At 41.9% G+C, this 57,671-nt stretch carries 50 protein-coding genes and 1 riboswitch (1 of these 51 running past the window's edge); of the genes, 1 reads left to right on the top strand and 49 read right to left on the bottom strand.

Features of this window, described 5'->3' with window-relative positions:
* From JOC78_RS15035 to JOC78_RS14975, 13 genes are all read right to left on the bottom strand, one after another.
* Positions 1–97, bottom strand: partial view of a hydroxymethylglutaryl-CoA lyase gene (locus tag JOC78_RS15035; protein WP_204557358.1) — the beginning only. The gene continues 803 nt to the left of window position 1, outside the view; 97 of the gene's 900 nt are visible here — the first part of the coding sequence; the start codon lies at positions 95–97; the stop codon falls past the left edge of the window.
* Positions 98–110: 13 nt separating this feature from the next.
* Positions 111–323, bottom strand: a complete 213-nt coding sequence (locus tag JOC78_RS15030) for an acetyl-CoA carboxylase biotin carboxyl carrier protein subunit (protein ID WP_204557357.1) — start codon at positions 321–323, stop codon at positions 111–113.
* 12 nt (positions 324–335) lie between these two features.
* On the bottom strand, positions 336–1,694 hold the full coding sequence (locus tag JOC78_RS15025) for an acetyl-CoA carboxylase biotin carboxylase subunit (protein WP_204557380.1): 1,359 nt from the start codon (positions 1,692–1,694) through the stop codon (positions 336–338).
* A 102-nt stretch (positions 1,695–1,796) separates the two neighbouring features.
* Positions 1,797–3,434: an AMP-binding protein gene (locus tag JOC78_RS15020; RefSeq protein WP_338023218.1), complete on the bottom strand. Its 1,638-nt coding sequence runs from the start codon at positions 3,432–3,434 to the stop codon at positions 1,797–1,799.
* A 19-nt stretch (positions 3,435–3,453) separates the two neighbouring features.
* Positions 3,454–4,596, bottom strand: a complete 1,143-nt coding sequence (locus JOC78_RS15015) for an acyl-CoA dehydrogenase (protein ID WP_204557355.1) — start codon at positions 4,594–4,596, stop codon at positions 3,454–3,456.
* An 88-nt stretch (positions 4,597–4,684) separates the two neighbouring features.
* Positions 4,685–5,320 carry a TetR/AcrR family transcriptional regulator gene (locus JOC78_RS15010; protein WP_204557352.1) on the bottom strand — a complete coding sequence of 212 codons (636 nt, stop codon included), beginning with the start codon at positions 5,318–5,320 and terminating at the stop codon, positions 4,685–4,687.
* A 146-nt stretch (positions 5,321–5,466) separates the two neighbouring features.
* Complete coding sequence (spoVK, locus tag JOC78_RS15005; protein WP_204557350.1) at positions 5,467–6,402, bottom strand: stage V sporulation protein K; 936 nt, start codon at positions 6,400–6,402, stop codon at positions 5,467–5,469.
* A 140-nt stretch (positions 6,403–6,542) separates the two neighbouring features.
* Positions 6,543–7,877: an alanine/glycine:cation symporter family protein gene (locus tag JOC78_RS15000; RefSeq protein WP_239587201.1), complete on the bottom strand. Its 1,335-nt coding sequence runs from the start codon at positions 7,875–7,877 to the stop codon at positions 6,543–6,545.
* 138 nt (positions 7,878–8,015) lie between these two features.
* On the bottom strand, positions 8,016–8,249 hold the full coding sequence (gene hfq / locus JOC78_RS14995; protein WP_204557341.1) for an RNA chaperone Hfq: 234 nt from the start codon (positions 8,247–8,249) through the stop codon (positions 8,016–8,018).
* 39 nt (positions 8,250–8,288) lie between these two features.
* A complete protein-coding gene (miaA, locus tag JOC78_RS14990) occupies positions 8,289–9,233 on the bottom strand; it encodes a tRNA (adenosine(37)-N6)-dimethylallyltransferase MiaA (RefSeq protein ID WP_204557378.1) in 945 nt (314 codons plus the stop codon).
* A gap of 212 nt (positions 9,234–9,445) precedes the next feature.
* Complete coding sequence (locus tag JOC78_RS14985) at positions 9,446–11,098, bottom strand: glycerol-3-phosphate dehydrogenase/oxidase (protein WP_204557333.1); 1,653 nt, start codon at positions 11,096–11,098, stop codon at positions 9,446–9,448.
* Positions 11,099–11,252: 154 nt separating this feature from the next.
* The gene (gene glpK, locus JOC78_RS14980; RefSeq protein WP_204557331.1) at positions 11,253–12,746 is read right to left on the bottom strand and encodes a glycerol kinase GlpK; all 1,494 of its coding nucleotides are present in this window, start codon (positions 12,744–12,746) and stop codon (positions 11,253–11,255) included.
* Between the two features lie 13 nt (positions 12,747–12,759).
* Positions 12,760–13,596, bottom strand: coding sequence for an MIP/aquaporin family protein (locus tag JOC78_RS14975; RefSeq protein ID WP_204557330.1), 837 nt, complete (start codon positions 13,594–13,596; stop codon positions 12,760–12,762).
* 357 nt (positions 13,597–13,953) lie between these two features.
* On the opposite strand from JOC78_RS14975, the gene JOC78_RS14970 reads away from it, so the two are divergent.
* Positions 13,954–14,715 carry a polyphosphate kinase 2 family protein gene (locus JOC78_RS14970; RefSeq protein ID WP_204557329.1) on the top strand — a complete coding sequence of 254 codons (762 nt, stop codon included), beginning with the start codon at positions 13,954–13,956 and terminating at the stop codon, positions 14,713–14,715.
* Positions 14,716–14,740: 25 nt separating this feature from the next.
* Here JOC78_RS14970 and JOC78_RS14965 read toward each other — a convergent pair whose 3' ends face one another.
* The 36 genes from JOC78_RS14965 to dpaA all read right to left on the bottom strand — a co-directional run bounded on the left by JOC78_RS14965 (position 14,741) and on the right by dpaA (position 57,423).
* Complete coding sequence (locus JOC78_RS14965) at positions 14,741–15,295, bottom strand: glycerol-3-phosphate responsive antiterminator (RefSeq protein ID WP_204557328.1); 555 nt, start codon at positions 15,293–15,295, stop codon at positions 14,741–14,743.
* A gap of 121 nt (positions 15,296–15,416) precedes the next feature.
* The gene (mutL, locus tag JOC78_RS14960) at positions 15,417–17,309 is read right to left on the bottom strand and encodes a DNA mismatch repair endonuclease MutL (protein WP_204557327.1); all 1,893 of its coding nucleotides are present in this window, start codon (positions 17,307–17,309) and stop codon (positions 15,417–15,419) included.
* Between the two features lie 27 nt (positions 17,310–17,336).
* Positions 17,337–19,964, bottom strand: a complete 2,628-nt coding sequence (gene mutS, locus JOC78_RS14955) for a DNA mismatch repair protein MutS (RefSeq protein WP_204557326.1) — start codon at positions 19,962–19,964, stop codon at positions 17,337–17,339.
* 144 nt (positions 19,965–20,108) lie between these two features.
* The gene (gene cotE, locus JOC78_RS14950; protein ID WP_204557324.1) at positions 20,109–20,645 is read right to left on the bottom strand and encodes an outer spore coat protein CotE; all 537 of its coding nucleotides are present in this window, start codon (positions 20,643–20,645) and stop codon (positions 20,109–20,111) included.
* A gap of 318 nt (positions 20,646–20,963) precedes the next feature.
* Positions 20,964–21,395, bottom strand: coding sequence for a YlbF/YmcA family competence regulator (locus tag JOC78_RS14945; protein WP_204557322.1), 432 nt, complete (start codon positions 21,393–21,395; stop codon positions 20,964–20,966).
* 1 nt (position 21,396) lies between these two features.
* A complete protein-coding gene (miaB, locus tag JOC78_RS14940; RefSeq protein WP_204557319.1) occupies positions 21,397–22,944 on the bottom strand; it encodes a tRNA (N6-isopentenyl adenosine(37)-C2)-methylthiotransferase MiaB in 1,548 nt (515 codons plus the stop codon).
* A 239-nt stretch (positions 22,945–23,183) separates the two neighbouring features.
* Positions 23,184–24,071, bottom strand: coding sequence for a 2-oxoacid:ferredoxin oxidoreductase subunit beta (locus JOC78_RS14935; protein ID WP_204557316.1), 888 nt, complete (start codon positions 24,069–24,071; stop codon positions 23,184–23,186).
* A complete protein-coding gene (locus JOC78_RS14930; protein ID WP_204557313.1) occupies positions 24,037–25,809 on the bottom strand; it encodes a 2-oxoacid:acceptor oxidoreductase subunit alpha in 1,773 nt (590 codons plus the stop codon). Before JOC78_RS14930 ends, JOC78_RS14935 begins: the two co-directional genes overlap by 35 nt.
* Before the next feature lie 96 nt (positions 25,810–25,905).
* Entirely contained in the window at positions 25,906–26,826 is a 921-nt protein-coding gene (locus JOC78_RS14925; RefSeq protein ID WP_204557311.1) for a dipeptidase, read from the bottom strand.
* 157 nt (positions 26,827–26,983) lie between these two features.
* Positions 26,984–27,244 (bottom strand): stage V sporulation protein SpoVS, encoded by a 261-nt coding sequence (gene spoVS, locus JOC78_RS14920; protein WP_026566505.1) that lies wholly within the window; start codon positions 27,242–27,244, stop codon positions 26,984–26,986.
* A 140-nt stretch (positions 27,245–27,384) separates the two neighbouring features.
* Positions 27,385–28,185, bottom strand: coding sequence for a TIGR00282 family metallophosphoesterase (locus tag JOC78_RS14915; protein WP_204557308.1), 801 nt, complete (start codon positions 28,183–28,185; stop codon positions 27,385–27,387).
* 69 nt (positions 28,186–28,254) lie between these two features.
* On the bottom strand, positions 28,255–29,814 hold the full coding sequence (gene rny / locus JOC78_RS14910) for a ribonuclease Y (RefSeq protein ID WP_204557306.1): 1,560 nt from the start codon (positions 29,812–29,814) through the stop codon (positions 28,255–28,257).
* A 243-nt stretch (positions 29,815–30,057) separates the two neighbouring features.
* A complete protein-coding gene (gene recA / locus JOC78_RS14905) occupies positions 30,058–31,104 on the bottom strand; it encodes a recombinase RecA (protein WP_204557303.1) in 1,047 nt (348 codons plus the stop codon).
* 380 nt (positions 31,105–31,484) lie between these two features.
* Positions 31,485–32,783 carry an O-acetylhomoserine aminocarboxypropyltransferase/cysteine synthase family protein gene (locus JOC78_RS14900; RefSeq protein ID WP_204557302.1) on the bottom strand — a complete coding sequence of 433 codons (1,299 nt, stop codon included), beginning with the start codon at positions 32,781–32,783 and terminating at the stop codon, positions 31,485–31,487.
* 80 nt (positions 32,784–32,863) lie between these two features.
* Positions 32,864–32,975, bottom strand: a riboswitch (SAM riboswitch).
* A 75-nt stretch (positions 32,976–33,050) separates the two neighbouring features.
* On the bottom strand, positions 33,051–34,307 hold the full coding sequence (locus JOC78_RS14895; RefSeq protein WP_204557301.1) for a competence/damage-inducible protein A: 1,257 nt from the start codon (positions 34,305–34,307) through the stop codon (positions 33,051–33,053).
* A gap of 66 nt (positions 34,308–34,373) precedes the next feature.
* Complete coding sequence (pgsA, locus tag JOC78_RS14890; RefSeq protein ID WP_204557300.1) at positions 34,374–34,952, bottom strand: CDP-diacylglycerol--glycerol-3-phosphate 3-phosphatidyltransferase; 579 nt, start codon at positions 34,950–34,952, stop codon at positions 34,374–34,376.
* A gap of 132 nt (positions 34,953–35,084) precedes the next feature.
* Complete coding sequence (locus tag JOC78_RS17760) at positions 35,085–35,951, bottom strand: RodZ domain-containing protein (RefSeq protein WP_204557299.1); 867 nt, start codon at positions 35,949–35,951, stop codon at positions 35,085–35,087.
* 17 nt (positions 35,952–35,968) lie between these two features.
* On the bottom strand, positions 35,969–36,760 hold the full coding sequence (locus tag JOC78_RS14880) for a DUF3388 domain-containing protein (protein WP_204557298.1): 792 nt from the start codon (positions 36,758–36,760) through the stop codon (positions 35,969–35,971).
* Between the two features lie 118 nt (positions 36,761–36,878).
* Complete coding sequence (locus JOC78_RS14875) at positions 36,879–37,136, bottom strand: DUF3243 domain-containing protein (protein WP_204557297.1); 258 nt, start codon at positions 37,134–37,136, stop codon at positions 36,879–36,881.
* Positions 37,137–37,202: 66 nt separating this feature from the next.
* Positions 37,203–37,925 carry an elongation factor P 5-aminopentanone reductase gene (ymfI, locus tag JOC78_RS14870; RefSeq protein ID WP_204557294.1) on the bottom strand — a complete coding sequence of 241 codons (723 nt, stop codon included), beginning with the start codon at positions 37,923–37,925 and terminating at the stop codon, positions 37,203–37,205.
* 98 nt (positions 37,926–38,023) lie between these two features.
* On the bottom strand, positions 38,024–39,313 hold the full coding sequence (gene yfmH / locus JOC78_RS14865) for an EF-P 5-aminopentanol modification-associated protein YfmH (protein WP_204557291.1): 1,290 nt from the start codon (positions 39,311–39,313) through the stop codon (positions 38,024–38,026).
* Positions 39,313–40,590: an EF-P 5-aminopentanol modification-associated protein YfmF gene (gene yfmF / locus JOC78_RS14860; RefSeq protein WP_204557288.1), complete on the bottom strand. Its 1,278-nt coding sequence runs from the start codon at positions 40,588–40,590 to the stop codon at positions 39,313–39,315. The genes yfmH and yfmF overlap by 1 nt, the downstream gene beginning before the upstream one ends.
* A gap of 185 nt (positions 40,591–40,775) precedes the next feature.
* Complete coding sequence (locus JOC78_RS14855; RefSeq protein ID WP_204557286.1) at positions 40,776–41,735, bottom strand: ABC transporter permease subunit; 960 nt, start codon at positions 41,733–41,735, stop codon at positions 40,776–40,778.
* Positions 41,736–42,779 (bottom strand): ABC transporter permease, encoded by a 1,044-nt coding sequence (locus JOC78_RS14850; protein WP_204557283.1) that lies wholly within the window; start codon positions 42,777–42,779, stop codon positions 41,736–41,738.
* Positions 42,772–44,301 (bottom strand): ATP-binding cassette domain-containing protein, encoded by a 1,530-nt coding sequence (locus JOC78_RS14845; RefSeq protein WP_204557280.1) that lies wholly within the window; start codon positions 44,299–44,301, stop codon positions 42,772–42,774. The genes JOC78_RS14850 and JOC78_RS14845 overlap by 8 nt, the downstream gene beginning before the upstream one ends.
* A 257-nt stretch (positions 44,302–44,558) precedes the next feature.
* Positions 44,559–45,647 carry a BMP family lipoprotein gene (locus JOC78_RS14840; RefSeq protein WP_204557277.1) on the bottom strand — a complete coding sequence of 363 codons (1,089 nt, stop codon included), beginning with the start codon at positions 45,645–45,647 and terminating at the stop codon, positions 44,559–44,561.
* A 53-nt stretch (positions 45,648–45,700) separates the two neighbouring features.
* On the bottom strand, positions 45,701–46,426 hold the full coding sequence (locus tag JOC78_RS14835) for a GntR family transcriptional regulator (protein ID WP_204557275.1): 726 nt from the start codon (positions 46,424–46,426) through the stop codon (positions 45,701–45,703).
* Between the two features lie 282 nt (positions 46,427–46,708).
* Positions 46,709–49,069 carry a DNA translocase FtsK gene (locus JOC78_RS14830; protein WP_204557273.1) on the bottom strand — a complete coding sequence of 787 codons (2,361 nt, stop codon included), beginning with the start codon at positions 49,067–49,069 and terminating at the stop codon, positions 46,709–46,711.
* A 94-nt stretch (positions 49,070–49,163) separates the two neighbouring features.
* Positions 49,164–49,355, bottom strand: coding sequence for a YlzJ-like family protein (locus JOC78_RS17915; RefSeq protein ID WP_420829951.1), 192 nt, complete (start codon positions 49,353–49,355; stop codon positions 49,164–49,166).
* A gap of 14 nt (positions 49,356–49,369) precedes the next feature.
* Entirely contained in the window at positions 49,370–50,104 is a 735-nt protein-coding gene (locus tag JOC78_RS14820; protein ID WP_204557269.1) for a ClpP family protease, read from the bottom strand.
* 125 nt (positions 50,105–50,229) lie between these two features.
* Positions 50,230–51,897, bottom strand: coding sequence for a ribonuclease J (locus tag JOC78_RS14815; protein ID WP_204557267.1), 1,668 nt, complete (start codon positions 51,895–51,897; stop codon positions 50,230–50,232).
* Positions 51,898–52,502: 605 nt separating this feature from the next.
* Positions 52,503–53,366, bottom strand: coding sequence for a 4-hydroxy-tetrahydrodipicolinate synthase (dapA, locus tag JOC78_RS14810; protein WP_204557264.1), 864 nt, complete (start codon positions 53,364–53,366; stop codon positions 52,503–52,505).
* Positions 53,367–53,396: 30 nt separating this feature from the next.
* Positions 53,397–54,638, bottom strand: a complete 1,242-nt coding sequence (dapG, locus tag JOC78_RS14805; protein ID WP_204557261.1) for an aspartate kinase — start codon at positions 54,636–54,638, stop codon at positions 53,397–53,399.
* A 44-nt stretch (positions 54,639–54,682) separates the two neighbouring features.
* Entirely contained in the window at positions 54,683–55,735 is a 1,053-nt protein-coding gene (gene asd / locus JOC78_RS14800) for an aspartate-semialdehyde dehydrogenase (protein ID WP_204557259.1), read from the bottom strand.
* Positions 55,736–55,921: 186 nt separating this feature from the next.
* A complete protein-coding gene (locus JOC78_RS14795) occupies positions 55,922–56,521 on the bottom strand; it encodes a dipicolinate synthase subunit B (RefSeq protein ID WP_204557376.1) in 600 nt (199 codons plus the stop codon).
* 23 nt (positions 56,522–56,544) lie between these two features.
* On the bottom strand, positions 56,545–57,423 hold the full coding sequence (gene dpaA / locus JOC78_RS14790) for a dipicolinic acid synthetase subunit A (protein WP_204557258.1): 879 nt from the start codon (positions 57,421–57,423) through the stop codon (positions 56,545–56,547).
* Between the last annotated feature and the right edge of the window lie 248 nt (positions 57,424–57,671).

Below are 57,671 nucleotides of genomic sequence, written 5' to 3'. Positions count from 1 at the left end.
AGGCTGTCTTATTTTCCGTACTTATTTGCTGATTCTCATTTTGAAGGCCGTCCCGTGGGCCAACCTCTTTGATTTTCACCGTCTTTGGAAGTTTCAAAAGAATCCGCCTCCTATTCTACTTCTACTAATGCATCGGCTTCGTTAACGAAATCTCCTTCTTGGATATATACTTTTTTCACTGTGCCGCTTTCTTCTGCAGCAATCGGAATTTCCATTTTCATAGACTCCAGAATGACTACATCTTGCCCTGCTGACACCTCTTCCCCTTCAGAAACTAATACTTTCCACACGTTACCTGCCATGCTCGCTTCAATCTTTGCCATTTTACATTCCTCCTATTTAGTCGCTGTCATTTGAGGTAAATAATATTCCTCAACAAACTTCGTCGTTGTATAACCTTTTAAAAACTGCTCATGTCCCACTGTTTGGATAAGCATTGGGATATTGGTTTTAATACCTGTAATCTTGTAATCTTCCAATGCTGATTTTATCCGCGCGCACGCTTCTTCTCTCGTTTGACCCCAAGCAATTAACTTCCCAATCATTGGATCATAGAACGGAGTAACTTGAGATCCCGCTTCGATTGAACATTCATTGCGAATGCCTTCCCCTTCTGGCAATTTGAATTCTGTGATCTTGCCTGGCGACGGGAAGAATGTTTTCGGGTCTTCTGCATAAATCCGAACTTCTATCGCATGTCCGTTACGCTTCACGTCTTCACGCGTAATAGAAAGCTTCTCGCCATAGGCCACCTTTAATTGTTCCTCAACGAGATCCAATCCAGTAATTTCTTCTGTTACGGGATGCTCTACTTGCAGTCTTGTATTCATTTCCAAGAAATAAAAGTTCTGCTCGCGATCCACTAGGAATTCAATCGTGCCTGCATTGCTGTATCCTATGTGCTTCGCTGCTTTGACAGCTGCATCTAGCATTTTCTGTCTTGTTTCTTCACTAATAAATGGAGACGGGGCTTCTTCGACAACTTTTTGATTACGGCGCTGAATCGAACACTCCCTCTCCCATAAAGGAATGACATTTCCATGTGTATCTGCTAGAATTTGCACTTCAATGTGATGCGGTTCTTGAATAAATTTCTCTAAGAACATCGCTCCATCGCCAAAGAATGATTCTGCTCTCTTTTTATTGCCGGCAAACGCTTTTTCCAATTCTTCTTCAGAATGGATCAGCTGCATGCCAATTCCCCCGCCGCCAGCAGAAGCTTTAAGCATTAACGGATAGCCTATCGTCTTTGCCGCTTCTTTTGCTTCATTTTCATCCGCAAGAGGTGTATCTACGCCTTCAACAATAGGAACACCCGCTTCTTTCATTGTTTTTCTCGCTTCAATCTTGCTTCCCATAGAAGCAATGATGTCAGGGGATGGACCGATAAATACAAGACCTTCTTCTATGCACTTTCTCGCAAAGCCGGCGTTTTCAGATAACAATCCATATCCAGGGTGAACCGCTTCTGCCCCGCTCTCCTTAGCTACACGAATAATTTCATCTGCATTCAAATAACTTTGGTTAACTGGCGGCTTGCCGATACAGTAAGATTCATCCGCTTGCCGGACAAAGAGAGATCCTTCGTCGGCTTCTGAATATACTGCTACTGACTTAATCCCAAGCTTTTGACAAGTTCTTATCACGCGAAGAGCAATCTCTCCCCGGTTAGCAATAATAATTTTTGAAAACAACATGATCGCCTCTTTTCATATAGTCTGGGAATTGCTGCAATTAGGTTATTAGGTTTTAGGTGTGTGAAATGAAAATCTCACACACCTGAGCCTGCAATCAGTCTATTGACTGAGTAAATTCATTGACTGTTCACGCAGTTTGAATTTTTGGATTTTTCCAGATGCAGTCATTGGATATTCCTTTGTAAAAATGATGTGTCTCGGAATTTTATGACGGGAAATTTTCCCTTTGAAAAATTCTTTGATTTCATCCACTTCTGCTGTTTCACCCTCTTTTAAAATAACCCAGGCCATTAATTCTTCCCCATATTTTTCATCTGGGACACCTATTACTTGAGCATCTAAGATTTTCGGGTGAGTATATAGAAATTCTTCAATTTCGCGTGGATACACATTTTCTCCGCCGCGGATAATCATATCTTTTAAACGGCCAGTTATACGCACATATCCGTTTTCATCCATCACAGCCAAATCTCCTGTATGAAGCCAGCCTTCTGCATCAATTGCTTCATTCGTCGCTTCGGGGTTATTATAATACCCTTTCATGACATGGTAGCCGCGAGTGCATAGCTCTCCTTGCTCATTCGGCGGAAGCGGCTCAGTTGAACCTGGTTCAACAATCTTCACTTCAACATTCGGAAGCGCCCGTCCGACCGTTTCCACACGAAGTTCGATCGGATCATTCGTGCGGGACTGCGTAATTACCGGAGAAGATTCTGTTTGGCCATAACAAATCGTAATTTCTTTCATATACATTTTATCCATTACAGATTTCATGACCTCAACCGGACAGTTCGCTCCAGCCATAACACCCGTCCGAAGAGTCGATGTATCGTATTTCTCAAAGTTCGGATGATTTAACTCTGCTATGAACATAGTCGGAACACCATGAAGCGCTGTACACTTCTCTTTTTCTACCGTTTTTAACACCTCTTCAGGGTCAAACTCTTGTACAGGCACCATCGTAGCTCCAACAGATACACATGCCAATGTGCCAATGACGCATCCAAAACAGTGGAAGAATGGAACAGGTATGCATAATCGATCTTCTTTAGTCAGTTCCATGCAATACGCGATATTGTAGGCGTTGTTCACTAAGTTGCTGTGAGTAAGCATGACCCCTTTAGGAAAGCCTGTCGTTCCAGAAGTATATTGCATATTTATCACATCTTCTGGCTCTAGAGAATTCATTCTTTCATCAAGTTCGCTTTCTGTCACTTGATCTGCCATCTCTAAAATATCGGACCAATTGTAAGCGCCGTTATATTGTTTATCACTGATGACGACGACATTTTTTAAAAGCGGCAAGCGTTTGGAGTTCAATTGCCCAGGTTCGCTCGTATGCAATTCCGGACACAGTTCATACATCGTATCAATATATGAATTGCCGCGGTAATCTTCAATCAGGATAATGCTTGTGCTCTCCGACTGTTTTAATAAGTATTCAAGCTCGGCAGACCGATAATTAGTATTTACCGTTACTAAAACGGAGCCCATTTTTCCAGTTGCAAATTGAAGTGTGACCCATTCAGGAACATTCGTTGCCCAAACCGCCAAATTTTCCCCTTTTTTGATTCCAAGAGCCATCAGTCCGCGAGCTACCTTGCTGCACAGCTGATCAAACTCTTTATACGTATATCTTAAATTTCGGTCAGAATAGACTAGCGCCTCATGATTCGGAATTTCTTCTGCTCTTTTCGCCAACAATTTCCCCACTGTTTGGTGAATCATTTCACTCATTCTTTTTCCCCCTTATTATTTAGCAGCCCAAGTGGCGCGCGATCACTAAACGCTGAATTTCAGACGTGCCTTCCCCAATTTCCAATAACTTAGCATCGCGTAAATATCTCTCCACATCATACTCACGCATATAACCATATCCGCCATGAATTTGAATCGCTTGATTCGCTGCTCGGAAACTTGTTTCAGATGCAAACAACTTGGCCATTGCTGCCTCTTTCCCGAATGGTTTGCCTTGATCTTTCAGCCATGCTGCTTTGTGAACCAATGTACGCGCCAATTCAACTTCTGTCGCCATATCAGCCAACTTAAACTGAATCGCTTGGAATTTAGAAATAGATTTACCAAATTGTTGTCTTTCTTTTGCATATTGAAGAGCTTTTTCTAAAGATGCCTGTGCAATTCCGACAGCTAGAGCAGCAATAGAAATACGTCCGCCGTCTAGTGTAAACAAGAATTGGCTGAAACCTTTTTTCGAATCCCCAAGAAGGTTTTCTTTCGGTACACGCACATTATCTAAAACAATCTCACAAGTATTAGATCCGCGTACGCCCATTTTGTCGTAATTACAAGAAATCGTTACACCTGGCGTGTCGGAAGGAACGATGATGGCAGATACTATGTTCTTTCCATCTTCTCTTTTTCCTGTAACCGCTGTCACGATGATTTGACGGGCATAACCTGCATTTGTAATCCAGCACTTTTCACCATTAATTACATATTCGTCACCATCCAATACAGCTTTTGTGCGGGTTCCGCCAGCATCCGACCCTGCATTAGGCTCTGTTAAGCCGAAGGATCCCAATGTTTCTCCTTTCGCCATTGGTACGAGCCATTCCTGCTTTTGTTCTTCTGTTCCGAAATAATAAATTGGGCTAGCTCCCAAACTGATGGCTGCCGCATAACTCAAACCAGTTCCACCGCAAGCTTTTCCGATTTCTTCTACTGCAATTGCATAAGAGATCGTATCGCCGCCAACTCCGCCATACTCTTCTGGAAACGGAATTCCCATAAGTCCTAATTCAGCCATTTTCTTAAACGTTTCATGACGAAACTCTGAAGTTTCATCCAGCTCTTGAGCATAAGGCTTAATTTCTTTTTCTGCAAAGTCTCTTACCATTTCTTTTAACATTTGCTGTTCCTTAGTTAATTCAAAATTCATCCTCAATTTCCCCTTTATTCGTTTTTTGTACCGACCAGTTGGTTTGGACAGACCAGTCGGTTTGTTTACCCCTTTATAATAGCCAGCTTTAATTTACCGGCTGACTTCTCAAAAAATATTTAGGAATATCCTGATCCATTAATCCTTTTTCAGTTATTAATGAATGCAAGATTAAATCGTTAAAAATTTCTGCGATTTTTTCAATTGACAGTTCCCCATCACGTTTGTACCATTTGTAAATCCAATTAACCATACCTATAATCGCCATTGTTGTAATTTCTGGGGGCACTTCACGGCGAAAATCTCCAGAAGATTGGCCTTCTTCAATCACCCGTTGCAAGAGCTTACGGTATTCATCGCGCTTATCATTGATTTTCTGATGAAAATCTCCCTTTAAATATGTGCTTTCTTGATAAAACACGGTGATATGCGGTTTATATAAATCAAATACCTTAGTGAATGAATTGATGATGGCGCAAAGTCTCGAAACTGGGGTAGTGTAATTATTATATGATTCCTTTGCTTTATCTAGAACATATGAGATAAATACATCATGTATATGATACAGCAATTCATCTTTTGACTTGAAATTGTGGTAAAATCCCCCCTTGGACGTTCCGCACTCTTCTACTATTTGATCAACAGTCACACCATGATAGCCATTCTTTTCAAACATTAAGAGTGAGGTTTCTACAATTCTTTCTTTTAATGGTTTTTTTTTCATATCTATCATCCTTTGAAAGTATTGTAACACAATCGACATATTTTTGACAATTAATTTATCTGAAAATATAATCTTTTTGAAAGGCCGGGAAAATATTGCCCGGCCTCTTTTTTAACTGGATTTTAATTGAATAGCTAATGCTAAACTCAGCTGAAAGAGAGGTCTTCCCCTCGAATCGTCATTAATTCTGTATAATTATATTCATTTTCCGCAAGCACCCTGACCGCATGAGCACGCATCGCCTTTTCAATAATATTTCTTACATATCTTCCATTCGAAAAGGGAGCCGAAGTTTTATTCGTCTTATGAGTAAAATGTTCCCGGAGCTTGATCTTTGCTTCAGAACTAAATTGGTATTCCTTTTCTTTCGCCATAATTTCTGCAATTTCCATTAGCTGCTCAGGCCGGTAATCAGGAAAGTCAAAGATAAATGGAAACCTGGATTCCAGCCCCGGATTTAATGTGAAGAAGTGATTCATTTCCCGGGGATAGCCAGCTAATATTAATATGAAGTCATTCTGTTTATCTTCCATATGCTTCACCAGCGTATCTATGGCCTCTTTGCCAAAGTCTTTTTCTCCTCCTCGGCCTAATGAGTAGGCTTCATCAATAAAAAGTATGCCTCCCATCGCCTTTTTGATTAAATCTCTCGTCTTCTGAGCGGTATGGCCAATGTATTCCCCTACTAAATCAGCTCGTTCCGCTTCAATTAAATGTCCCTTCGACAGCACCTTCATCTCATGAAACAGCTTGCCGATCATTCTGGCAGCTGTCGTCTTTCCAGTGCCGGGATTGCCTTTAAACATCATATGCAAGACTTGTTTTCCTGATTTCAACCCGCTTGCTTCTCGTTTTCTGTTGATAAAAATCCATGCGTATATTTCCCTGATCATCTTTTTCATTTCTTCAAGGCCGATCAGACCTTCTAATTCCCGCTCTATACTTTTCAATACAATATGTTCTGCAGAGTTAGGCCATGAATGCGGACGGTTTTCACGGGTTTTTGGTTGTTTCTGCTCGTTTTTTGTATGCAGCACGACATTGATTTGACCATTATCTTTTAATCGTATCGGCTGTTTCACTTCTCTCACCCACCGATCTTTGACGTAAGTTGTCTGTCTATGTCAACTTTTGCGATTTCCCAAGAAATACTCCCTCTCTCTTACCATTCTATTCTTCGCATTCACAACTCATACATAAAAAAATGACAGCAACGCAGCTGTCATTTGTCCATTTTCATTTTATAATCTCTCAAGGAAGCACCCACAATATTTTTTAACAGCCACAGCGCGATTAAGTTCGGAATGATCATTAATCCATTAAAGAAATCAGCGAGCTCCCATACAAAAGCTACTTGGTGAACGGCTGAACCCATAATAATAAAACCTAGTACAACGAGCCTGTAGAATTGAACGCCTTTTCCATTCCATAAATATTTCACATTTAACTCTCCAAAATAGGCCCAGCCTATGATCGTAGTAAAGGCAAAAAACAGCAAACAAACGGCTATAAACACTTGTCCGTACGTTCCAAAACCGGAAATAAAGCTTTGCTGGGTTAATTCAATCCCTGTTTCGCCCGATGTATAGGAGCCTGTGACTAAAATAACTAGAGCAGTAACCGTACAAATAATAATCGTATCAATTAAAACGCCAATGACGGCTACCAGTCCTTGTTCTGCTGGGTGGCGGACTTGTGCTGTCGCGTGAGCATGTGGCGTTGAACCCATTCCAGCTTCATTAGAAAACAGCCCCCTGGCTACTCCATAGCGAATCGCTTCTTTAATGGTGGCGCCTAAAACACCGCCTCCTGCGGCTTCTAATTTAAATGCGGACGCAAAAATCAATTGAAGTACAGGTATGATCTCCGCTCTAAACTGAAAAAGCAATAAACAGCTTCCGATTATATAAAACAAGGCCATTAGCGGAACTGTTTTTTCTGCAAATGAGGCAATGCGGTTGATTCCCCCGAACAAAACAAGTCCTGCTAACACGGCGATGACGATCCCGATGACGACAGAAGGAATGGGAGTGACCGATTTAAAAGCGGCAGCGATAGAATTCGATTGCACCATATTACCAACTAAACCAAGTGCTATAATAATGAAAATAGCAAAGAGTGCCGCCAGCTTCTTATTTCCCAATCCACGATCTATATAATAAGCAGGTCCTCCTAAATATTCTCCGTTTTTCTTCACGCGGTAAGTTTGGGCTAAAACAGCCTCGGCAAAGATCGTTGCCATTCCCAAAAATGAGCTTACCCACATCCAAAAAATGGCGCCGGGTCCGCCTGCTGCAATCGCTGTGGCTACTCCAGCCAAATTTCCAGTTCCCACTTGTCCTGCGATAGAAGTGGCTAACGCCTGGAAAGAGGATATACCTTCTTGGCTGTTTTCTTTCTTGCGGAACATGATTCGAAAAGCTTTCGGAATGTCCCTAATTTGAACAAATCTTAAATAAAATGTATAAAAAACGCCGATCCCAAGCAATGCGAAGATAAGAAACCATCCCCATAATAGCTCATTCGCAGCCGAGACTGTATTTGAAAATAATTGCAAAATCATCTGCTCCTGTCTGTTTCAGCTTATTTAGTCAATAGTAGCTATTTTAATAAAAGATTGACCTTGGGGAAAGGAAAATTCTCAAAAAAACAGCAAGAAAAAAAGCGCGCACATTTTGTACACGCTTTCAGTGTTTTATGCTTGCTCTTCGAATGAAATTTGCACATTACGCTGAGGAGCGAATGTAGAAATTGCATGTTTATATACTAATTGCTGCTTGCCGTCAGATTCGAATAATACTGTAAAATTATCGAAACCTTTAATATAACCGCGCAATTGAAATCCATTTAACAAGAATACAGTAACCAGTGTTCCGTCTTTGCGAAGCTGATTTAAGAATTGATCTTGGATATTTATGCCCTGTTTCATATCGTATCCTCCTCTTTCTCTCTATAAGATATCTTAATTCTATTTTAAATTTAGCTTTCCTGCAATGAAATCCGATATTTCCTTATTTTTTTTCTCAGCTTCTGCTTCATCCGAAAGGTCAAACCATTCAACGGACATTTTATTGCGAAACCAAGTTAACTGGCGTTTGGCGTACCTTCTTGAATTCTGCTTCAGCTGTTCAATTGCCGATTCTAACGATACTTCACCGCGCAGATAACTGTACAGTTCTTTATACCCGATGGCTTGTATAGCTTGTCCGCTCTTAATTCCCTTGTTCCATAATGTGTCAACTTCTTGCAGCAGTCCTTGCTGCATCATCAGCTCTACTCGCCGGTTGATTCGGCTATATAGTTTTTCCCGTTCCATCGTTAAGCCTATAAGCGCCGTTTCATACAGTAATTCAGGCTTTTGCTGAGACTGGTATTCAGACACTGATTTTCCCGTCGTATGTAAGACTTCAAGTGCTCGAATAACCCGCCGGACGTTGTTAGGATGTATATTTGCGGCTGAGACGGGGTCTAGCGCATTCAGCCTTTGATGCAATTCTTCATTGCCGGCGATTTCAGCTTCTTTTTCAAGCTTCTCACGAAATTCCTTGTCTCCGCCTGCTTCAGAAAACTGATAATCATAAATAACCGATTGAATATATAGGCCGGTTCCTCCCACAATAATGGGAATCGCTCCTCTGCTTGAAATTTCCTCAATCTTACCACGGACCAGTTCCTGAAACTCCGCCGCCGAAAAGGCTTCATCAGGTTCTTTAATATCAAGCAAATGGTGAGGAATGCCTTCCATTTCGTCTTTCGTAATCTTAGCGGTGCCTATATCCATCCCTTTGTACACCTGCATGGAATCTCCGCTGATAATTTCTCCGTTGAACTTTTTAGCAAGCCTTATGCTAAGCGCTGTTTTTCCAACAGCAGTCGGCCCAATCAGGACAATGAGTTTCTTACGTTCCTGCAATTCGTTCACTGCCTTCACTTCTTTTTTTCTATCGTATCATAACTGAAGCGGATTGAACATATTTCCCTATTCTCACCACTTTCCCGCAATTTAAACCTAGCAGGACATATTTTTCCGCCATACGCCACTCTTTTTCATAGGTAGCAATGATCAATACCGGTGCACTGTTTATACTGCATAAAAGCCCGCTCCATCAGAGCGGACTTTTATCATTATGGCTGTATATCAACCGGCTTTTCTGCATCCTTTATTTCTTTCTCGAGTTCATCTGTATATGCCGCTTTTGTTTGCTGATCCCAGTTTAGAACAGATGACATTAGCTCGATCACTTCATTCTTATATTGTTTTACCTGTGCAATGTTAAAGAAAACAGCCCCTGTTCGGCGAACAAAGAAGTCGACCGGTTTTACCGTCATCTCATGGTGTATGGCATACATCACTTGCGCATATAAGTGAAGTGGAAGTCCGTTTGTATCAGCCGAAGCTTTCGCAAGCTGGAACAGCTGATCCACATTAGAACCGTACATATGAGCCAGTTTTCTTCCTTCTTCTTTCGTTAACCCATATTGCTCTGCTTGCTTCGCTTTTTGATCAATAAAGGCATGCAGGTTTGCAGAGCCTCCGACGTCTCCGCCTGAAATAGGCAAACGAAGTGTTTGACCATTTTTAAATGTACCGCCGTTTTCATTTAAACGCTTAGAAACTAAATCGACGACTGTTTCTGCCATTTTACGGTAACCTGTTAATTTCCCGCCGGCAATTGTTATTAGGCCGCTCTCATTTTCCCAAATTTCATCTTTACGGGAAATTTCTGAAGGATCTTTTCCTTCTTCATAGATAAGCGGACGAACGCCTGCCCAGCTCGATTCCACATCAGCTGCGGTCACATTTGCTTTTGGGAACATATAATGAATGGCTTCAATCAAGTAATCCCGATCTTCTGCAAGCATTTTTGGGTTCGCTTTATCTTTATCAAAAAATGTATCAGTTGTGCCGACATAAGCTTTACCGTCGCGGGGAATAGCAAATACCATTCGTCCATCCGGCGTATCAAAATAAATCGCTTGCTTCAGCGGGAATTTCGATTGATCGATGACAATATGAACCCCTTTTGTTAAGCGCAGGTTTTTATTGTTGATCGTGTAATCTTTTTTACGAACCGCATCAACCCATGGTCCAGCGGCATTAACTACCTTTTTGGCACGGATCTCGAGTTTTTCTCCAGTTAATACATCTTCTGCTTGAACACCTGTGATTTTTTTATTGTCGTAAATAAAATCTTGGGCTTTCACGTAATTAATAGCTGTTGCGCCTGACTCGATGGCCTTTTTCATCACTTCAATTGTCAAGCGGGCATCATCAGTACGGTATTCTACATAATAGCCGCCGCCTTTTAAACCGTCACTTTTTACTAACGGCTCTTTTTTCAATGTGTCTTCGGCAGAAAGCATCTTTCTTCTTTCTGATTTCTTTACTCCTGCTAGGAAGTCATATACACGCAGTCCGATCCCTGTAGAGAACTTGCCAAACGTTCCTCCTGCGTGCAACGGCAGCAGCATCCATTCAGGTGTGGTTACGTGAGGTCCATTTTCATAAACAATAGCCCGTTCTTTCCCTACTTCTGCAACCATTTTTACTTCAAATTGCTTTAAATAGCGAAGACCTCCATGTACAAGCTTGGTCGAGCGGCTTGATGTGCCTGAAGCAAAATCCTGCATTTCAATGACAGCTACTTTCATCCCCCGGACAGCTGCATCGAGAGCAATCCCTGAACCGGTAATTCCGCCGCCGATTACCACTAAATCATACATCTCATTTTTTAATTCGTTCTTTATCATTTCACGCTCAGTGCTATTGAATGTCATAAGTATTCCCTCCATTTTTTCATTACCCGAAAAGGTCCTGTAAAAAAACAAAAAGAGACCCGTCAAAACACAATAATCACATGATCATTATGTAGACAGGTCTCTCCAGTTCTCCGGACAATTTATTAACTTGTTTTCATTATACTACATCTTTTTATATTTTAAAAGCTAAAGTCGCATTTATTGCTTTTTTCCAGCCATTATAAAGATTCGTTTGTTTTTCTTCATCCATTTTCGGCTCAAATTGTTTTTGCAGTTTCCATTGTTTTGAAATCTCTTCGCGGTCTTTCCAAAAGCCAACGGCAAGTCCAGCTAAATAAGCTGCTCCGAGCGCAGTCGTTTCATTGATGACCGGCCGCTCAACAGGCACTTGCAGCATATCGCTTTGGAACTGCATCACAAAATTATTTGAGACGGCTCCTCCATCGACCCTCAATGTTTTCAAAGAAATATTAGAGTCTGCTTCCATCGCCTCTAAGACATCTTTCGTTTGATAAGCGAGTGCTTCTAGTGTCGCCCGAATGAAATGTTCTTTTGATGTTCCGCGAGTCAATCCAAAAACGGCTCCGCGTACATCACTGTCCCAATAAGGTGTGCCAAGCCCTACAAATGCAGGTACAACATAGACACCTTCTGTGGATTCTACTTTATCAGCATACAATTCACTGTCTTTCGCATCTTTGATCATTCTCATCCCATCGCGAAGCCACTGGATAGCCGAACCTGCAACGAAAATACTTCCCTCTAATGCATAATTAACCTTTCCATCTACTCCCCAAGCAATGGTTGTTAATAAGCCATGTTCAGAAGCCACTGCTTTTTCACCAGTATTCATCAGCATAAAGCATCCTGTACCATACGTGTTTTTGGCCATGCCTTCCTCATAGCATGCCTGGCCGAACAGAGCCGCTTGCTGATCTCCGGCAGCTCCAGCAATCGGAATTTCCTGGCCAAAGAAATGGTACGGTGTCGTTGTTCCATATACTTCTGATGACGGACGAACTTCAGGAAGCATGGCTTTAGGAATATCAAGAATGTCTAATATTTCTTCATCCCACTTCAAATCATGAATATTGTACATGAGCGTCCTAGATGCGTTCGAATAGTCTGTCACATGGGCTTTGCCGCCAGACATTTTCCAAATCAGCCAAGTATCAATGGTTCCAAAAAGCAATTTGCCTTGTTCGGCTTTTTCTCTGGCTCCGTCTACATGGTCAAGAATCCACTTTACCTTCGTACCGGAAAAGTATGCATCAATTAAGAGACCCGTTTTATCTCTGAATAATTGATTATATCCGTCCGCTTTTAGCTGTTCGCATATATCGGCTGTCTGGCGAGATTGCCAAACGATCGCGTTGTATACTGGTTTTCCAGTTTCTTTATCCCAAACAACTGTTGTTTCCCGCTGATTCGTGATGCCAATCCCAGCAATTTGATTAGGTTGTACATCTTTTTCAGATAAAACAGTTGCAATGCAAGCCAAAATGGTTCCCCATATTTCATTGGCATTATGCTCCACCCAGCCCGGTTTTGGAAAATGCTGCGTAAACTCCTTTTGAGCCATGTGCACAGCTTCACCTTGTTTATTAAATAGAATCGCCCGTGAGCTCGTTGTTCCTTGATCTATAGAAAGTATATATTGTTCCATTGCTATTTCCTCCTTATTTGCTGACTGAGTTCGTTTCTAAATGTTCGGCTTTTTCTTTTTTAGTTTGTTTATCTGCTATAAACGACGCAGCTAAAATGATGACTCCTGCAGCCGCTACAAACCAAAACTCCCTCACCATTTCTCCTGTAAACACGGCTCTGTAAAATAAGCCGCCCAAAGACCCGCCGATCAAGGGACCTACCACAGGAATCCAAGCATATCCCCAATTAGAATCGCCCTTTCCCTTAATTGGAAGTAAAAAATGGGCAAGTCTTGGTCCTAGGTCACGAGCAGGGTTAATCGCATACCCTGTAGTTCCTCCAAGTGATAATCCAATAGCGACGATTAATAACCCAACAATTAATGGATTTAGCCCATCTGTAAACTTATTCGCTCCAATTGATAAGATCCCTACTATTAATATAAAAGTTCCGATCATTTCACTTAATAAATTCGAAAAAGTATGTTTAATCGCAGGACCAGTGGCAAATACGCCAAGCTTCGTGCCTTCATCTTCTGTTTCCTTCCAATGAGGCAGGAAATGCAGATAAATCAATGAAGCCCCAAGCATCGCTCCAATCATTTGAGCGGCTATGTATGAAGGTACTTCACTCCAGGCGAAGTCTCCGGTAAATGCTAAAGCGATGGTTACAGCCGGGTTTAGATGGGCTCCGCTAAACTGCCCAACGGCATACACAGCCATCGCAACAGCTAACCCCCATCCCCATGCAATGACAAGCCAGCCCGATCCGTACGCATATGATTTTTTTAAATTTACATTGGCACATACCCCTGCTCCAAAAATAATTAACAAGGCGGTACCAAGAATTTCTCCTACAAAGGGTGTCATATTCCTTCATCCTCTCTCATTTACAAAAGCATTAAGCCTTTCTTTTCGCCATATTGCTTCTGGTTAAACAAAAAAGAGAACAAAAAAATACACAACTAGAACCTTCATGAATACAAAGGCTTCTGCTGTGATTCTCTCATTCTCTTTCACAAATTATTAACTTGACACTTATATTAAAACATTCTGAAAGCGTTGTCAACCATTCTCTTATTCTTTTATTTTAGTGAATATTTTTTCAAACTTTATTTTTGAATTTTGCATATTGTGTAATTATTCTTCAAATTAATTGAAGGGAAATTAGGGTAAAAGGGGGCAAGCCTGTAGTATGATTGAACAAATGGGAGAGGATGTGGAACGATGGAAATAAACTTAAGACAGATGGATTTATCAAAAAAAGTTGAGAGCAAAAAAGATTATAAAAACTTTTTAAAAAAATTTCAGTATCGATTATTAAGTCTGCAGCAGCTGCTATTTCAAGAAAAAATCGGCCTAGTGATCGTGATGGAAGGTATGGATGCAGCTGGAAAAGGCGGCGCTATTAAAAGGATGACTGAAAAGTTGGACCCTCGCGGATTACAGGTGTATCCAATCTCTGCCCCGCAGCCCCATGAAAAACGGTATCATTATCTGCAAAGGTTCTGGAGAAAGCTCCCCCAATACGGACAGATAGCCATATTCGACCGTTCCTGGTACGGCCGTGTTATTGTCGAAAGAATTGAAGGCTTTGCAACGAAAAATGAGTGGGGTCGAGCCTATCAAGAAATTAACGATTTTGAAAAGCTGTTGACAGAAGACGATTACCTCACGATTAAGTTTTGGGTTCATATCAGCAATGATGAACAGCTTGCGCGATTTGAAGCGAGGAAAAATGATCCCCTCAAGCAATGGAAATTAACCGACGAGGATTGGAGAAACAGAGAAAAGTGGGAGCTGTATGAGGAAGCGGCTGAAGATATGCTGCGCTTAACAGATACAGTGGATGCTCCGTGGCATGTCATTGAAGGAAATGATAAAAAATATGCTCGTCTGGCTATTTTACAAACATTGGTTAACCACATCGAGAATCAATTAACTGCAAGAGGCATTCCTTTGCCTGATTATCAGTTATTCGAAAAATAATAAACATCGTGAATGGCGGAAGCTCTTAATAGAAGAGCTTCCACAAGTCACGGTTTGATGTGGTGATCGCACACGCGCCGGCTTCTAAGGCTGCTTCTACTTCTTCCTGCGTGTCAATCAGCCCTCCTGCAAAAATAGGTTTGCCCGTTTCCTCATGAAGTGTCTTTATAACTTTTGGCACCACTCCGGGAAGCACTTCAATGTAGTCCGGATCTGTTTTGCCAATCAGCTTGATGCTTCGCTTAATGGCACTTGAGTCGATAATAAACGCACGCTGTGTGGCATACAGTCCCTTTTGCTTTGCCTTCATGATGGCACTGCCTTTCGTAGAAATAATTCCATATGGCTTGATATATTGAGCGATAAATTCCGCTGCATACTCATCACTGGTTAAGCCATTCATTAAATCCAAGTGGAGAAACATTTTCTTCCCATGCTGTGTTGCGTGATCGACCACACTCTTGACCATCCCGACATGCAGATCTAAAAACACGCCGTATTCAAATGGTGTATCGAGCATTTTTTCAAAATCTTTCATTGTCCGTATGGCTGGCAAAATCTTTTGTCCATGAAACCCCATAATCACTTTCCTTTCTATTTTTTATTTTTCACTCTGCCTAATCAGTTCCCTTATGTTGCCCATTCAATGTTTCAAAAATCAAAACGCAGAATCCCTGTTATGACAGCAATTCTGCGTTTATTTACATGACGCGTTTAAACATTTTTTCCATTTCGTAAATAGAGTAATGTACAATAATCGGCCGGCCGTGCGGACAAGTAAATGGGTCATCGCATTGCCTCAGATCGTCTAAAAGCCGCTCTATTTCATCATTGCGCAAATGCTGGTTAGCTTTAATGGAAGCTTTACAGCTCATCATAATGGCTGCTTCTTCCCTCAGCTTTTTCACATCCACTTTCTTCATCGTCAAAAGCTGCTCGACCATCTCTTCGATCACCTGCTGTTCTTCGCCCCTAGGAAACCACTGGGGATGCGAACGTACGATAAAGGCTCTTTCGCCGAATGCCTCTAAAAAGATTCCGACTTCTTCGAGCTCATGAAGGTGTTCACTGATTTTTAAGCACTCATCTTGAGAATATTCTAAAGTGAAGGGCATGAGCAGATCCTGTAATTCCTTTTCTACCTTGCCGACTTTCTCGCGAAAATATTCATACTTCAGCCGCTCCTGCGCTGCATGCTGATCAATCATATAAAGCCCTTTTTCGTTTTGGGCAAAAATATATGTTCCGTGCATTTGACCGATTGGATACATAGGTGGAATTCGGCTTTCTGAAACATGCTCATCCGTCTTTTTATCCAGATTTCCTTCATTGTCCTCTTCTTCATATAGAGGTTCATGAAACTCCCCTTCATCTTCTTTAGCCAATGAATATCCCTGTTTTTGATCATGTGTAAAAGGCGCAGGCGTGTAAGAGACGGACTCGGAATCATCTTGTGCTTGACTTTGTACCGGTTTGTACTCCACAGGTGCAGTCATCTTACTCTCTCTAGAACCGGCTTCCTGTGCCAGATGGTCAAGTGAAAACTGCTGCTGATCAAAAACAGGTTTTTCCTTCACTTTATGGACTGGCGCTGCATCTGGAATTAACGTCTCCTTCTTAAAGGCTTGCCGGATCGCAGCGGATATTAATTCATTCAGCTCCGGCTCTTTACTGAATCGAACTTCGAGTTTTGAGGGATGTACATTCACATCCACTAATATCGGATCCATCGAAATATTTAAAAGAACAATCGGGTATCTGCCAATCGGAAGCAGCGTATGATATCCTTCTTGAACGGCTTTAGCTAAACTATAATTTTTTATAAACCGTCCGTTCACCATAACAGACATATAATTTCTTGAAGCCCTCGTTATTTCCGGCAGTGAAATCCAGCCGGACAGCTCAAAGTCGAGAGAATTCGCTGAGATCGGAATCATTTTCTTGGCTATATTAAGTCCGTAAATCGCAGCAAGCACTTGACGGACATCACCGTTTCCATTTGTTTTCAGCAATTCTCTGCCATTGTGCCGAAGACGAATGGCTACTTCAGGATGAGCAAGCGCGAGCCGGTTGACCACATCGGTAATATTCCCAAGTTCCGTATGGATCGTTTTCATGTATTTTAACCTGGCAGGGGTATTGAAAAATAATCCTGCTACTTTAATATCTGTTCCTTTTCGGCTTGGAGCGGCTTCATGATGTTTCACCACTCCGCCAGACAAGATGATTCGGCTGCCAGCTCCCTCGCCCGTGCTCGTCGTCATTTCAAGTTCTGATACAGACGCAATACTTGGCAGAGCCTCGCCCCTGAACCCAAGTGTCCGAATGCGAAAAAGATCATTTTCATCTTTAATTTTACTTGTGGCATGACGTGAAAATGCTGTAAGCACATCTTCATTTTCAATGCCTGTCCCATTATCTACTATCCGAATGCTTTCAAGCCCAGCTTCTTCAACATCTATTTCTATGACTGTACTTTTGGCGTCAATTGAATTTTCAACCAGCTCCTTCACAACAGAAGCCGGACGTTCCACTACTTCTCCTGCCGCGATTTTATTCGAGAGCGCATCATCGAGCTGAATAATATATTTCAATTGCCTCACCCCATTCTTTTCTCTGCTTTACTTCTTTACCTTCTTTTGCAGCATATATAAAGCATTCATCGCTTCAAGCGGTGTCATTTCGAGCAAGTCGAAGCCCTTTAACTCCTCAATTACTTTCTTGTCTTTTGACGAAAGCGGTTTAGATGAGGCAGGCGCTGCTTCATTAAAAAATGACAATTGATCCGCTTCATTCGTTTCACTGGCTGATTCATTGACCGGGCTAGATTCACGAACCGATTCATGATCTTTCTTTTCCGCTGAATAAGTGACAGCCGGTTTCTCCTGGCTTTCCAGCTGAATTAAAATTTCATTAGCCCGGCTAATCAGTTCCTTAGGCAATTCAGCTAATTCAGCCACATGAATACCATAGCTTTTGTCCGCCGCTCCTTCTTTCATTTTGTGCAAAAATACGACGCGGCCGTTCTGTTCAATAGCTGAAACATGCACATTTTTCAGTTGGTTTAATTCTTCTTCTAAAATGGTCAGTTCATGATAGTGAGTAGAAAACAGCGTTTTCGCCCCAATCCGCTCATGAATATATTCAATAATCGCTTGTGCAAGAGCCATTCCATCATACGTGGAAGTTCCCCGGCCGATTTCATCAAATAAAATCAATGATTTTTCAGTCGCATGAGTGATCGCATTCTTAGCTTCTAGCATCTCCACCATGAAGGTACTCTGCCCCGAGATTAAATCATCCGCAGCTCCAATTCTGGTGAACACTTGATCAAATATAGGCAGCTTCGCTTCACGAGCTGGCACAAAACAGCCAATTTGCGCCAATATAGCTGTCAGCGCAACTTGTCTCATATAGGTGCTCTTTCCAGACATATTTGGTCCAGTGACTAAGAGCATCTCACGGTGATCTCCCATTAAGCAGTCATTCGGCACATATTCCTGTGAGCTCATCACTTTTTCAACTACCGGATGTCTTCCTTCAATTATAGACAGTTCACGTCCTGCAGCGAGTTCTGGTTTGGTGTAATGACGGGTTTCACTGACAGTAGCAAAGCATTGCAGTGCATCGAGTTCACTAACTAGCCGCGCCAGCCTCTGCAATCGTGGAATGTACTCCTTTACCTGCTCCCTAAGTGCGACGAATAATTCGTATTCAAGCTCCGTGCTCTTTTCATTTGCTTCTAATATCAGCGTCTCTTTTTCTTTTAATTCAGGCGTGACAAAACGCTCACAATTGGCAAGTGTCTGCTTTCGTTCGTACCTGCCGTCTTCAAGCAAATGCAGATTAGCTTTTGTAATTTCGATAAAGTAGCCAAATATCCGGTTATATCCGATTTTAAGAGATTTAATTCCCGTCCGCTCTCTTTCATCTTTTTCTAAACCAGCAATCCAGTGTTTTCCGTTGCGGCTGGCATCACGATACTGATCAAGATCATCGTGAAAACCATCCTTGATCATTCCGCCTTCTTTAATCGTAAGAGGCGGCTGGTCAATTAATGCCTGTTCCAGTAAATCCGTCAATTCTTCACAGGCATCTATTTTGTTAGACAGCTGACGAATGTCGGCGCTATCGATTTGGCTTAGCAGATCTTTAAGAACAGGAATTTGCTGAAGGGACTTTTTCAGCTGAATCATGTCTCTTGCATTCACATTCCCATAGGCCACTCTTCCTGATAGCCGTTCAAGATCATAGACTTCTTTTAAGCATTCGCGGATTTCTTGCCTTTCAAAATAAGAGGCGATCAGCGTTTCTACCATGTTCAGCCGCTGTTCTATATGTGTTCGGTCAATCAGCGGCCGGTCAACCCACTGTTTAAGCAGCCGGCCTCCCATCGCTGTCATTGTTTCATCTAAAAGCCAAAGCAAGGAGCCCTTTTTGCCTTTGGATCGAATCGTTTCTGTTAACTCTAGATTTCGTTTGGAATAATAGTCGATCTTCATATACTGATGGACGTGATAAACCGTCACTGGCTGCAGGTGGTCCAAGCTTCTTTTCTGTGTTCTGTATAAATAATTAAGAAGACGATTAGCGGCTGCTAGCAGCTTGTCTTGCTCAATATTTTCCGTTAAGGAAGAGAACTCTTCTTTTCTATCTGCTGATTCTTCGAACGATAGAGTAACATTCAGCCTTTCTTTAAGCACTCCCTCTAACTCAGGCGCCGTTTGTTTCGCAATTACCACTTCTTTTGCCTGCAATGTAGATAGTTCATTGATCACTTCTTCCACACCATTTAGCAGGGTCACGCGATTTTCACCAGTGGATAAATCGCTTAAAGCAAGCGCATAGGTTTCATCTTCAAAATTGGCAATAGCCGTTAAATAATTGTTCTCTTTTTCCTGAAGTCCCTTACCTTCCATCATTGTTCCGGGAGTAATCAATTGAACCACTTCACGGCGGACTACGCCTTTCGCCTCTTTCGGATCCTCTGTCTGCTCGCAAATCGCCACCTTGTGTCCAAGTTCAATCAATTGTTCAATGTAGCCGGCAGATGAATGATAGGGGACACCGCACATCGGGATTTTACCCCCATCTCTGCTCGTCAAAGTAATTTCTAGCAGCTGACTGGCCTTTGTCGCATCTTCAAAAAACATTTCATAAAAATCGCCTAAACGAAAAAATAAAAAGGCATCTTGATAATCTGCCTTGATTTTTAAATATTGCAAGATCATAGGGGTATATTGAGCCATCGTGTTCCAAACCCTTTCTCTGTTTACGTATCAGTTATATTCAATTTTTGATTATAACATAAAGATGGCCTGATAGAGGGAATCGAAACAAAAGTATGGCACAGAAAAAAGTGCCAGCCGTTTAAATTCGGCAGGCACGCTTGACTAATAATCCTTATCATCATCCATAAATGCTGTATCCAATTGATCAAAATCATCGTCATGCAAATCACAATCCCAATCATCTTCACAGCCATGCGGATGAACCGATACACAAACCTTCGTTTCACCCACTACTTCCACAACAAACTCTCTTTCCACTTGCACCACAATCTTATTGCCTTGCGGTGAAATGACGGCCTCACAGCAATTAGGCTGCTGCAATACTCTTGCAATTACTTCATCGTCATCAAAACAGTGTTCATCACGATATTTCAATTTGATCACATCACGGTAGTCAACCTTTTCAGTCACAACGGAAGTCTTTGTGTTGTTGTGATGCGAGTACCAAATGTTCACATCATAGTGCCCGTGAATTTCCACCGTTTTTCCCATTTTCTTTGCTTTATACTCATGGTTGATGATCCAGCAGCCTAAAATGCTCGATGGATGATGCGGCGGGTGAATCGTGTGATGGGTTTGAGTAAACTTACGGCCTTTGGCAACGACCGACTTTGTAATTATTTCCCTATATTCTGCCATTCGAGCGTACCTCCTCGCTTGTTCTCCATTTATCCTATGCAGAGTAACCGAGTCATGTGCCTAGAAGATTGAAAAAAATTAGCATCTGCCTTATGTCTTTTATTTATATAGATGCTGATATTGAGTACTTTTGCACATACCCACTACAAAAAGATATGCCCTTCTATTCAAAAATATGATTCAAATGACAAAAGTCGTTCAAGCTGGTTTGACAAGCACAGGTTCTTCATTGAAGATTTTTTAAAACTGATAAGGAGGTTCGGAATTGAAAAAGCATTCCGCGGTATAGGCGGAATGCTCTAGGAATTAATCATTAAATTAGCTGCAGCTTCCAGGCATACTGTTCTTTACTTGTGAGCCTGTCTCTCCGCGCAAGATATCTCCTCCGGTAGACTCAATGATTTGATCAGTCACTGTATTGGAGATGGCAGAAGATACGATTTGAAGCAATTCATTCACTTCCACTTGAGAATCTTTAAATTGCTGAACGACCGGAATTTCATCTAGATCTTTTTCAATCTTTTCAATCTTTTCTTCAATCATTTTTAAAGCTTCTAGCTTGCCGTAATGTTGAAAATTAACGGCTTGCTTTTGCAAGCTTTTCAAGCTCGCGATTTTTTCTCTTACTTTTTGATTTTCGTGAATTTTTGATTCAGCTTCTTTAAAAAACGCTACTTCTTCTGTTTCTGAAATCATTTTAGCAAGTTCTGTTGCACGGGCAACGATATCGTCTTTTGTATACTTCGCCATATTATTTCACCTCTGCCATTTCATGTTCTTCTATTACTTCACCGTTTAACGACCACGTTTTTGCATCTGTAATCTTCACTTTCACAATTTGGCCTATTGCAGATTTCGGACCTTTAAAGTTAACAAGCTTGCTTTTATTCGTATAGCCTGCCAAAATGTCCGGGTTCTTTTTACTCTCGCCCTCAACTAGGACATCTACAATTTGACCTTTATAGCTCATCATCGCTTCAGCTGACATTTCATTGACTAGCGCATTTAAACGCTGCAAACGCTCTTTCTTTACTTCCATCGGTACATTATCAACCATTTTAGCGGCTGGCGTACCTTCACGCGGAGAATAAATGAATGTATAAGCTGCATCAAACCCAACCTCGCGATAAAGAGACATCGTTTCTTCAAACTGCTCGTCCGTCTCATTTGGATAACCAACAATAATGTCTGTTGTTAACGTGGCGCCAGGAATCGCTGCTTTAATTTTGCGAACGAGCTCCAAGTATTGTTCACGTGTATATTTTCTCGCCATAATTTTTAACACATCGGTTGATCCAGATTGTACCGGCAAATGAATGTGGTCCATTAAATTGCCTTTCTTCGCTAAAACTTCAATTAAGTGATCGTCGAAGTCGCGCGGATGACTCGTCGTAAAGCGGATGCGCGGGATATCAATTGTTCGGATGTCATCCATTAAATCACCAAGGCGATAATTAATATCTTCAAAGTCTTTCCCGTAAGCATTGACGTTTTGTCCAAGCAAAGTGACTTCCTTATAGCCTTGGGCGGCTAAGTGCCGAACTTCCTGAATAATCTCTTCCGGACGGCGGCTTCGCTCTTTTCCGCGGGTGTATGGAACAATGCAGTACGTGCAGAACTTGTCACAGCCGTACATAATGTTCACCCACGCTTTAATTTTGCCGTTGCGGACTTTCGGCAGATTCTCCACGACATCTCCTTCTTTTGACCACACCTCAATGACCATTTCTTTAGATAAATAGGCTTCATTCAGAATGTGGGGAAGACGGTGAATGTTGTGTGTACCGAATATCATGTCTACCTGGTTATACGTTTTCATGATTTTATTGACGACCGACTCTTCCTGAGACATACAGCCGCAAACACCTAAAAGCAAGTCTGGGCGGTTCTTCTTCAGCGTTTTTAAATGGCCTAATTCACCAAACACTTTGTTCTCCGCATTTTCCCGAATCGCGCACGTGTTTAATAGAATCACATCCGCATCATCGACCGTGTCTGTCGGTTCATAGCCTAACGCTAAAAAGATGCCTGCCATCACTTCTGTATCATGCTCGTTCATCTGGCAGCCATAGGTGCGGATATAGAATTTGCGTCCCTCACCCATGCCTTTAAATTGTTCATCAATAGAGAAATCGCTATGATAGCTGACTTCTTCTTTTCCTCTCTTTTTCGCCTCTTTTAGAGAAGGCGGCATAAAGACAGACTCGAAATACTTGCTGTAATCCTTTTCGGATTTTTTGTCCGAAGAATTCCCAGAAGAATTGGCAAGCTGTCCTTGTAAACGCTGTTGTTCGTTCATCATTTAACTCCTTTCCATTGCTGCAAATAAGCATAAGAACTATCATTATAATAAGAGTTGCTCGTCTATTTTATTACCTCATGCACATTATTTTAGTATATAGCTTTCTATATTATTAGACAACATAAGAATCCGTCCATTTAATTTAGAACTCTGGCATTGGCAAAAATCAGACAAATTTACTGTATATAATCTATTCATGCTATCCGTCAAAAAAGCTCGCCCTAGGGCGAGCTTTTTTACATGAATTCTTTGACTAATTCATTAAATGTTTCATCTTTTAGCTTTAAATCATGTGTCGTCAACGGCTCATCTGAATAACCGTACACAAGTTGCTGATACGACGGTTTTTCTTTATCTTGATAGATAATTCCCGTCACCAGGCTGTCGTGCTTCATCAGGGTGCTCATTGCACTCTCACGGCTTGTGGAATCATACCCTTCCACGTCAGCAAGCTTCGTCAGATTTTCTTTAAACCAGTCATACGTGTTCACTTTATTGTAGGTAACGCATGGGCTGAAAACATTAATGATCGAGAATCCTTTATGCTGAATTCCTGCTTCAATAATGGCAGTCAGCTCTTTCAGGTCTGTTGAAAAGCTTTGGGCGACAAATGTGGCGCCGCTTGTAATCGCCAGCTCCATAGGAGATAAAGCTCCTTCAATGGCTCCTTTAGGCGTCGACTTTGTCACAAAACCTGCCGCAGATCGCGGAGATGTTTGCCCTTTGGTTAATCCATAGATTTGGTTATCCATGACGATATAAGTTAAATCAATGTTTCTGCGCATCGCATGAATGGTATGGCCCATTCCGATCGCAAAACCATCTCCATCACCGCCGGAAGCAATAACAGTCAAGTCCTTATTAGCCATTTTCACTCCCTGAGCAATCGGAAGCGCCCGGCCATGAATGCCGTGAAGACCATATGAATTAATGTATCCTGAAATCCGTCCGGAACAGCCGATACCTGAAATAACCGCCAGCTTTTCAGGACTTAGGCCTGCGTTTGCTGCCGCACGCTGGATGGCCGCCTGAACAGAAAAGTCGCCGCAGCCTGGGCACCAGTTCGGCTTGACATTATTCCGAAAGTCTTTAAATGTTGATTTTGTTGTTGTTGAGGCTTCCATTACTTAACAGCTCCTTGCTACTAGTGTAAATATGATGCGGTTGAAATGGATTTCCATCATACTTTAGCATGCTCTTAATCTTTTGAGGGAAACCTGCATTCATTTTAATGATACTCGCCAGCTGGCCAGTTGCATTATTTTCAACAACCGCTACGTGTTTTGCAGATTCAATTAAAGGCAGGATTTCATCAGTTGGGAACGGGTGAATTAAACGAATTTGCGCATGGTTTACTTTCACACCGTCTTTCTCCAGACGACCGATCGCTTCATCAATTGTTCCGCGTGTTGAGTTAAATCCAATTAACAATAGATCTGCTTCATCATGCTTTGCATTCTTGTAAACAGGTGTATCGAATTGGATTTGATCCAATTTACGCATCCGCTTATCCATTTGTGCCAATCGATTAGACGGAGACTCTGAAGGCTTACCTGTTTCATCATGCTCAACGCCCGTCACATGGTGGATTCCGTGCTTCATGCCAGGAATCACACGCGGTGATACGCCATCTTCCGTTACTTCATATCGTTTGAAATACGATTTCGCTTCCGCTTCAGGAAGTTCTTCCTGCAGGAGTTTGCCTCTGCGGATTTCTACTTTGCTGTAATCAAGCGGCTCGACTGTCTGCTTTCCTAATGACAGCTGCAGGTCAGATAAAATAATGACTGGGCATTGATATTCTTCCGCTAAATTAAACGCTTCTACTGTATCGTAAAACGCTTCTTGCACCGTGCTTGGCGCAATAACGATTTTAGGGATTTCTCCATGCGTGCCATAAATCATGGCCATCAAATCAGACTGTTCTTGTTTAGTCGGAAGTCCTGTTGATGGACCGCCGCGCTGAGTGTCCACTACCACAAGCGGCGTTTCCGTCATGCCGGCAAGCCCAATCGCTTCCATCATCAATGAAAGGCCCGGTCCTGCTGAAGCTGTGAATGAACGGATTCCGCCGTAGTTAGCGCCAATTGCCATCGTGGCAGCAGCAATTTCATCCTCTGTCTGAATGACTGTTCCGCCGACAGTTGGCAGTTTATCTATTAAATATTCCATTATCTCAGATGCAGGTGTAATCGGGTATGCTGCCATTAAACGCACGCCGCCAGCCAATGCCCCAAGAGCAATCGCATCATTGCCGATCATGAACATCCGCTGTTTGCCATCCGCTTTAGCTAGTTCTAGAGAACCAGCCTTCTCACCAAGTTTTTCAAGCATATGCAGATAGCCTTGCTTAATAGCTTCCATGTTCTTTTCTACCACAGCTTCGCCTTTTCGGCCGAAGATTTCTTGGACTACACCTAAGAATACTTGCACATCTAAGTTAATGACTGCACAAGTAGCACCGACAGCCACCATGTTTTTCATCAAAGAAGTGCCTAATTCTGTTGCCATTTCAGTAAAAGGAACAGCGTACATCTCAGCATTCGTATCATCCGGCTTTACCGGCTTAAACTTAGCATCTGCAATAATAATTCCGCCGTCATGCAATTCATGGTAGTTCACATCAATGGTTTCTTGATCAAAAGCGACTAGTATATCTAAATCATCCGCTACTGCACGAACCTGAGTTGTGCTTACGCGAATTTTGTTATTCGTATGTCCTCCTTTAATACGGGAAGAGAAATGGCGATAGCCATATAAAAAATATCCTAAACGATTTAAAGCCATGGAGAATATTTCTCCTGTACTTTCAATTCCTTCGCCTTGCTGTCCGCCAACTTTCCAAGAAAGCTGTTCTATCATTGGTATAACACTCCTTTAATACGCTCGAATCTCCTTAGCTCGTTCCTAACATAGTGTATCACTTTTCCAAAAAAATCACTACATAAAAGGGCTTGGTCAGTCTGGAAAGTATCGAACGAAATTATGATATAAAAAATTTTCAACTTGGCTGGCAGAATAATGTTTATCTAACAGCTCCGCCAATTGAAGATAACCTTGAAAGGAATCTAAACCTGGAATTGTTTCATCAATTCCATCAAAATCTGATCCAAACCCCAGATGGAATTCTCCGCCGAGTCCGCAAACATAATCCACATGCTGTAAAAAATCTGCTATAGAAGGCTTAGGATGATCTTTGACAAAGAACGGCACAAAGGTCAGCCCTATCACACTGTTTTTTTGAATGAGCGCCTTTATTTGATCGTCTTTTAAATTGCGAGGATGCGGACAAAGACTATAGGAATTAGAATGACTGGCAACTGGGTAATCAGCGAGCTCAAGCACATCCCAGAATGCCTTTTCTGACAAATGGGAGACATCTGTCCATATCTTCATCTGATTGAGTTCTTCAACAACCTGACGGCCAAATGCAGTCAGTCCCGCTCCCCGGCTCTCCATCGCTCCATCTGCTAATGTATTCGCATAGTTCCATGTCAAACCTACAGAACAAACCCCCAGCCGCTTAAGTGTTCTAAGCTTCATCAAGTCCTCTTGAATGGCTTCACATCCTTCCAGCGTTAAGACGACGCCTATCTCATGTTCTTTCAGGTTTTGTATATCCCTTTTTGAAGTAATCACTTGAATATCGGCATGCGGTTTTACGATTCTTTCATAAAACAGATCCACTTGTTCAAGTGCTGCTTCAAACCGCCTCGATGGCGGCAGGGAAGGCGAAAGAAAGATGGCGAAACACTGGACCTTTGCACCTGCATTTTTTAATTCCTGATATGTAACATGCAATGGACCTGATTTTGAAAAATGAAGATCTTTTTCGTTCTGTAAACGATATAACACATCACAATGTGCATCAAAAATCATGAACAGCCCTCCACACTAAAACATATTAAATTAATCGGATTAGTATATTTTATTAGTCTACGCCTATTTTTCTTAAATTGCAAAAGTTTTTTGAAAAAATTAAAATTCCCTAAAATAAAGAGAGGCTGAACATTCTCAGCCTCTCTTTTCCACCTGCCTAACGCGGTTCCACAATCAATTTAATCGCTGTCCTCTCTTCACCATCAATTAAGATATCGGTAAAGGCAGGTATGCAGATTAAATCCACACCGCTTGGCGCCACAAAACCTCTGGCAATGGCAACGGCTTTTACCGCCTGATTCAAGGCTCCGGCTCCAATTGCCTGAATTTCAGCCGCCCCTCTTTCCCGAAGAACACCGGCTAGTGCACCAGCTACAGAATTTGGATTAGATTTTGCCGAAACTTTTAATATATCCATTCCTTGTCCCCCTTTTGTTAAACCACACCGCATGCTCATTCCATAGTGAACACAGTTGGTCGCTTCCCTTCCATTGCTACTATATTCAATACAACAGTCAGGTATTACACTAGAAGTGGAAACTAAGGGGAAACGCTAAATTATTCTGCAATAAAAGGTGAATCTTCATTAATTAAAATGCGATTGATCGATTTAGCTTTTCCTGTCTTGCGGTCGATTTCAATCACACACGCGCTTAATTGCGCACGGCCGCTTTTCGGCACTTCAAATCTGACTGGCAGACTGGTTAAGAACCGCTTTAAAACGGGTTCTTTCTCCATGCCTAGAACACTGTCATATGGCCCAGTCATCCCTACATCAGACAGATAGGCTGTACCGCCGGGAAGCACACGATTATCAGCTGTCTGTACATGTGTATGAGTACCTACTACGGCTGATACTCTCCCATCTAAAAACCAGCCCAGCGCTTGCTTCTCGCTCGTTGCTTCTGCGTGAAAATCCACAAAAATAATCGGTGTGCGCTCTCGAGCTTCCTCCACTAGCCTCTCTACTTCTTGAAACGGATCATCTAATGCAGGCATAAATGTGCGGCCTTGAAGATTAATGACCGCTACCTCTACTCCCGCATTTTTCACAAATACCATTCCATTCCCTGGCGTGCCTTTAGGAAAATTAGCTGGACGGACAAGCCATTTTGCCTTATCAATAAATTCAAAAATGTCCTTATTATCCCATGCATGATTGCCTAGCGTGACCGCATTTGCTCCATCGTTCATAAATTGACGATAAATTTTCTCCGTTATGCCTCGCCCTGCAGCCGCATTTTCTCCATTTACGATCGTCAGTTCAGGCATATATTTCTTTTTTAGCCGCGGCAAATACTCACTTACCATATCTCTTCCCGGCGATCCTACAACATCACCAACAAATAATATTTTCATAAAGCCGTCCTTTCTTCTTGTTGCTTTTATTCATTGCATAAGGAAAGCGGTGTGAATAATCACACCGCTTTATTTTGCATATTCAACAGCACGTGTTTCTCTAATAACTGTAACTTTAATGTGACCTGGATAATCCAGTTCACCTTCGATTCTTTTACGGATATCGCGCGCTAAACGATGAGATTGTAAATCATCAATTTGCTCCGGCTTAACCATGATACTCACTTCACGGCCTGCTTGGATCGCAAATGATTTCTCTACACCATCATATGATTCAGAGATTTCTTCAAGCTTCTCTAAACGACGGATGTAATTTTCAAGTGTTTCACTGCGGGCGCCTGGTCTAGCAGCAGACAAGGCATCGGCAGCTGCTACAAGTACTGCAATCACTGATGTTGGTTCAGTATCTCCGTGATGAGAAGCAATACTGTTAATAACAACCGGGTGTTCTTTGTACTTCGTACCTAATTCCACTCCGATTTCAACATGACTTCCTTCTACTTCATGATCGACTGCTTTTCCAATATCGTGAAGCAATCCTGCTCGGCGGGCTAGAATTTCATCTTCACCCAGTTCTGCTGCAAGCAATCCGGAAAGGTAGGCTACCTCCATCGAATGCTTCAGTACATTTTGACCGTAGCTTGTACGGAATTTCAAACGGCCTAAAATTTTGATTAGATCTGGATGGAGCCCGTGGACACCTACTTCAAAAGTAGTTTGTTCACCGATTTCACGGATATATTCATCCACTTCTCTTCTGGCTTTGTCCACCATTTCTTCAATTCGTGCCGGATGGATACGACCATCTTGAACCAGTTTTTCGAGAGCAATTCTCGCTGTTTCACGGCGAATCGGATCAAAACCGGAAAGAATAACAGCTTCTGGGGTATCATCGATAATTAAATCGATTCCCGTCAGTGTTTCTAGCGTTCGAATATTTCGGCCTTCACGTCCGATAATTCGACCTTTCATTTCATCGTTTGGCAAGTTAACAACTGATACCGTTGTTTCAGCTACATGATCTGCAGCACAACGCTGAACGGCTAAAGATAGAATTTCTTTCGCCTTTTTATCCGCATCCTCTTTGGCGCGATTTTCTTGCTCTTTTACCATGATAGCTATATCATGAGCAAGCTCTTGCTCGACGCGATCTAATATAATCGCACGGGCTTCATCGCGAGTGAGGCTAGAAATACGTTCAAGTTCAGATTGCTGTTTCTTAACCATCTCATCCACTTTGCTGTCCATCTCTTCAATATGTTGTTGTCTTTCATTAAGAGATTCTTCTTTCTTCTCGAGCATCGCTTCGCGTTTGTTAAGCGTATGATCTTTCCGATCGAGGTTCTCTTCTTTTTGTAACAAACGATTTTCTTGTTTTTGCAATTCGTTTCTTCGTTCACGAAGTTCTAATTCGGTCTCTGTACGAAGCTTATGAATTTCGTCCTTTGCTTCTAGCAGGGCTTCTTTCTTCAAAGCTTCTGCTTCACGCTTTGCGTCGTCAATAATTTGATCCGCTGCGCTTTTCGCTCCTGCGATTTTTGTTTCAGCAATGGATTTCCGAACAAAATAGCCAACAACTACACCGACGATTAGGCCAAGCAAAATGGAGATGATTGTAATGGGTTCCATCTTTTCACCTCCCCTTGCTATGATCTTTTGCCATGCTTTTAACATGTCGGCTGATACATTGTGAATTCTTTCAATATTCAGCTCTAAGCTTTCCTTTTTAAAGAGAAAAAAATGTAAAATATACATGTTAATTTTATAGGTGGAAAAAATCCTTGTCAAGGGTTTCGTTTGACAGTCTAAGTATTATTGTCTGATATCTGCATATAGGGGCAACGCCGAGTGGCATTGCCCCTATCGATTTACTTATTCATCGAGCAAGTTAAACTCTTCCTCTGGATTCTCATCTGCAGGTTCTAGCACTTCTGCATCCAGTCCATAATGCTGACGGATTTTAAGCATAATCTCCTGACGGACATCCGGATTCTCTTTTAAGAATTGTTTCGCATTTTCACGGCCCTGGCCTAAACGCTCTTCATTGTACGAATACCACGCACCGCTTTTTTGTACGATATCTTCCTCGGAGCCCAGGTCAATGATTTCCCCTTCTCTGGAAATACCTTCACCGTACATGATATCTACTTCAGCTACACGGAATGGAGGAGCCACTTTATTTTTTACAACTTTGATCTTCGTCTTATTCCCTACCATTTCATTGCCTTGTTTAAGTGCTTCTGCGCGACGCACTTCTAAACGGACAGAACTGTAGAATTTAAGCGCACGTCCCCCTGGAGTAACTTCTGGATTGCCAAACATCACGCCGACCTTTTCACGAATCTGGTTGATAAAGATAGCAATCGTTTTCGATTTATTGATGGCACCTGACAATTTACGAAGGGCCTGTGACATCAAACGAGCCTGCAAACCAACGTGAGAGTCACCCATTTCCCCTTCAATTTCCGCTTTCGGTACAAGTGCGGCTACTGAGTCAATAACAAGAATATCAACCGCTCCGCTTCGCACTAGAGCTTCGGCAATTTCAAGAGCCTGTTCTCCAGTATCGGGTTGTGAGAGCAATAATTCATCAATATTGACCCCTAATTTTTGCGCATAGACAGGATCTAGCGCGTGTTCAGCATCGATAAATGCCGCTTGGCCGCCTTTGGCCTGCACTTCTGCAATGGCATGCAGAGCGACAGTCGTTTTACCCGAGCTTTCAGGTCCATAGATTTCAATAATACGTCCTCTTGGATATCCACCTACTCCAAGAGCAGCATCTAAAGCTAATGAACCGCTTGGGAACGTAGAAATCTTACGTTCAGTCTGTTCACCTAATTTCATAATTGAACCTTTACCAAATTGCTTCTCAATTTGTTTTAAGGCCATGTCTAACGCTGATTGACGATCGTTCACTCAAATTCCTCCCTAAAATGACAATCTATAAAATAAACATTCACTTAAATTACTGTTTCAAAACCTACTATTACTATACCTGTTATTTGAGACGATTTCAAGCAAAAATCGAACATTTATTCGTATTTTTATTATCACATCCTTCAGACTTGAAAGTTTGGCAAAGACAGCGAAAAATGAGAAATTTTCTTGAGAAGGATAGCATTGAAGCTGCAAAAAGCATGGTTTCTGCGGGGGGATTGCGAGAGTGGGGGCAAAACATTCTAACAACATTTATATTAGCACATTACAATGCATTCAGCTAATTTAAAGAGCGCCAAGTTCCTCCTAAACTAAAATAAGCGTGAGAAATCAAAGTTTCTCACGCCCATCTTTATGGTTTACTGCTCGACTGCCACTCCTGTTGCCTTTTCAATTGCTTGATTTAAATCCGCAATGAGATCTTTCGTAGATTCAAGGCCGACCGACAAGCGAATTAACTCTTCCGTTACTCCTGTTTGCTTTAAGTCATCTCCGCTCAGCTGCTGATGAGTAGTTGAAGCCGGGTGGATGATCAAGGATTTCCCATCCCCGACATTCGCTACATGCGACCATAGTTCAATGTTATCTATTAATTTCTTTCCAGCTTCACGGCCGCCTTTAATTCCGAAAACGACAATGGAACCGAAACTATCAGTTAAATATTTTTTAGCCAGGTCATGAGTCGGATGCTCCTGAAGACTTGGATGAGATACCCATTCTACCGCCGGGTGATTCTTTAAGTAATCCACAATTTTCAGTGTATTTTCATTGTGTCTGCTAATTCTCAAACCTAAAGTTTCAAGTCCTTGCAGCAGCAAAAACGCACTGTGGGCGCTTAGACTTGGACCGAAGTCACGAAGCAGCTGCACACGTAATTTAATAGCAAATGCCGGACCTTCGATATCTGCATATTTCAGCCCATGATAAGATTCGTCTGGCTCCGTAAAACCAGGGAATTTATCAGAATTCCAATTAAATGTTCCGCTGTCAACCACTACCCCGCCAATAACGGTGCCGTGTCCGCTGATCCATTTAGTCGCTGAATGCACAACGATATCTGCTCCCCATTTAATTGGCTGTGCGACAATTGGAGAAGCAAATGTATTGTCGATAATTAATGGAAGCCCATTTTCATGAGCAATAGCCGCGACAGCTTCTACATCAAACACATTTAATGATGGATTGCCGATGATCTCACCAAAGAACGCTTTTGTTTTTGGCGTAATGGCCTGACGGAAGTTCTCAGGATCCGTCGCATCTACAAACTTCACGTTTATTCCGTACTTAGGCAATGTATTGGCAAATAAATTATATGTACCGCCATACAGATTGGAAGCTGCTATGATTTCATCGCCGGCATGAGCAAGATTTAAAATAGCAAATGAGATGGCCGCCATTCCTGAAGACAGCGCTACCGCAGCCGCTCCCCCTTCTAGTAAAGCGACGCGTTTTTCGAAGACATCGACTGTCGGGTTAGTGATGCGGGTATAAATATTCCCCGGTTTTTGCAAAGCGAATAATGCATTCGCATGATCAGTGTCTTCAAAAACATACGATGTAGATTCGTAGATCGGAACCGCTCTTGCACCGGTTACAGGATCTGGCACCTGTCCTCCATGAAGTAATAACGTTTCGGCATTCCAGTTTTCTTTCGTCATTTCACTAACCTCCTAAAATAGTTCTTCCAACAATCAAAAACCCCTCTTCCTTGTTAAGAAGAGGGGTTATATATGTCCTCCTCTTATTTTCCAAGCTCAAACAAGCCTGTAGGAATTAGCACCGTTTCAGGCAAATGCCTGAAGGTTGCCGGGCTTCATCGGGCCTAGTCCCTCCGCCGCTCTCAATAAGAGTGTCGATATGAAATTGTTGAATTTGAACTTCTTAAAAAAATTATAAATCAAACTAATCGGAATAGTCAATAATTTTTAGAACATTTCAATCTTTCTTGACTTCATTTCGTTCAATAGGTAATGACATCCGTATTGAACGGAACGTTTGCGAATGCCGGATCGGCTGCCGGCAAGCTCGAGCAAATAGGCTTTTGTCTGCTTATCTTTCTCTGCTAGACCAACCCAGACAGTACCCGGCATTTTCCCTTCCAACTCATTGGGTCCCGCCACCCCTGTAAAGCTGATGCCGAAATCTGTATCAAATAGTTCGCGAATATTTTCCGCTAATTCCATCGCACATTCTTCACTGACTGCTCCGAATTTTTCAATGGTTTGCTTTCTCACTCGGACAAATTGTTCTTTCGATTCATTGGAATAGCATACGAGTCCGCCTTTATAAATAGAACTCGCATCCGGCACACTGGTCAATTCGCTTTGGAACAGACCGCCTGTCAGGCTTTCTGCAGCCGCAATTGTTTTATTATGCTGCATGAGCAGTCCAGCCACCTCAGCAATGATGGTTGTCTGATCGTATCCATAAAAAAATTGCCCCACTCTTTGCAGAATCTCCTCTTCTGTCTTTTTAATTAATCGGTAGGCTTCTTGTTCGGATTCATGCTTAGCAGTAACCCGAAGCGTTACTTCTCCATCGCCTGCAAGAGGAGCGATCGTAGGATTTGATTGATTTTGAAGGAGATCTTCAATTTTTGTTTCAAGCACCGACTCCCCGATTCCAAAAAACCTTAAGACGCGTGATTCAATACGCTCTACTTTGTCTTGAATCTGAAGCAAGAGCGGTTTACCGTATTCAACAAACATGGGCTGCATTTCTTTTGGCGGCCCGGGCAGCAGCATGTAATAGGCATGTTCGGATTTTAAAAACATGCCAGGAGCCATCCCATGATTGTTAGCAAGCACAACGCTGTCTTTAATGATCAATGCTTGCTTTTTATTGTTTTCTGTCATGACACGATTCGTTTTTAAAAAATAGCTTTTAATGCTTTCAAGCGCTGCCTGATCGTATACCAGTTCTTTTCCTGCACAGGAAGCAAGCACTTCCTTCGTCAAATCATCTTTTGTCGGACCCAGCCCTCCTGTAAAAATAAGCAAGTCTGCACGCTGTTCCGCCAGTCGCACAGCCTCCTTTAATCGATCTGGATTATCGCCTACTACTGTGTGGAAATACACATTGACACCCACTTCAGCTAAATGACGCGAAATAAACTGAGCATTTGTATTAGCGATCTGCCCTAATAAGAGTTCAGAGCCAACCGCGATGATTTCTGCATTCATTGTATCGTCTCCTAACATTTATCCTGTAAAAAACACCATTGGCTGCATAACCAATGGTGCTGTTCTTTATTTTGAGTTTTTGAATACTTGGCGATTCAGATAGAAATAATCCCACCCAGACCAAATGGTAAAGAATACAGCTACCCATAGTGCAAAATCGGCAAATGGGATAGAAAAGCTTTCAAACGGTGCATTGTGAAGCAATAAAGCTGAGATGGCAACAATTTGAGCCCAGGTTTTAATCTTCCCAAGCATATTAGCAGCCACTACTTCACCTTCTCCCGCTAGAATCAGACGCAGGCCAGTTACAGCAAATTCACGGCTGATAATAATAATCACAAGCCAAGAAGCCGCGAGATCCTGTTCTACTAACACAATAAGTGCAGCCGATACGAGAAGCTTGTCCGCAAGCGGATCAAGGAACTTGCCTAAGTTAGTTACGAGATTATACTTTCTCGCGTAATACCCATCGATCCAATCTGTCGTTGAAGCAATGATAAAAATAATAGCTCCTACCAGATGCGCAAGAGGCATATCAGTTCCTAAGAAGCGTACATCTCCCCAATTCCACGGAACCACCATTATGACTAAAAAGATGGGGATCATAAAAATACGTGATACTGTAATTTGATTCGGTAAATTCACAATTGTCCCTCCACATATTCAAACGAGAGCGGCTTATTCACTGCTGATGATCAACATCTAGTTTGAATAAAGAAAAAAGGGAAACAGAGCGAAACACGCTTTGCCCCCTTTTTTGCCACCCGGCTAAACCTGTTATTGCCCTGCCTTTTTCATTTGGATTAGAATATCTTGACGTACTTGCTGGTCTGCAGGAAGCTTATAATTGACCGTCTCTCCATTTACTTTAATTTCAGCATCAGGAGCGAACCCGACCACAATTTTCGCTTCGGTCTGTCCAGCGAGATCAAAAGTTTTTGATTCTCCGCTTTTCAGCATGTTGTTAAAATACTTCTTTTGATTTCCGTCAGAAATAATGACCCACGTTTCACCTTTAGAAGAAACTGTTACTTCAAATTTATCTGCATCAGCTAACTCATAGGTAGTTGTTCGGCCTGACGTACCAACCGCTGTAAGCTTTTGGGGAGCAGGCTCTTCCACTTTCGCTACTTCTTTCGTCTCTTTTTCCTCTTTTTCAGCAGGCTTGGTTTCTTCGGTTTTCGTTTCTTCTTCCGCTTGCTCCTCTACTTGCACAGGTTCTTCTTTTACAGCCTCATTATCTGATCCGCCTTTTGGAATCAGCACCCACACTAAGAAGACAGCTCCGATAATGAAAGCCCCAAGCAATATTTTAGGCAAATATTCTAAGATCTTTGATGACTCCGCAGGTATGGAATTGCTCACCTGCTCTACTTTAGTTGCTCGCTGGGGAACTTCATCTTCATGTGAAGAAGGGATTTCATTTTTATATTGTTCAAACAATTCTTCAGAATTCAGTCCGACCGCTTCTGCATATTGTTTAATAAACGCTCGAATATAAAATTTCCCGGGCATAATATCATAATTGCCTTCTTCAATCCCGGCTAAATAGCGCTTTTGAATTTTCGTTGCTTCTTGCACATCAGCTAGCGACAAACCCTTTGCTTCTCGTGCTTCTTTTAATCGATTCCCTAATTCTGTCACCCATAACACCTTCCATTTTAAAAGTCAAAGCCACCGAAGTTTGAATCTTGGAAGAAACTGTTTTTTTCAACAGGTTCATATGTAATTTCTTCGTCGGGATAATTGCGAAGTTCAATAATATAATCAAAATCATCTAATTTATATTCACTGTTTTGAACAAAAATGTCCGGATGCTCCACTACTTTAACAGCAGGCAAACGCATGATTTCTCTAACAAGCTGCCAATGTTTTTCATTGGCTCTTTGCGTAGAAATGACTCCATCCATAATAAAAATGTTATTAGGACTGTATTCATCACGAATCAATTGATCGCGAACTGTTTGTTTAATCATGGTAGATGATACAAAAAGCCACTTTTTGTTGGCACATACACTTGAGGCCACAATCGATTCTGTTTTGCCAACTCTTGGCATTCCGCGAATTCCGATTAATTTATGGCCTTCCATTTTATACAATTCTGCCATAAAATCGACAAGAAGTCCAAGTTCGTCCCGCACAAATCGAAATGTTTTTTTATCATCCGCATCTCTTTGAATATATCTTCCATGCCGGACTGCCATTCTATCCCGCAATTTCGGCTCTCTTAATTTGATGATTTCAATCGTATCCATCGTACATAAAATGGACTCAAGACGCCTGATCTGGTCTTCACTATGCGCTAGCATCAACAATCCGCGGATGCCGTCGTCAACCCCGTTGATCGTCACAATATTGATAGACAGCATACCTAGTAATGAGGAGATATCACCTAATAAGCCAGGACGGTTCTTCAAAATTTTATATTCTAAATACCATTCTTTTTTCGACACAAAACAACCTCCTCGTTACTTTAACCAGAAAAGACATAAGTAATTAAACATCTTGTTTCTATAATATATGATTTAATCCATTAATGAAAGAAAAAAGAGAGGGGAAATCCCCTCTCTTTTAGCGGCCGCCGTTATTTTGAACCAATTTTACCATCATGTTTGCAATGGCATGCTGTTCTTCTTCTGAAGCAACAGACCACAGGTCAGCCAACACTCTTTCCTGTTCATTCTTCGGCTCAACTTGTTTAGCCAAATAATCCCCTACTTGGTAAGCAAAGTTATTAACGACTTGGTGACTCATTCCATTGTCCTCTGCTTGGTGCAACTTAGTTCCTAAAAAGTTTTTCCAATCTTGCCAGTTATCAAGTACAGACATTAGATTGTTCCTCCTTTCATGAGTTACAATCCTAGTTTGTTTCATCCTTCATGAAATTATGCATGATTATGTGTGCCATCCGCCGTTAACACCAATAATCTGTCCAGTTATATAAGATGAATCCTTTGAACATAAGTAACTGACAGCATTGGCAATCTCCTCTGGTTTAGCAAGCCTCCCCATCGGAATGTCACCGGCTAATTCATGCAGTTCTTCTTCTGAAAAGCCTGACAGCATGGGCGTATCAACCGCCCCTGGCGCTACCGCATTGACTCTAATGTTAGAAGGCGCTAATTCCTTTGCCAAGGCTTTTGTCAAAGCGATTTGCGCGCCTTTAACTGCAGAATAAACCACTTCGCAAGAAGCTCCCGTCTGGCCCCAAATCGAGGAAATGAACACAATCGCTGCCTGGTCTTCCATTTGGAATTTAGCAATTAATTTTTGAACAATCCTCATAGGGCCCTTTACATGCAGCTCCCATAAGCGATCCATCTCTTCAGCTGATGTATCTTGAAACAATCCATAATGGGCGGTTCCTCCTGCAAACACAGCAGCCTGCACCGAGAAAATGCTGTTCATTAAAACGTCTGGCCCATTGAAAGAAGTTAAGTCTGCCTGAATCGCAATGACTTCTGCTCCCTTCTTTTCTAACTCGTTTTTAAGATCCTGAATCCGCTCTTCGCCTGAGTAATATTGAAGATAGAGATTCCAGCCTTTTTCAGCAAATTTCCTTGCAGTTTCTTGCCCGATCCCTCCGCTTGCACCTGTAATTAAGACGTACTTGCTCATTTTGTGACCCCTTTTTTCTCATGATCTTTTCCTTAAAAATTTATCCGTTTTTGACATATAAATAAGAGTCTGTTCTTGTTTCGAACAGACTCCGCCTTTTATTGTTTCGGCACAACGTGAAAAGCCGTTAATCGATCCTCAGCTATCATATGAGCCGCAGCTTCCTTAATATCAGTTTCAGATAAGTTTTCTAATACCGGCACCGCTTCAAACAGATCCATTTCATTAAACTTATAGCGCGTAAACTGATTAGCGATATACTCAGGAGAATTAATGGCCCGCAAAAACGTGCCGATTTTTTTCTTCTTTGTTCGCTCTAAGGCTTCCTGAGAGATATACTTGCCTTCTTTCGCCTCTAGTAAGATCGACTGGATTCTTTTTTCCAGCTCTTCAGGTGAAGGCGTGTCTCCGCCGATCATGGCAAATCCGAATCCTAGTTCTTGCGTATAATCATAATTAAACGTGTCATCAATGATGCCTTCTCTGTACATATCATAATAAATAGCTGAGCTTCGTCCGAACAGCATATCGAGAAGCACATTCATCGTCAATTCTCTTTTCAGCAGTTCTTTTCCTTGAAGATGTGTATCGACCGCTTTTAGCCCGACTTCGCACTTCGCCGTTTGCACATTCATTTTTAACACCCGATTTTTTTCCTTCACCGATTCAGGCTCTTCATCAAAATGACGCTGGATTTCCTGCTTATCTTGGTATTTCTTTTCATTTTGGTTCTGACGCACAAAGTTCATTGTTTCTTCGGGGTCAATCGAACCAACAACGAAAAGAAGCATATTGCTTGGGTGATAAAAAGTATTGTAGCATTCATACAAATGATCTTTAGTAATCTCAGCAATGGATTCGACTGTACCGGCAATATCAATTTTGACAGGATGGTTATGGTACATATTCTCAATCAATCCAAAATACACTCGCCAATCCGCATTATCTTCATACATACGAATTTCCTGGCCGATGATCCCCTTCTCTTTCTCCACTGTTTTTTCTGTAAAGTAAGGATCTTGCACAAAGTTAATCAATGTTTCCAAGTTTTGCTTTACGTTCGCTGTGCTTGAAAATAAATAAGCTGTTCTTGTGAATGATGTAAAAGCATTGGCAGATGCCCCCTGCTTGCTAAACGACTGAAAGACGTCACCATCTTCCTTTTCAAACATTTTATGCTCAAGAAAATGGGCGATCCCATCTGGCACATTCACATAATCACTTTGATCGAGCGGTACAAACTGATTGTCAATGGATCCGTATTTCGTTGTAAACGTAGCGTAGGCTTTATTAAATCCTTTTTTCGGCAAGATATAGACATCTAATCCATTTTCCATTTTTTCATAAAATAATTCTTCCTGCAGCTGATCAAACGCTATTTTTTCCATTACGCTCCCTCCAGTCCCGACAAGAAATAAATAGTATCTATATTCACTTTGGCAGCAACTGCTGTTACTTCTTCTTTCGTGGTTCTTTCCACTTTTTCAAGCCATTCATCTAACGTCACTTGTGTATGAGCAACGACATTATGATAAAGAATTTCTACCAGGCCTCTTGACGTGTCGATCGTTTCAAGCAGCTGATTCCGAATGACTGCACGTGTCTGAAGAATTTCAGTATCAGATATCTCACCATTTTTCATTGCATCCAGCTGTTCGCGGATGATCTTCACCGCTTGGCTGTAATTCTTACTGTCGATCCCTGATAAAACCATCATAAACCCTTTATGGCTCTCAATTCGGCTTGCTGCATAATAAGCGAGACTGGCTTTTTCACGGACATTGGCAAAAAGTTTCGAGTGAGAGAATCCGCCGAAAATACCATTAAATACTTGAAGGGCAAAATAGTCAGGATCTCCATAAGAAACATGTGTATGATAGCCAATATGAAGCTTACCTTGATTGATCTCCTGCTGCTCTTGCACTTCATTTGGTTCATTTTTTGAGGCAACACTCTCTGCTGCAGCTGATTTCGGTTGTCGATCCTTTAATTCAAATAGGGAATCAGTTATTTGTTCAGCTTGTGACAATTCCACATCGCCAATAATATAAAAATCAATTTCATCTTCTTCTAGGGCTGAAAGAAAATATTGGTATAATTCGTCCGGACCGATCGCATCAATATCGTCCAGATTCCCATTTGCCTGTAGTGAATACGGACTGCCTTTATACATTTCTTCCAATAAACGCATGCTTGCAAAACGCATTTTATCATCATAAACAGACTGAATTCGCTGTTTCAAATTTCGTTTTTCGCTTTTGACAATCTCGTCGTCGAATTGATTGTCTTGTATATGAGGGTTAAATAGAATCTCCTGAAGGAATTGAACACCCTTTTCAAGCAGGGGGGCAGAATCTTTAAGAAATTTCTCGTTAGCAATTTCTAATGAGAAACTCATGATATGATAATCGCCTTTTTTAGCTAAGTCCACGTAAAAACTGGCGCCGTACAAATCATCTAAATAAGAGCGCAGCTTTGTTGATGTCGGATAAGCTTTAGAACCTGCTTGCAAGACGTAGGGCAATAAGGCTCGTTTCGTCACCGTTTCCCGCTCTAGCGGTGCTTTCATCTTCCAGACAAGCGTATTTGTCTTATACTTCTCTGTCTGTACAAGATGGAGATTATACCCCTTCTTTTTCACGATTTTTTCATCTACTAAAGTCACTGAACATCCTCCTTATCCAAAACAGCTTATGTCTATCATCCTTACCTATATTCTATTTATCCATGCTCCTTATTTTGCTAAAAACTTACTATAACTATACATCAGTGGATAAAGATTGAAAATGAATAAGCTACAAGCCCGCTAAAAAACCGCTCTCTGCATGTAGAGAACGGTTTTCTTCTTACTTATCTGTTTCCTTTAATATAAGGCGTTCCAAGTGCTTTAGGTGCATCCGCTCGGCCGATAAACCCAGCAAGCGCTAATATGGTTAATACATAAGGCGCAGCCAATAAATACACAGCTGGCACATTCTCTAAGAACGGAATGCTTGAGCCGACAATACTTAAACTTTGAGCAAATCCAAAGAAGATTGCAGCGCCCATTGCACCTAGCGGATGCCACTTCCCAAAAATCATGGCAGCGAGAGCCATAAACCCTTGACCTGTAATCGTAGCATGGCTAAAGTCTAATGAAATCGACTGAGCATATACCGCTCCGCCAAGACCGCCAAGAACACCCGAAAGAAACACAGCAATATAGCGCATTTTCGTTACATTAATCCCCATCGTATCCGCTGCCATCGGATGTTCGCCTACAGCACGGAGCCGGAGCCCAAAAGGTGTTTTATATAAAACATACCAAACCACAAAAGCAAGGCCAATGGCAATGAATGACGCATAAGAAATATTGTTAAAGAATAACTTTCCAATGACTGGGATATCACTTAATACCGGGATATCCACTTTCTTAAAGTTCATTTTAATAATATCTGTCTGCCCTTTATCATATATCAGCTTGACTAAGAACAGTGATGCACCTAGTGCCAAAAAGTTAATGGCGACACCGCTGACCACTTGATCGGCCCGGAAAGTAATAGAAGCCAATGCATGAAGAAGGGAAAATAATCCGCCAATCGCCATCGCTGCAAACAATGAAACCCAAGGTGTAGCATCCCCAAAAGCAGAGGCAAACGTTAAATTAAAGACAATCGCTGTAAATGCTCCAATAATCATTAACCCTTCAAGACCGATATTAACGACTCCGGCACGTTCAGAGAATACTCCTCCCAGTGCTGTGAAAATAAGTGGCGCAGCTGCAAACAAAGAAGAAGAAATAATAATTGATAAAATAGTTAAGATGTCCACTTATTTCACCTCCCTTTTGAAACGACTGATGATCCACTTAATCATATAACTTGAAGCGACAAAGAAGATAATTAAAGCAATCACTATTTCTACAAGTTCATTTGGCACGCCTGATTCAATCGGCATATTGAGCGCACCTACTTTTAAACCGCCGAATAATAGTGCAGCCAGCACCACTCCTAATGCAGTATTTCCTCCTAGCAGTGCAACAGCAATCCCGTCAAATCCTACACCAGAGAAGCCTGAGTGAAGAAAGGCGTTTCCGAATGTACCCAGACCCTGCATCGCACCGCCAAGTCCAGCGAATGCTCCTGAAATCACCATGGAAAGAATAATGTTGCGGTTGACGTTCATTCCGGCATATTGTGACGCATGCTGGTTGTACCCGACTGCACGCAATTCAAATCCAAGCGTCGTTTTTTCTAAAATGAACCACATAATAACCGCCGCAAAAAAGGCTAGGTAAATGCCATTATGCAAAGAAGAATAGTCAGTCAATGTTTCGAAAAACGGCGATTTTAAACTTGCTGTTTCTGGCACTGCATCGGTCGCATCGGCTTTGTCACTAATGACATTTCGAATGAAGTGATTCGTCACATGCAAGGCAATATAGTTCATCATAATAGTCACAATTACTTCATGTACACGAAGACGCGCTTTTAAGAACCCCGGAATGAATCCCCAGAAAGCTCCTGCGACAGCTGCAGCTAAAACGGCTAGAGGCAAATGAATGATTTTAGGCAAATCAAATGCTAAACCTACCCATACAGAAGCAACCCATCCCACTAGAAGCTGTCCTTCTACACCAATATTAAATAATCCGGTACGAAAAGCGAAAGCCACCGCTAGCCCGGCAAAAATATAGGGAGTCATTTGTCTCAGTGTTTCACCTGTATAAAATGTATCCCCCATCGCGCCGTTCCAAAGAGCAGCATATCCCTCTACAGGGTTATAGCCGCTGATCACCATGATCAAAGCACCTACAAGCAAACCCAATAATACGGAAACGACCGGCACCAATAAATTTGAAAACCGATTAGACATTCATCTCACCTGCTTCTCTTTTAGAACCAGCCATCATTAAGCCCAGTTCTTGTTCTGTTGTTTGTTTAGGATCGACAATAGCAACAATTTCGCCTTCATAGATAACAGCAATCCGGTCACTGACATTGATGATTTCTTCTAATTCAAAAGAGATGAGAAGAACCGCTTTGCCATGATCTCTTTGTTCAATCAGACGTTTATGAATAAACTCAATGGCCCCTACATCCAGTCCTCGCGTTGGCTGAGCAGCAATCAATAAATCAGGATCACGGTCTATTTCACGCCCAATGATCGCTTTTTGCTGATTTCCACCAGATAATGCTCTCGCTGGTGTGTACTCATCAGGTGTACGGACATCAAATTCTTCAATTAAATGAGTGGCTTTTTTATAAATTTGCTTGAAATTTAAGACGCCGTTTTTGGAAAATGGCTTATGGTAATATGTCTGCAAAACCATGTTTTCACCGATCGGAAAGTCTAGCACAAGTCCATGTTTATGGCGATCCTGCGGAATATGGCCTAACCCAGTCTCCGTTGCTTTACGCGGCTTAAAGTTCGTTATATCTTTCCCGTTTATAGATACCGTTCCCTTTTCCACCTTGCGAAGACCCGTGATCCCTTCAATCAGTTCGCTCTGGCCGTTTCCGTCAATTCCGCAAATGCCTAAGATCTCTCCAGCCCGCACATTCAGGTTCAAACCTCTTACTGCTTCAATGCCCCGTGAGTCTTTTACCACTAAATCTCTAACCTCAAGGACATTCTCTTTTGGGTGCGCCTCTTGTTTTTCCGTTTTAAATGTTACTTCTCTTCCCACCATTAAACTCGCTAAATGATTCGGATCCGTTTCAGATACATTGACTGTTCCGATCCCTTTTCCTTTGCGGATAACTGTCACTCGGTCACATACTTCCATAATCTCTTTCAGCTTGTGAGTGATTAAGATAATCGACTTGCCTTCTTTGATCAGCGTTCGCATAATTTGAATCAGTTCTCTGATTTCCTGTGGAGTTAAAACAGCGGTCGGTTCATCAAAAATGACTATCTCTGCACCACGGTACAAAGTCTTTAATATTTCAACCCGCTGCTGCATACCTACTGAAATATCTGCTATTTTAGCTGTTGGATCAACTGAAAGACCGTATCGTTCGGATAATTCCTTAACTTCTTTTTCCGCTTTGGCGATGTCTATTTTCCCGCCCGATTTTGGCTCCATGCCAAGAATAATATTTTCAGTTACGGTGAAGGTATCAACAAGCATAAAATGCTGATGAACCATTCCAATTCCCAAATCATTCGCTCTGTTAGGGCTTGTGATGTGCACCTTTTTGCCATGCACACGTATCTCTCCCTGTTCCGGCTGGTATAATCCAAATAACACATTCATTAAAGTAGATTTACCCGCACCATTTTCTCCTAGCAATGCATGGATTTCTCCTTTTTGCAGCTGAAGCGTGATATCATCATTGGCTACAAACCCGTTGAATTCTTTTCGGATGCCAAGCATTTCTATAACATGTTCCACTTGAGCTCACTCCTTACGTATGGTATCTGTTTATAAAGCCAAAAGAAAATAAGAATAAAAATTTTTGAACTAGATCTTTTTTCATGTAGGATGTCCGACCTTTTAATGGATGAGAAGGCTGATCCATCCATTGACGCGTATCGAAATGATTTGCTGTCTTTAAACACCCTAACAAATCGACAATACTTTATTGTACATCTGTTAGCCTGTTTAAAGCAGGAGCGGATTGATAGAACCATCCGCTCCATAGCTTATAATTACTTACCTTCTGGCTTTAATGGAACTTCCACTTCACCATTTTTAATTTTTTCAGTCCACTCTTCTACTGCTTTTTTCACTTCATCTGATAAATTATCTTGTGTAGGAGCGATGCTGATTGCGTTATCATCTAAGCCGTATTCAGTCACTTCGCCGCCTGGGAATTTACCGTCTTTTGCTTGATCAGCTAAGTCTTTTACAGCGATATCTACACGTTTAACCATAGAAGTTAATGTTACGTTTTGCTCTTTGCCATCAACAGTTACTTTTCCTTCTTCCGCTTGGTCGCGGTCAACACCGATTACCCATACATCTTTATCCGGATTCTTTTGTTTTAAGTTCTTCGCTTCTGTAAATACACCGTTTCCAGTAGCACCAGCTGCATGGTAGATGGTGTCAATGCCAGAGCTGTACATAGCAGAAGCCATTTGCTGGCCTTTATCCGCTTTATCGAACGCGCCTGCATATTCAATTTTTACACTTGCTTCTGGATTAACAGCTTTTACTCCCGCTTCAAAACCAGCTGCAAATTTGTTGATTAAGTCACTGTCTGTTCCGCCGATGAAGCCGATTTTGTTTGACTTCGTGCTTAGTCCAGCTGCAACACCCACAAGGAATGAACCTTCATGCTCTTTAAAAGTAATGCTGGCTACGTTGTCAGCACCTTCTACGACACTGTCAACAATGGCAAACTGGCTATCTTTACGCTGTTTAGCCACTTCTTCAATAGCCGGCTGCAATTTGTAACCGATTCCATAAATTAAGTCGAATTTATTTCTTACCGCTGTATTTAAGTTCGTTTTATAATCTGCATCTGATTTAGATTGAATGTAGTTATAGCCATCTGTGCCTTTTTCTAAATCATTCTCTTTTCCAAACTCCTGAAGGCCTTCCCATGCTGATTGGTTAAAGGATTTGTCATCTACTCCGCCAACATCTGTGACCATGGCTACAGTAAATTTATCATCCTTTTCAGAACCGTTTCCTTCTTGTCCTTTTTCTTCTTCACCACCGCCGCCGCAAGCACCTAAAATTGTTCCTGCTGCTAGAATCGCTGACATGGCAAAACCGAATTTGCGTCTCTTCATGAAAATTGCCCCCTCTTTACATTAGTTTAAATTAAGTAGAAATGTCTGCATCTTTACACTCGTTTTCTTAACACGTGGAATCTGAATTTATCTGCTTTAAAATAGTTCACCGAATACAGGATAGGTTCATCCAATTCATCGAAGTGAAGCTGCTTTAAAACAAGTAAAGCGGTTTCAGGATCACACTGAAGAATCGGTGAAACTTTCTCGTGATACCCAAATGGCTCGATTTGAGCGACAGCATGACTTATTCTTCTGTTGCCCATTCGATCAAGCATCGTGAACAAAGATTCGTCCTTGTAATCATAGTTATCAGGAAAGTACTTCTTCGGAATCTTGTCCAAACAGTAAACGACCGGTTCTCCATTAGCAGTCCGAACCCTTTCAATTACCACTACCTCATCTTCAAGGCTGCAAGAAAAACGGCGAACATCTTCTTCAGTCGCATTTTGTGTGGCTGAGCTTAGAAAAATGGTGCCTGGTTCCATGCCGGCTTGAACAATCATGTCAGTGACGCTTATGAGCTGTTCAATCCCTGAAGTGAATAATGGCTTTGAATTGACAAAAGTCCCTACCCCATGTCTTCTAGTGATCACATTTTCTTCTTCTAGAATTCTTAGAGCCTCTCTTAATGTCGCTCGGCTGACTCCTAACTTTTTAGCCAGTTCAAACTCTGAAGGAAGCTTTTCTTTCTCTTGATAAATTCCCGCTTCTATATCCTTTTTCAAGCGGTCAATCACTTGTAAATATAAATGCCTGCTATCCGACTTTATCGTCATAAAACCACCACCATCTTTCGTACGACATCAGACATCTGATGTATAACATTTCTACTAATTTAAATTTAAGATATCATTTTTTGCCGGGATTGGAAAGGTAAAAAAACATTTTGTTGAAAAATGTTTTTTTGCGTATACCAGTGACATGCATAAATATTTATTCCCTTGTGCAGCAATAAGGAAACCGCTTACATTTTTATTAATTTGGCTCGTTCATCACCTTCACTAAAAATACAAATGTAAAAAAGCTGCTGAACAAATGTCTTTGTTCAGCAGCTTGGCTTAATTCACCGGTTGCTCTTCCGAAGGTTTGGATACTAAAACGGTACGAGGCTTACTACCTTCATAAGGACCGACTATTCCCCTTACTTCCATTTCGTCAATTAATCGGGCTGCCCGGCTGTACCCTATTCTAAATCGTCTTTGCAGCATAGATACGGAAGCGGTCTGCATTTCGGAGACTAATTGCACTGCATCATCATATAAATCATCATCTACGTTACTTGATGCTTCCGGAATATCCTCTGGAATCATTTCTTCTTGGTACTGAGCTTTTTGCTGGGAAATGACGTAATCAACGATTTCTTCCACTTCCTCATCTGATAAAAAGGCGCCTTGGACTCGGACGGGCTTCGTTGCTCCGACTGGGAAAAACAGCATATCCCCGCGTCCCAATAGCTTTTCGGCTCCTCCCATATCAAGGATTGTTCTTGAGTCTGTCATGGATGAGACGGCAAAGGCAATTCGGGAAGGAATATTCGCTTTAATGACACCAGTGATTACATCAACAGAAGGTCTTTGCGTAGCTATGATTAAATGGATACCTGCCGCACGAGCCATTTGTGCGAGACGTGTAATAGAATCTTCTACATCGTTTGAAGCAACCATCATTAAATCCGCTAACTCATCGACGATCACAACGATATAAGGCAGCAGGGGCTGCTTTTCTCCTGTTTCATTGTTATGACGCTTTACATGTTCATTATAGCCTTCGATGTTCCTTGTTCCGCTGTGAGAGAAAAGGTCATAACGTCTTTCCATTTCACTGACTACTTTCTTTAATGCTTGTGATGCTTTTTTGGCATCTGTAACAACAGGTGCAAGCAAATGAGGGATGCCATTGTAGACGTTCAGTTCCACCATTTTCGGGTCGATCATCATGAGTTTGACTTCATGTGGCTTAGCTCTCATTAAAATACTGGTGATGATCCCGTTAATGCACACACTTTTTCCGCTTCCTGTCGCCCCGGCTACAAGTAAATGAGGCATTTTATTCAGTTCGGCCGAAACAGCTTCACCTGTAATATCCCGCCCAAATGCAATTAACAGCTTCGAATTAGGCTTTTCATTAGCATTCGATTCCACTACTTCACGAAGGGATACCATCGCCACCTCTGAATTAGGCACTTCAATGCCAATCGCTGACTTTCCAGGGATAGGCGCTTCCATTCTGATATCCTTTGCTGCCAAGGCCAAAGCAAGGTCATCACTTAAACTCACAATTTTGCTAACCTTCACCCCAACATCTGGATGAACTTCATATTTCGTCACCGCTGGTCCTAAATGAACTTGTGTTACTTTTGCCTTCACGCCAAAACTCAAAAAGGTTCTTTCTAATTTAGCTGCATTTGCATGAATTTGCTGATATTCACTGCTTTGGTCCGCTTGTTTAGGTCTTTTTAATAGCTTAATAGGCGGAAGCTTATAATCTTTATTTTCAACTTCTGTGAATGTGATCGGCGGAACAACTTCTTTGTCATCCGATGATTCACTATTTTCCTTCTGCTTTTCAGCCTTAAGCGGAGGTTCTTTATCAGCTGCAGGCTCCTCTGTATAAGCTCTTTCTGCGAAGCTTGAAATAATAGGTTCCGGTGCTTCGTAGTCAGACTCTTCAATCAGAGCGGGCTGTTTAGCTGAGGATTTCCGCGAGCGATCTTGCGTTAGTTCTTTTTCTTTTGGTTCTTTTTTGCTTTGACGGTCTTTCCTCTCAGTCTTCCAATCTTTCATATCCTGGCGAAACGCTTGCCACTGATTGTTTAGTCCGCCTCCGAGCACTGTGAAAAAACGGCCAAACAGCTCTCCAAACGACTTGCCCGTAATCAGGATCAGGCCGATTAATATGAGAACCACACTCAATATCCTTGTACCTAATGTATCAAACAAAAAGTACGATACAGCAAAGAGAGCCGCTCCAAGCATCCCTCCGCCAAGATCACTTCCGCTTCCTGCTTCTCCTTTAACCTCCATCCAATAAAGCTCCCACGTATTCATCAGAACGCTTGGACGGTCAAATCCGCCGTTGTCTGACAAAAGCTCAAATAACTTAACGTGGCTTAAAAGAAGCATGCTCGCTGTCATAAAATATAAGCCAATCAGCTTTCTTCGGAAGATCATTGGTTTGGTTCGTTTCACCATTATGTATCCTGCGTAAATCATCGCACCGATAAATCCAACCATATACCATTCTCCAAAGAAAAAACGAAAAAAGTAAACAAAGGCTTTTCCGACGGCACCTAATTTGATAATCCCAATCAAGCTGAGCGCAATCATGACAATGCCAATGAGCTCAAACCTGACTGTTTCTTTCACTTGTGATGTTTTTTTCGTATTTCGGTTTGATGTTTTCCCCTTTTTCTTTGCCATTTATACCACCTATAATTTGTAGAATAACCTCAATAATAAAGAAAGCAGCCGTTCGGGCTGCCTTCTTTATTATAGCATATTTGTTCGCATCCATCTAATACTGTTTAAGAGAAATCTCTTGACCGGGAGAGAGCGATTTATCTAAATAATCGGACGGATTAGTGCTGGCTATTCTCACGATTGTGCAGCTGTTTTCATTCCGCTGTACATATAGGGGTACATTCTTATAAACCACCATTTCTGTTTCACTAACTGATTCTTGGGGAAAGATTTGCTCATTAGGCATCATCGTGTACAGAATCATTGAATTAAATTCTCGCTTTCTTTTTTGGCAGCAATTAATTCGTTCAGTTTCTTCATTGCACTGCCGATTCCCCCTACTTCGTTGATCAGCCCACAGGCAACAGCATCCGTTCCGACCACATTCGTGCCAATATCCCTCGTCAGATTACCTTTTGCAAACATTAGCTCTTTAAATGTTTCCTCATCAATAGATGAGTGTTTCGTCACGAAATTAACTACTCTCTCTTGCATTTTATCCAGGTATTCAAAGCTTTGAGGAACACCAATGACAAGACCGGTTAATCGAATAGGATGGATCGTCATCGTGGCTGTTTCTGCGATAAATGCATAATCACAAGAAACTGCAATAGGCACGCCAATTGAGTGGCCTCCCCCAAGCACGATTGAGACGGTCGGCTTTGATAAAGATGCCAGCATTTCAGAGATAGCGAGCCCTGCTTCTACATCACCGCCTACCGTATTAAGAACGATGAGCAGCCCTTCAATATCTGAGTTCTGTTCAATAGCTACTATCTGCGGAATGACGTGTTCATACTTAGTAGTTTTATTTTGCGGAGGAAGCTGCAGATGCCCCTCGATTTGCCCGATAATTGTTAGACAATGAATGGAAGTGTCTTTTGACAGCTGCGGAACATTGGTCTGTCCCAACTGCTGAATTTTTTCCATGAGTGAAGATTCTGGCTTAGTGTCCTGACTCGGATCATCTTCTGTATGTTCTTTTCCATATTCCATAATATCTTCTCCTTTCAAGCAAAGAATATATATATTCTCTGCAATCCCTTCTTATTTATTCAAATGCTTATCGAACACAAAAAGAGCAAACCTGTGTGTAAGCAGGTTTGCTCTTAAAAGTTGAATTATACTTCCATAATGATTGGAAGGATCATTGGGCGTCTCTTCGTTTTTTCATGCAAGAAAGAATTCAATTGATCTCTAACATCTTGTTTAATGCTTGACCATTCAAACGTTTCTCTCGCCATATTTTTTTCAATAATAGAGGTGATCAGCTTAGTGGACTCGTCCATTAACTTCTCAGATTCTCTTACGTACACAAAACCTCGTGAAATAATTTCCGGTCCAGTGACAATTTTGCGTTCTTTTTTACTTAAAGTGATCACAACGATAAAAATTCCATCCTGCGACAAAAGCTTACGGTCTCTTAAGACGATGTTTCCTACATCCCCTACACCGATTCCATCAATTAACACATTGCCGGCCGTTACTTTCGAACTTACCCGCATTTTATCGCCTTTATACTCGATCACATCGCCTTTTTCGGGAATAAAAATGTTTTCTTCCGCTACACCCGTTTGAGCAGCAAGCTTGGCATGCGCTTTCAGCATCCGGTATTCCCCTTGAATAGGAATAAAGAATCGAGGCTTCATTAAGTTAAGCATAAACTTAAGATCCTCTTGAAAACCGTGGCCAGACACATGGACTTTACGGTTTCCTGTTAATACATTCGCACCGGCACGATATAATAAGTCAACGGTTTTACCCATAAGTACTTCTAATCCAGGTGAAGGCGTAGCAGTTATCAGTACTGTGTCACCTTTTTTAATTTTCACTAATTTGTTGGCGCCTTTCGCCATTTTTTGAAGAGCTTCGATTGGCTCTCCTTGAACGCCTGTTGTTAAGATGACCACTTCATGATCTGGGTACTCAGCAATTTCCTGAAGGCTGACGAGCACGCCCTCTTCCACTGTCAAGTATCCTAGTTTAATGGCGATATCATTGACACGCTGCATTCTTTTTCCGCCTACAGCCACTTTTCGGCCATTGCGGTAAGCCGCATCAAATACTTGCTGGATTCTTATTAAGTTAGATGCAAATGACGCAACAATTATACGCCCTTTTGAAGAATGAAAGGCATCTGATAACTGATTCGCAATCACTTCTTCAGATGTCGTATGTCCAGGACGCTCCGCTTCAGTTGAATCAGATAACAGCATAAACACACCATTTTGCCCAAGCTGAGCCATCTTCCCGATATCAGGTGTATACATTCCTTTTGCCGACTGATCAAACTTGAACTCGCCCGTATGTACAATCGCTCCTTCAGATGTATGAATGGCAACTCCTACTGAATCTGGAATGCTGTGTGTCGTTCTGAAAAATGTTACGTCTACAGAACCGAAGCGCAAACGGGAATCCGAATGAACCGTGTAATATTTTACTTCTTCTTTTACATTCTCTTCACGAAGACGCATTTTAATTAACGCCAACGTCAATTTCGTGCCATATACCGGTGCTTTCACTTTTTGAATCACATACCCTAAAGATCCGATCGCATCTTCATGGCCATGAGTTAAAAAGATTCCTTTCACACGGTCTTTATTTTCAATTAAATAGGAAATGTCCGGAATAACGATATCAATTCCCAGCATCTCGTTTTCCGGGAACATTAAACCCGTATCGATGACGAAGATCTCATCATCCACTTCAATCACTGTCATGTTCTTTCCGATTTCTCCAACCCCGCCGAGCGGAATTACTTTTATTAATTCATTTTTTCTCTTACTCAATGTCTTTTTCCTCCTATATTAACAACAAGCCCCGATCCATACATTATTTTTATTATAATGGAAGAAGGAAAGTAAATCCACAATGAAAAGCAAATCACGCTGTTCAGGAGCGAAAGGCAAATAGGCAAATAACCAAAAGGCGTTTTGTGCCTTTAGGTTATTTGATCTTTTGACCCGAGCTCCTAGCGGGATTTGCTGGACACAACGAAAAGCAAAAGCCGTTCGTCCAGGTGTGAAGGGCAAATAGGCTTTTCCTCTCAAGGCGCTTTTTGCCTTTAGGGGAAAAGATCTTTTGACCCAAGCACCTAACGGCTTTTGCTAGACATCAACGAAAAGCAAAACGGGCTCGCCCAGGAGCGACTGGCAAATAGGCAGACACCAAAAAGGCGCTCTTTGCCTTTATGGGGGCTGATCTTTTGACCCGAGCTCCTAGCCCGTTTTGCTAGACAAAAGCGAAAAGCAAAAGTCGTTCGTTCAGGAGCGACTGGCAAATAGGCTTTCGTCATAAAGGCGTTTTGACTTCACTGGGTGAAAGTTCTTTTCCCCCCAAAAAAACCACTCCATAGAAAAAAGCTGAGAGACGTTCTCCCAGCTTTTTTAAGCATTTACAAAAGTTTCAGCAATGCGGCACGCTCTTCTTCTGACAAAGGCACAAGCGGAAGCCTTACAGGACCTGCATCTATACCTTTCATTTGCAGCGCTGCTTTCACTGGCACCGGACTTGGCGCAGCAAACAGACCTCTGATCAACGGAAGAAGCTGCTGATGAAGTTTTGCTGCCTCCTGATAATTGCCGTTTAGGAAGGCAGTTACCATTTCTTGCAATTCGTTTCCTGCTACGTGGGAAGCGACAGATACGACGCCATTTCCGCCAACAGACAAGATTGGCAACGCTAATCCATCATCACCGCTGTACACTTGGAAGTCATCATCCGTACCTGCAATAATCTCTGTAATCGCATCAAGGTTGCCGCTCGCTTCCTTCGTTGCCACAATATTAGAGATTTGGGACAGCTTGATGGTTGTTTCAGGTGTGATGTTCACACTTGAACGGCCCGGAATGTTATAGATCATTACCGGGAGTTTAGTCGCTTCAGCAATCGCTTTAAAATGCTGGTACAAACCTTCTTGGTTCGGTTTATTATAGTAAGGAGCAACTAGCATGATCGCATCGACGCCTGCTTCTTCAGCCTTTTTCGTCAGTTCGATTGAGGCATGTGTATTGTTGCTTCCTGTTCCTGCTACTATGGGTACTCGTCCATTCGCAGCTTTGACTACACGGCGAAATAAAGCAATTTTTTCTTCTGAAGTTAATGTTGGGGACTCACCAGTAGTTCCGGCAACAACTAAAGAATCTGTGCCATTGTTGATTAAATAGTCAACTAGCTGTGTGGTTTTTTCAAAATCTATATTTCCTTTGGAATCAAAAGGTGTCACCATTGCAGTTGACACACGCCCGAAAGAAATCATTCCAATTCCTCCTCTTTCAACTGGCCTTATTTATCTTTTTGCTTCTTGTTCATTATGGTCTTCATGCAGCTCAAACGCATCATGCAGCGCATTTACAGCTTTCGACAGCTCCTCATTCTTCACCAGCACCCAGATCGTCGTATGACTGTCTGCAGACTGAAGAATTCGAACACCTTTATCTGATAAGGCTGTCACAATTTTTGACGTGACACCAGGTACGCCGGTCATACCTGCACCGACTACTGATACTTTCGCACAATCTGTTTCAAGCGAAGGTTCGTATCCCATATCAGACAGTACTGACACCGCACGATCTGCCATATTGCCAGCTACGGTGTAAACGACTCCTGTAGGAGAAATATTGATAAAATCAACGCTGATTTTTTCATTTGCCATCGCTTTGAACACTTCAGCCTGCAGGTTAAACTGATCTTTTTTGGCTTGCACTTTTATTTGTGCGACATCCGCCACATGCGCGATTCCTGTTACGAGCCGCTCATGGATATCTGAACCTTGGCTATGCTTTGAAATAGAAGTGACTAATGTTCCGATCTCGTCTGTATAAGTCGAACGAATGCGAATCGGCACTTTCGCCTGCATAGCTATTTCCACAGCGCGAGGGTGAATAACCTTTGCCCCTTGATAGGCCATATTGCAGACTTCATTGTAGGTCACCACAGGCAGAGGTCTAGCTTTTTCTGCTACCCTAGGATCAGCTGTCATAATACCATTCACATCTGTGAAAATATCAATCCACTCTGCTCCGAGTGCAGCTCCAAGTGCAGCGGCAGAAGTATCACTTCCTCCGCGGCCGATGGTGGTTGTATCACCCTTTTTACTTGCCCCTTGAAAGCCTGCCACTACGACGACATCGTGAGATTCAAGTTCCTTTAATAGACGGGTGCATTTCATTTCGACTATTTTGGCGTTTGTATGGTCATCATTTGTAACGAATCCCGCCTGAGCTCCTGTAAGGGCACAAGCAGAATATCCGCTGTCTACAAGCATATTAGTAAATACAATGCTAGAAATCACTTCTCCGCATGAAAGAAGCATATCTTGTTCCCGAGAACCAATTTGTGTCTTTGACCCACCTACCAGAGATAACAGCGTGTCAGTCGCATAAGGCTCCCCTTTGCGTCCCATGGCAGAAACGACGACTACTACTTTGAACCCTTCTTTAACCGCTTGATCAATATGACGTTTGGCGTTTAATCGTGATTCTTCATCGCGAACCGATGTTCCTCCGAATTTCTGGACAATAATTTTCAATCTATACACCTCTGGATTCGTATACTTATAAGCCGATGAATGGCTTATTTCTCTTGAACTAGACCCATTTCAATCAGTGTTTCTGCGATTTGCACGGAGTTCCATGCAGCACCTTTTAATAAATTATCAGATACTACCCACATATGGAACCCTTTATCTTCATCTAAGTCTTTGCGCACTCGGCCGACAAATACATCGTTCTTGCCCACGCAATTGGCCGGCATAGGATAGATTTGTTCCGCAGGGTTGTCTTCTAGAACAACACCTGGTGCAGAGCTTAACTTTTCATGTACGTCTGCTACTGTCACATTTGATTCTTCCACTTCAAAATAAACGGATTCAGAATGGCCTGTGGCTACCGGAAGGCGCACACAAGTCGCTGCTACATGAAGCTCTGGCATATGCATAATTTTTTTCGTTTCGTTGATCATTTTCATTTCTTCAAATGTAAAGCCATTTTCTTCAAATTTATCGATTTGAGGAATGGCATTAAAAGCGATTTGGTAATGTTTTTTATCGCTGCTTACTGGCAGGATCTGAGGCTCATAATCTTCGCCATTTACAAGCGCTTTCGTTTGCTCATTTAACTCTTCAATGGCTTTTGCACCCGCTCCAGAAACAGCTTGATACGTTGATACAAGCACTTTTTTCAGGCCATATGCTGCACGAAGCGGCTCAAGTGCAGCCACCATTTGGATCGTAGAGCAATTGGGATTAGCAATAATGCCCTTATGCAAACGAAGATCTTCTTTATTTACCTCAGGAACAACAAGCGGCACTTCAGGGTCCATACGGTAAGCGCTTGTATTGTCAATAACAATTGCTCCGCGTTTAGCTGCCTCAGGCGCCAGTGCTTTAGAAATGCTTCCCCCTGCGCTGAACAATGCAATATCCACACCCTCAAAGCTCTCTGGCTTCGCTTCTTGAACAGTTACATCTTCACCTTTATATGCAATCACTTTACCTGCTGATCTAGCAGATGAAAGCAAAGTAAGCTTTCCAATTGGAAAATCTCTTTTTTCTAGTGTTTCAAGCATTTGCTGTCCAACTGCTCCCGTTGCACCTACTACTGCAATATGAAATCCTTTGTTACTCATTTTCATCTTCCCCTTCCACAATCTTTGGCTGATTATAATTTCTGCGTATGTAATTTGGTCTCTATTAATATAGACTAGTGAAAAAAGTATAACGATACTTTTTGATAGCTATTATTTTAACACAATAAAGTGTGAAAAGAATAATAATTTGTCGATCTATTGAAAAAAGAAGAAGGGTTCGGACGGTCAGGAACCGTCGCGAAACCTTTCAATAATGACAGGCTGCACTTGCTCGCCTTTTAATGCACTTTCTACTGTATCAGTTAAGCTTTCCATTCTGGCAACCATGGAGTTAGGCTTATTCACTGGATCGTCTTGGCCAAACGGAATAAAAAAGATATCCTTTACTGACATTAGCCGCATAATATTGGTTCCATTTAACCCAAGTGCATCATTTGTTGATATACCTAATACAACCGGCCGATGATTTCTAATGGTAGCTTTTGCAGCCATCAATACGGCAGAATCCGTCATCGCATTCGCAAATTTACTCAGTGAATTTCCAGTAATCGGCGCAATGACCATACAGTCGAGCGGATATTTAGGTCCGAGCGGTTCGGCATCAACAATTGTACTGACCGCTTTCTTCCCTGTCAATTTCTCAATTTTCTCCACCCATTCTCCTGCTTCCCCAAACCTTGTAGCTGTATTGTTTACAGTGTGAGTGACTACCGGCACAACCTCCGCGCCAAGAGCAATCAACTTTTGAATTTGAGGATAGATTTCACTGTAGGTGCAATGAGAACCTGTGATGCCAAAGCCAATTCTTTTTCCTTTTAAAGCCATGATTTCGATTTCCCCTTTCGTCATCAAGCATCTTCTTTCAATAAATCTACCAGCACTTTAGCTAGGATCTGCCCCGCTGTTTTTGGGGCCACAAGACCCGGGAGTCCAAGAGCTAATATAGCCTTAATTCCTCTTTTTTCAGCAAAGCGAAAGTCTGTTCCGCCAGGTTTGGAAGCTAAATCAATAATAAGAGCATGGGCTTGCATACTGGCTATAGCGGATGCTGTAACCACTTGATGGGGAATGGTATTAATGATAATATCTGCTGTTTTTACTTCATTTTCAAGCCGCCCAATTTGAAACGGCGTGAGACCCATTTCAATCGCTCTGGCTAAATGTTCGCTTCTTCTCGCTCCGAGTTTCACTTCTGCCCCTAAGCTTTTAAAAATTCTTGCTACACTAATCCCAACTCGGCCCATGCCGAGCACAACTACTTCTGAGCCGTGAATGGTAATATCGGTGTGCTGAATGGCCATCATGACAGTGCCTTCTGCCGTTGGAATAGAGTTATAAATAGCGACATCATCACGGTCAAATAATTTGATTAATTGCCGTCCTGCTTTTTCTGCAAGATTGCTCAGAAGCGCCGGACTAATGCCAGTAAAAATTTTGCAATTGGGCGGAGTTCTTTTCAGCATATCTTCTGTAAGACGCAAATTTTTATCAGAAAAAATCGTTTCAATCTCCCCCGTTGCCTGCAAACCTGCAACCGGAAGGATGATGGCATCTAATTGTTCAAAAGGGACATCTTCTAACGTTTCTTTGACCGCACCTGTAAAGCTTTGTTCTAATTGATCAAATCCCGCCAAGTAAATTTTGGCATCTAATTCCGTCAGCTTTCGAATAATCTCAAGCTGGCGGGCATCTCCACCTAGTACAGCTGCTTGAAGCCCTGTAAGCATGTTCTTCACCATCCTCTTATTCCTCTCCCTCACTTTTTCATTGTATGAAATAAAACTTTTTACGTGAAAACATTCGTAAATCAAAAAAGACTGTTTCTTTATATATGCAGTCTCCCATCAAATTTTATGTACCAATAAACCTTCACCTAAAACAATCAAAACCACCAGTGTGAACTGGTGGTTTGCTCTGCGGCTGAAAGCCTCTCTTACCGGCCTCGGCCTTAAAGGCCCGCTGAAAGGGTTTCCCT

Source organism: Bacillus ectoiniformans, assembly GCF_016908875.1.
GTDB classification, from domain to species: domain Bacteria; phylum Bacillota; class Bacilli; order Bacillales; family Domibacillaceae; genus Bacillus_BX; species Bacillus_BX ectoiniformans.
This window is presented reverse-complemented; position numbering and strand designations above follow the sequence as displayed.

Bases quoted from the DNA above. Each gene is read 5' to 3' on its own strand.
- miaB (WP_204557319.1), bottom strand. From the start codon at position 22,944: ATGAACGAACAACAGCGTTTACAAGGACAGCTTGCCAATTCTTCTGGG.
- JOC78_RS14830 (WP_204557273.1), bottom strand. From the start codon at position 49,069: ATGGCAAAGAAAAAGGGGAAAACATCAAACCGAAATACGAAAAAAACA.
- JOC78_RS14900 (WP_204557302.1), bottom strand. From the start codon at position 32,783: ATGACGAAAGAAAACTGGAATGCCGAAACGTTATTACTTCATGGAGGA.
- mutS (WP_204557326.1), bottom strand. From the start codon at position 19,964: ATGGCTCAATATACCCCTATGATCTTGCAATATTTAAAAATCAAGGCA.
- JOC78_RS14935 (WP_204557316.1), bottom strand. From the start codon at position 24,071: ATGGAAGCCTCAACAACAACAAAATCAACATTTAAAGACTTTCGGAAT.
- JOC78_RS15020 (WP_338023218.1), bottom strand. From the start codon at position 3,434: ATGAGTGAAATGATTCACCAAACAGTGGGGAAATTGTTGGCGAAAAGA.
- JOC78_RS14875 (WP_204557297.1), bottom strand. From the start codon at position 37,136: ATGTCTGTACTTGATAACTGGCAAGATTGGAAAAACTTTTTAGGAACT.
- JOC78_RS14895 (WP_204557301.1), bottom strand. From the start codon at position 34,307: ATGAATGCAGAAATCATCGCGGTTGGCTCTGAACTCTTATTAGGGCAG.
- ymfI (WP_204557294.1), bottom strand. From the start codon at position 37,925: ATGAGCAAGTACGTCTTAATTACAGGTGCAAGCGGAGGGATCGGGCAA.
- cotE (WP_204557324.1), bottom strand. From the start codon at position 20,645: ATGGCAGAATATAGGGAAATAATTACAAAGTCGGTCGTTGCCAAAGGC.
- JOC78_RS14930 (WP_204557313.1), bottom strand. From the start codon at position 25,809: ATGATAGAACAGCTTTCTTGGAAAGTTGGCGGACAGCAAGGCGAAGGA.
- JOC78_RS17915 (WP_420829951.1), bottom strand. From the start codon at position 49,355: ATGCCTAATGAGCAAATCTTTCCCCAAGAATCAGTTAGTGAAACAGAA.
- JOC78_RS14925 (WP_204557311.1), bottom strand. From the start codon at position 26,826: ATGATTTTTGATGCACATTGTGATGTGTTATATCGTTTACAGAACGAA.
- rny (WP_204557306.1), bottom strand. From the start codon at position 29,814: ATGGAACCCATTACAATCATCTCCATTTTGCTTGGCCTAATCGTCGGT.
- asd (WP_204557259.1), bottom strand. From the start codon at position 55,735: ATGAGTAACAAAGGATTTCATATTGCAGTAGTAGGTGCAACGGGAGCA.
- yfmH (WP_204557291.1), bottom strand. From the start codon at position 39,313: ATGGAAAAAATAGCGTTTGATCAGCTGCAGGAAGAATTATTTTATGAA.
- JOC78_RS14975 (WP_204557330.1), bottom strand. From the start codon at position 13,596: ATGACACCCTTTGTAGGAGAAATTCTTGGTACCGCCTTGTTAATTATT.
- JOC78_RS14840 (WP_204557277.1), bottom strand. From the start codon at position 45,647: ATGAAGAGACGCAAATTCGGTTTTGCCATGTCAGCGATTCTAGCAGCA.
- JOC78_RS15015 (WP_204557355.1), bottom strand. From the start codon at position 4,596: ATGAATTTTGAATTAACTAAGGAACAGCAAATGTTAAAAGAAATGGTA.
- JOC78_RS15030 (WP_204557357.1), bottom strand. From the start codon at position 323: ATGGCAAAGATTGAAGCGAGCATGGCAGGTAACGTGTGGAAAGTATTA.
- JOC78_RS14835 (WP_204557275.1), bottom strand. From the start codon at position 46,426: ATGACGATAAAGTCGGATAGCAGGCATTTATATTTACAAGTGATTGAC.
- JOC78_RS14820 (WP_204557269.1), bottom strand. From the start codon at position 50,104: ATGGAATATGGAAAAGAACATACAGAAGATGATCCGAGTCAGGACACT.
- JOC78_RS14985 (WP_204557333.1), bottom strand. From the start codon at position 11,098: ATGACATTCAATAGCACTGAGCGTGAAATGATAAAGAACGAATTAAAA.
- JOC78_RS15010 (WP_204557352.1), bottom strand. From the start codon at position 5,320: ATGAAAAAAAAACCATTAAAAGAAAGAATTGTAGAAACCTCACTCTTA.
- dapA (WP_204557264.1), bottom strand. From the start codon at position 53,366: ATGATTTCTTTCGGGCGTGTGTCAACTGCAATGGTGACACCTTTTGAT.
- JOC78_RS14965 (WP_204557328.1), bottom strand. From the start codon at position 15,295: ATGGGGTTTCATGGACAAAAGATTTTGCCAGCCATACGGACAATGAAA.
- spoVS (WP_026566505.1), bottom strand. From the start codon at position 27,244: ATGGATATATTAAAAGTTTCGGCAAAATCTAATCCAAATTCTGTAGCT.
- JOC78_RS14945 (WP_204557322.1), bottom strand. From the start codon at position 21,395: ATGGCGAAGTATACAAAAGACGATATCGTTGCCCGTGCAACAGAACTT.
- glpK (WP_204557331.1), bottom strand. From the start codon at position 12,746: ATGGAACAATATATACTTTCTATAGATCAAGGAACAACGAGCTCACGG.
- JOC78_RS14850 (WP_204557283.1), bottom strand. From the start codon at position 42,779: ATGTCTAATCGGTTTTCAAATTTATTGGTGCCGGTCGTTTCCGTATTA.
- hfq (WP_204557341.1), bottom strand. From the start codon at position 8,249: ATGAAACAGGGCATAAATATCCAAGATCAATTCTTAAATCAGCTTCGC.
- JOC78_RS14915 (WP_204557308.1), bottom strand. From the start codon at position 28,185: ATGAAAATATTATTTGTTGGTGATGTTGTAGGATCGCCGGGAAGAGAT.
- JOC78_RS14970 (WP_204557329.1), top strand. From the start codon at position 13,954: ATGGAAATAAACTTAAGACAGATGGATTTATCAAAAAAAGTTGAGAGC.
- dpaA (WP_204557258.1), bottom strand. From the start codon at position 57,423: ATGCTTACAGGGCTTCAAGCAGCTGTACTAGGTGGAGATGCCCGCCAG.
- JOC78_RS14795 (WP_204557376.1), bottom strand. From the start codon at position 56,521: ATGGCTTTAAAAGGAAAAAGAATTGGCTTTGGCATCACAGGTTCTCAT.